Origin of the sequence: Kitasatospora sp. NPDC059812 (assembly GCF_042732075.1) — a bacterium.
Lineage (GTDB): Bacteria > Actinomycetota > Actinomycetes > Streptomycetales > Streptomycetaceae > Kitasatospora.
Genome location: NZ_JBHWIO010000041.1, coordinates 3,795 through 60,165 on the forward strand (window position 1 = coordinate 3,795; position 56,371 = coordinate 60,165).

Genomic DNA, 56,371 nt, shown 5'->3' on the forward strand with positions numbered 1-56,371 from the left:
GCCGGGGGCGGGGGGCCCGCGCCCCCCCCGCGCCCCCGCCCCCCCGGGGGCCCCCCCCGCGGGGGGGCCCCCCCGCCCCCCCCCCCCCCCGGGGGGGGGGGGGCGGCCGGGCCCCCCCCCCACTACCCCGCCTGGCGCGAACTCTTCCGTGGCTACTGCGCGTTCTACCGGGTGCCGATGCCGGAGGAGAAGGCCGAACTGGTCTGGTCCTGGCTCCACGACCCGGACCACGAACTGGAGGGCCTGCTGGTCCGCGACGGCGACGGCACGCCGGTCGGGCTCGCCCACTACCGCCCCTTCGCCCGCCCCCTGCACGGCGCCGTCGGCGGCTTCCTCGACGACCTGTTCGTCGCGCCCGAGGTGCGCGGCGGCGGAGCGGTGGACCAGCTGCTGGCCCGGCTGCGGGCGATCGCCGCCGAGCGCGGCTGGAACACCGTCCGCTGGATCACCGCCGACGACAACCACCGCGCCCGCAGCAAGTACGACCAGGTCGCCACCCGGACCATGTTCGTCACCTACGACATGGCCCCGGACGCCCCGTGACCCGCGTCCGGGCGGCCTGAGGGCGGGCCTCGGGAGCGGGCCCCGGGTGCGGTCGCGGCCGGGCCCGTGATCCTGGTGCCGGACATTCGTTCGGACTTTCTGTTATCGGCGCGCCGCCGGGCGGTCTCCCAGGTGTCGGCACCCGACCCGCCGACCCGGACAGAAAGCGTGGGCACGTGAACAGCGACGACAGGACGACCATCCTCCCGGCGATCGGTGCCGAGAGCGGTGCACGGAGCGGAGCTTCCGGCCGACCCGGCGGCCGCGCCGCGCGTCGGGCCGCCCAGCGGCACACGGAACGCCCCGGAGGCCGGGGCCGCCGGGCCCGACGGCGCGGCCCGGTCGGTCCGGTCGCCGCCGTCGCCGCCGCCGTGGCTGGCACCGGACTGCTCGCCGCCCTGGTCGGCGCCGGCTACGCGGCCTACGGCGGCAAGCAGGCCGACCGGGACACCACCGGCCAGGCGATGGCGGCGGACGCCGCCCTGATAGCCGCCGAGGCCGGCACCCACGATGGCATCCAGGTCCCCGGCGCCGGGGGAGCGGGCCCCGACGTCGCCGCGCCGTCGGTCACCCCGGCCACCTCGGCCGCCACCGACCCGGCGTCGGCTCCGGCCAGTGCTGCCGCGACCACTCCCGCCGCCCCGGCGTCCCCGACGGCCCCGGCGACCGCGAGGGCGACGCCGACCCCGACGGCCACCGGGAAGCCGGGCCCGAGCACGCCCGTGACCGCTCCCGCTCCCGCCAAGCCCACCGGCACCCCGGCCGCCGCGCAGCGCACCGGGGCCCCTACGAGCGCCTCGGTGCCCACCCCGGTCGGCGGCGGCGCCGCGCCCTCCTCCGCCCAGCAGGTCGTCGACCTGGTCAACGTCGAACGTGCCAAGGCCGGCTGCGGCCCGGTCAGCGCCGAGCCCCGGCTGGCCAGCGCCGCCCAGTCGCACAGCGACGACATGGCGGACCGCAACTACTTCGACCACGCCAGCCCCGACGGAGACCACGCCGACCACCGCATCGAGGCGACCGGCTACCGCTGGAGCACCTGGGGCGAGAACATCGCCCGCGGCCAGAAGGACCCGGCCGCGGTGATGGAGTCCTGGATGAACAGCCCCGGTCACCGTGCGAACATCCTGAACTGCGCGTTCAAGCAGCTCGGGGTCGGTGTGCGGACCGGTTCGGGCGGCCCCTGGTGGACCCAGGTCTTCGCGGCCCCGGCCTGACCGGCCCTCCGGCAGGGCCCGTTTTCCGATTCCGCGCAAATTGTTGTTATCTGATCACTCACCACAGGTCTCCGAGGAGGCAGCGGCGAACGGAACACGGCAAGACGGAGTGCGGACCATGAACGCTGACGTGCAGAACAGGACCGGGACCACCCTGGTACGCGCGGCCCAGGCGGGCGACCGGCAGGCCCAGGAGGCGCTGGTCGCCGCCTGGCTGCCGCTCGTCTACAACGTCGCCGGGCGCGCCCTGGACGGTCACGCCGACGTCGACGACGTCGCCCAGGAGACCATGATCCGCGCCCTGGACGGCCTGGACGGGCTGCGCGAGCCGGAGTCCTTCCGCTCCTGGCTGGTCGCCATCACCATGAACCAGATCCGTCGCCGCCACGCCGCCGGCCAGCAGCAGCCCACCGTCGGCGGCCTCGACGAGACCTGGGAACTCGCCGACCCCAGGGCCGACTTCACCGACCTCACCGTCCTGCGCCTCGGCCTCTCCGGCCAGCGCCGGGAAGTCGCCGAGGCCACCCGCTGGCTCGACCCCGACGACCGCGAGCTCCTCGCCCTCTGGTGGCTGGAGGCCAGCGGCGAACTCACCCGCGCCGAACTGGCCGAAGCCCTCGACCTGACCCCGCAGCACACCGCCGTCCGTGTGCAGCGGATGAAGAAGCAGCTCGAAGCCGGCCGGATCGTCGTCCGCGCCCTCGGCGCCTACCCCCGCTGCCCCGAACTCGCCGACGTCACCACCGGTTTCGACGGCACCCCCAACTCCGTGTGGCGCAAGCGCATCGCCCGCCACATCCGCGGCTGCGCCACCTGCGACCGCCTCGGCCGCGACCTCTTCCCCGCCGAAGGGCTGCTGGCCGGCCTCGCCCTGGTGCCGATCCCGCTCGGCTCGCCCGCGCTGCTGCACTTCCAGCACACCGCGGCCACCGTCGCCACCGCCGCCCCGACCGCCGCGAGCACCCATGGTGGTTGGGCCGGGACGGCCGCGCGCAAGGCCGTCCTGGCGAGCGGTGCGGTGGCGGTGGTGACCGTCACCACCCTCGCCCTGGTCTGGTCGCACCCCGCCGAAACCCCGCTGGAGGCGGCCCCCGAACCCACCACCCCGGCCGCCGCTCCCGCCGCCCCGGTGCCCACCGCGACCCCGGCCTCCGCCCCGGTCACGCTGGCGGCCACGCCCACGCCGACCCCCAGCGAGACGGCGACGGCCACGCCGTCACCCACCGCCACCCGGTCGGTGGCCCCGCCGCCGCCCAGCCCGGAGCGCCAACTCGTCGACCTCGTCAACGCCGAACGCGGCAAGGTGGGCTGCGCCCCCCTGCGGATCGACCCCCGACTGCACACGGCCGCCCAGAAGCACGCCGACGACATGGTCGCCCGCGGCTTCTTCGACCACGTCAACCCGGACGGCGTCCGCACCGACGCCCGGCTGACCGCCGTCGGCTACCGCTGGTCCCAGTGGGGCGAGAACCTCGACCGGGGCCCGACGTCCCCCGCCACGGTGGTCGCCCACTGGATGGACGGCGGCATCCACCAGACCAACATGCTGGACTGCGGCTTCAAGGACGTCGGCATCGGTCTGGCCACCGGCCCCGCCGGCGTCTACTGGACCCAGGACCTCGGCGCCCAGCTGCCCTGACGCCGCACCGCCCCGCTGTCCTGACGCCGCGCTGCTGCGAGCTATGCGGGGGAGCTATGCGGGGGTGACCCCGACCAGTCCGTCGGCCGAGCCCGTCACGTACCCGATCGCCTCCCCGACCACGCCGCCCGCGTCCCCGACCTGCCCCGGCAACGCGTCCGGCGCACTGGTCAGCGACCCGGACATTCCGTCCTGCCCCCCGACGGCACTGGCGTGCGCACTCGGTGCGGTGAGCGAGGCCACGAAACCCACGGCGAGCGAGGCGACGGCGAGCATGCTGCGCTTCTTCATGGCGGGTCCAACGACGATCCGCCGGGCGGGTTACGAGGGCGGCGGCGGATTCCCTCGTCCGTGGCCGTGCGGCCGGGGCCGTGGCACAGCCGCAGCCCGGTGACGGCCGGTCGGCCGAACGGCGGCGCCGCGGGCGCCGGACGGGCTGCCGGGCGCCGGGCCTTTTCCGGTGGCGGGAGGCGTGGGAGGGCGGTGGGATGGGGAGGGGTCGGGAATGATTCCGGCAAATCGGTTGAATCACCACACTTTCGGTCTCATCGACGTCGGTCTCATCGACCAGGACCCCCCACCGCGACACGAAGGGCACCCGATGCACGCAGCCGAGCTCACGCCAGCCGTCCTCGCCGAGCTGCGCCGCCCCCGGCGCTACCCGGCCGTCTCCGTTCTGCTGCCCACCCACCGCAGCGAGCCCGACAACACCCAGGATCCGGTCCGCCTGCGCAACCTCGTCGCCGAGGCGAAGAACCGGCTGCACGCCGACGAGGCGGTCAGCCGGGCCGACCGGCTGGACGTCGTCGAGCAGCTGGACCGCGCGCTCACCGAGGTCGACCTCGTGCACGCCGAGGACGGCCTGGTGATCTACGCCGCCCCCGGCGAGCACCAGGTGTGGTCCCTGCCGCGCCCGGTGCCCGCCCGGGTCGTGCTGTCCGAGACCTTCCTGACCCGCAACCTGGTCTCCGCCTACACCGCCGGTGCGCCCTACTGGGTGCTGACCGTCGCCGCCGACCGGGTCGCCCTGTTCAGCGGCAGCGGAGCGCACCTGGCCGAGCACACGAGTGCCGCCTTCCCGCTCGACCAGGTCCCGCAGGACTGGGACGTCGAGCGCAAGGAGCGGATCGGGGACGTACCGAGCACCTTCCGCGACGAGGAGACCCGCCGCTTCCTGCGTTCGGCTGACACCGCGCTGGCCGCCGTGCTGGAGGCCGACAACCGCCCGCTGTACGTGCTCGGCGAGGCCGCCGCGATCTCCCTGCTCGACGAGGTCGGCACCGCCGCCAAGCGCGCCACCGCCCAGGTCTCGCGCGGCGGCCTCGGCCATGCCGCCGCCGCCGCGGTGGCCGAGGCCGTCCGGTCCACGGTCGCCGAGCAGGGCAGCAAGGCCGTCACCGAGCTGCACGAGCGCCTCGACCAGGCCCAGGGTGTGAAGGGCCTGGCCGCCGGCATCGACGAGGTCTGGCAGACCGTCGCCGAGGGCCGCGCCGCGGTGGTCGCGGTGGAGGAGGACTACTGGCAGCCCGTCCGGGTGACCGACAACCACCTCGTCCCGGCGGCAGCCGGTGAGCCCGACGTCCGCGAGGACATGGTCGACGAGATCGTGGAGCGCGCCCTCGACACCGGCGCCAAGGTGCAGTTCGTCCCCACCGGCGAACTCGACGCCCGCGGCCACATCGCGGCCGTCCTGCGGTACTGAGCCGCCCGGTACTGACCCGCCCGGTGCGGGCCCGGCAACGGCCGCCGGGCCCGCACCGTCGTGTCACGGCCGCGTCAGGACCGGTGGAACGCCCGCCCGGCAGCACCCGAGGAGACCGACCAGACCCCGGGTATCAGCCCGCCGGTGATCGGCAGGACGTCCGCACCCCGCAGGGCCACCACGCCACCTTCGCCGTTCCGCCGCGCCGTCCACCGGTCGCAGCCCCCGGCACCTGCCCGTCGCCGCTCGCCACCCATGAGAGGACCCCCGTTCTCTGATCGTGCTCGGGACGCTAGCAGGAGCCACTGACACTGAACGCGGGGCGGCCAGCGCGGCCCGGACGGTCCTCAGCGGGTCGTGGTCGGCGAGGGACTGCTCCCCTCGGCGGCCCGGATCGAGTCCAGCACCTGCTGCACCTGCTGGATCGTCACGTGCGACGGCACCCGCATGCAGGCCGTCAGCTGGATCAGCACCAGCGTGCCGGTCCGGGCGACGGCCCGGTGGCCGATGAGTTCCCGGGTGCCGCCGAGCGTGAGGCATTCCTTGTCGAGCGCGATGTCGGAGGTGACGGCCGATGAGGTGGTGAACTTCCCGACCAGGTCCGGTTGGTCCACCAACCGGAGGGTGAGGAGGGCGCCGCCGACGGGCAACAGCGTGTCGCCCGGGCAGGCGATGCCCGCCGTCCGGCAGGGGGACACGGGGCCGATCGGCCCGTTGGCCAGGTAGCCGATGCCGTTCCGGGGGTCGCCGCTGAAGGTGCTCTGGCTGTACCAGCCGCTCGGCAGGTCGAGCGCCACGTTCGGGTACGACGGGAAGTGGACCTGGGACCTGGCCGTCGGCACCATGGTCGGTGTCGCGCTGGCGCCGGCGCCGGCCGTCGGAACGGGAGGCTCCCCGCCCGGCACCGTCTCGGCCGGTCCGGCCGCCACGCTCGGCCCCGCCGCCACCCCGCGCTCCGGCGTGGGCGCGATCGCGGGCGCGGCGGCCAGCGCCGCGGCGACCAGCCCGGCGGTCAGTCCGGCCCCGAGCCCGGCGGCCCGCCGTCGGCGTTGGGTGCCGATGGCGCGGGCGCGTACCCGTTCCATCCGGTCCTCGGGCGTGGCGAGCTCCGGTACGGCCTGGTGGAGCAGGATCCGCAGCTCGTCCTCGCCCTCACCGCCGTCCGGCCTCGGGTCGTCCGGGTCCAGCAGGTCAGTACCGATCACGAGGTCCCCCCGCCAGCAGCAGTTCCCGGGCCGGCAGCCGACCGCGCAGCGCGGCGAGCGCGCGGTGCGTCTGGCTCTTGACCGTGCCGGTGCTGCAGCCCAGGACCTCGGCGGTCTCCTCGACGCTGAGGTCCTCGAAGAAGCGCAGCACCACCACGGCCCGTTGGCGCGGCGGCAGGGCACGGACGGCCTGGGCGACCACCTCTCCGAGCACCACCCCTTCGTACGGGTCCGCGCTGGCCGGCGGCGGCTCCGGCAGTTCGCCGTGCGGCAGTTCGCCGGTCCAGCGGCGGCGCCACCAGGAGACGTTGCAGTTGACCAGCACCTTCCGCAGGTAGGCCTCGGGCCGGTCGATGGAGATCCGGTCCCATTTGGGCCAGACCTTGGCGAGCGCGGTCTGCAGCAGATCCTCGGCCTGGTGCGGGTCGCCGGTCAACAGCCAGGCCACCCGCAGCATCTTCGGGCCGCAGGCGGAGACGAACTCCTCGAAGTCCGGTGTGCCATCCCTCATCCCGCCGTCCCCGCCATGGTGTCCGTGCCGTCCCTGTCAGCCGTGGCGGCCTGCTGGGCCGCGATCGTGGTGTCCTACTCACAGCTGATGAACGTGCTGGACGGTGTTCCGGGTTGTCTTCCGGGCGCGGGGATTTTCGGCCGGCCGGCGCGGGGAGGTTGGACGGCCCGCGAGCCGGCCGGGACTCGGCCGGGCGGCGGGCGGGCCGTGGGCACCACGATGGCCCCGTCGGGCCCGTCCGGCCAGAGGCGCTCACGGGGCGTCCGGGTGCACGATGCGGCGCGCCAGGGGCGTACGGGTGGGACGCAGGGGGCGGCGGACCGCGGATCGGGCGGGCCACGGATCAGGCCGGACCGCGGATCGGGCCGGCCGGGCGACGGTGGGTCAGAGCGTCCCGGAGCCGTGCGGCGCCTCGGTGGGGACACCGCGGGCGGCGGCCGCCGGGTCCGCGGTCACCGGGGCGACCGTCCAGTCGGGGTGGCCGGGCATCGGCGGGGTGCGCAGCCCGTACAACCAGTCGGTGAGGAAGCCGGAGAGGCCCTTGCCGGAGACCTCGGAGGCGGCGCGCAGGTAGTCCTGGGTGCTGGCGGTGCCGTACCGGTGCTCGCGCAGGAAGGTGCGCTCGATCCGGTCGAAGGCCTCGGCGCCGACCCGCTCGCGCAGCGCGAACAGCACCAGCGCGCCGCCGGTGTAGCGCTGGCTGTCGAAGAGCTTGGCGGCGCTGGGAGCGGCGACCGGTCCGGAGTCGTGCCGCCACTGGTCGCCGAGGCGGTAGAGGGCCCGCATCCGGTCGACCAGGGTGGTGTGGCCCCAGGCGTCCGGCCAGCCGCGCTCGTAGCGGTAGACCAGGGCGTAGTAGTCGGCGTGCCCCTCGTTGAGCCACAGGTCCGCCCAGCTGGCGGGGGAGACGCTGTCGCCGAACCAGGAGTGCACCAGCTCGTGCATCTGGTGCGAGCCGATCGCGGACTCGGGCTGGCGCAGGAAGCCCGGCTTGTAGAGGGTGAGGGTCTGGGTCTCCAGGCCGGTGAAGCCGAACGCGGCCGGGTCGTCGGTGTCGGCCGGCAGGAGGCCGTAGGTCTCGAAGGGGAACGGCCCGAGGTGCTGCTCGGCCCAGGTCAGCTGGTCGGCGGTGAGCGCCAGGGCGGGTTCGAGTTCGGCGGCCCGGGCGGTCGGGACGACGTCGCGCAGCGGCAGGCCGTGCGGGCCGGTGCGCTCGCGGACGGTGTAGTTCCCGACGGAGACCTGCACCAGCTCGGTGGCCATCGGCTCGCGGGAGGCGTACCGCCGGGTGGTCCGGCCGTCGCCGAGCCGTTCGGTCTGCGCCAACTCCCCGTTGGCGACGCCCAGCAGGCCGTCGGGCGCGGTGACGGCGATGCTGAACCGGGCCTTGTCGCTGGGGTGGTCGTTGCACGGGAAGACGGTGTGCGCGCTGTCCGGCTGGCCGGCCACCGCGAAGCCGTCCGGGGTCGGGACCCAGCCGGTGTGCGGGAGCCTGGCGCGCGGGTCGGCGGTGTACTCGACGGTCAGCCGCGCGGTGGTGCCGCGGTGCAGGGGCCGGGCCGGGGTGATGGTCAGCTTCTCGTCGTGGGCGGCGAACCCCGCCGGGCGCCCGTCGACCCGGACGGCGTGCACGGTCAGGCCCAGCGCGTCCAGCTCCAGGCGCGCCAGGGTGCGGGACGGCCGGGCGGTGATCACCGCGGTCGCGTCGACGGTGCGGGTAGCGGCCCGGTAGTCGAAGGACAGGTCGTAGGCGAGGGCGTCGTACCCGCTGTTGCCGAGCGAGGGGAAGACCGGGTCGCCGAGGCCGTCCGCGGCGGTGGCGGCCCTGGCGCCGGCGGACAGCAGTGCCGCACTGAGCACGAGGGGGAGGACGAGGCCGAGACGGGGCCTGGACAGGGCGATCACCGCACTTCGGGAGTCGTGGCCCCGAGGGGCCTGGCGGCGGTACGTGCGCGACGCACCGGGCACGGACCCTAGCGGACCGGGGCGCCCGCCCGGCGCCGCCGCCCGGACGGCTGTCGACACGAGGCCATCCCCCGGACGGCCTACAGCGATGGCGGGGCCGCCACGCGCTGACTAACGTTCGAAGTGCTTCGCCCCCTGACGGACGAGGCCACGGCCGTCGGAGAACCTGGCCAGGTCCGGCGGCCGTCCTTCATGCCCGGGTGCACCCCGTAGGCTGGCGGCCGAGACGACGCCCGCGTACCGGATGCCAGGAGCCGCCGTGACCAGCCCCGATTCGCACGTTCTGGTGATCGGTGAGTGCGTCGCCGACGTCGTCCGCACGGATGGCGCCCCGGACACCGTCCACCCCGGCGGCAGCCCCGCGAACGTCGCGTACGGCCTGGCCCGGTTGGGGCGGCCCGCCACCCTGCTCACCCAGCTCGGGGACGACGCCAACGGCCGGCTGATCCGGGCGCACCTGGAGTCGGCGGGGGTGGTGGTCCGGGCCGCGGGGGTGGAGCGGACCCCCTCGGCCGTGGTGCGCCTCGACGGACAGGGGCGGGCGCGCTACACCTTCGACATCGGCTGGACGTTGCCGCCGACCGAACTCGCCGAAGCGCCGGGCGCGATCCACCTCGGCTCGATCGGGGCGGTCACCGACCCGGGCGCGGCGGCGGTGCTGGCGCTGGTCGAGCGGTGGCGCGGCCGGTCGCAGATCAGTTACGACCCGAACGTGCGCCCCGCGCTGATGGGCGAGCGGGCGCAGGCCGTGCGGCGGGTCGAGCGCTGCGTGGCGCTGAGCGACGTGGTCAAGGCGAGCGACGAGGACCTGGCCTGGCTCTACCCCGGCGAGGACGCGGAGGCGGTCGCGCGCCGCTGGCTCGCCCTCGGCCCGGCCGTGGTCGCGGTGACCCTGGGTGCCGACGGCGCGTTCGCGCTCACCGCCGGGGGCGGGCACGCGCGGGCCGCAGCCGTTCCGGTGCCGGTCGCCGACACCGTCGGCGCCGGGGACTCCTTCACGGCGGCTTTCCTGCACGCCCGCGCCGCCGGCGCCGACCTCGCCGGCTGCCTCACCCAGGCGGTGACGGCCGCCGCGCTGACCGTCTCCCGCCCCGGCGCCAACCCGCCCTCGACGGCGGAGCTGACGGCCGCCCTGACACAGGCGGGTTAGCCGGCCAGCTCCTTGGCGTACCAGACCTGGGCGTACGGGCCGCTGCTGTAGGCGGGGATCTCGCGGTAGCCGTGGCGGGTGTAGAGCGCGCGGGCCTCGACCAGGTCGAGGCGGGTGTCGAGGACGATCCGCCGGGCGTCGAGCGAGCGGGCGGCCTCGTCGACGGCGGCGAGCAGCCGGGCGCCGCCGCCGGTGCCGCGCAGGCCGGGGCGGACGAACACCCGGGTCAGCTCGACGGTGTCGGCGTCGCGCCGGCGCAGCCCGGCGCAGGACTGGGCCGCGCCGTCGTAGTGGCCGAGCAGGAAGAGCCCGTCCGGTGCGGCGAGGTCGTCGCTGGGGGAGCCGGCCAGCCCCGACTCCAGTTCCTCGGGGGTGCCTTCGCGGCCGAGGTGCAGGCGGTAGTAGCGGTTGGCCACGTCGTAGTAGTACTCGCGCAGTAGGGCCAGGGCCTCGGGTGCGGTGACGTCCGCCGTGGCGACGGACCAGAGGCGGGCGGTGCGGGGCGCGGTGTCGGTCATGGGCGCATGATCGGTGGTCGCCGGCCCGGGCCGCAATCGGGTTTTCGCGCGGGTGCCCGGTCGACTCGGGTGCCCGGCCGGTTCGGGTGCCCGGCTGGTTCGGCAAAGGAAGGGCAAGGGGCCCGGCGCGTCGTTGCCCCGCACGGGTGATGAGGGGATTGGCGGGGGTGCGCTGCGGGGGAGCAGTGCTGCTATGAACAGATCATCAAATCATCGCATTAATGCGGGTTTGAGGGGAATTCAGGGACGCGGCGCCGGTGTGCGGGCGGGTGTGCGGACCGGTCTGCTGGCCACCGTCTGCCTCTCCGCCGTCGCCGCCGGCTGTGCCGGGCCGGTCGACCCCGCGCGGCCGGCTGTCGTCCCGCCCGCGCCGGGTGCCGTGCCCGTCGTCGAACACGGGGTCGGCCGCCCGCCCGAGGCGCTGCCGGTGCTGCCGGGCCTGGCCCGCAAGGAGGAGGAGGCCGGCACCGAGGCGGTCGCCCGCCAGGAGTCGGAAACCGGGGCGGCCCTGGAGACCGCGCACCGATGGGGCCTGGAGGCCCCGCCGCTGAAGGCGCCGCCACGCCCGGCGACCAGGCCGGTACTGGCCCAGTCGCAGGGCGTGAAGCTCAAGGAGGGGCGGCCGCCGGTGGTCTACCGGGTGCCGACCGACGAGAAGGTGGTCTTCCTCACCGTCGACGACGGCTCCGAGAAGGACCCGGAGTTCTCCCGGATGGCCGACGAACTCGGCATCCCGCTCAGCACCTACATCTCCGACTACCTGGCCCGCGAGAACTACGGCTACTTCCGCGACCTGCACGCCCAGGGGGTGGAGATCAACAACCACACCATCAACCACCGCAACCTGAAGGTCCTCGACTACGGGGCCCAGCGCGACGAGATCTGCCGTCAGCAGGACCAGCTGGAGAAGCAGATCGGCGTCCGCCCCCGGCTGTTCCGGCCCCCGTACGGCGAGTACAACGACGACACGCTGCGCGCGGCGGCGTCCTGCGGGATCCAGGCGGTGCCGCTGTGGAACGAGGAGGCCTTCCCGGACCACATGGAGTGGCGCTACAACGACCGGAAGCTCCACCCGGGCGACATCATCCTCACCCACTTCCGGGGCGTCGACCTCTGGAAGGCTTCGATGCCGGACCTGCTCCGCAAGGTCGTCAACGACGTCACCGCGCAGGGCTTCGCCCTCGGCCGGCTGGACGACTACCTGTAGGAGTTCGCCCGTCGAGGACCCCGAGGACCCCGAGGACCCCGAGGGCCCCGAGGACCCCGAGGGTCAGCCGAGCGAGAGTGCGTCGAGGTACACCCAGGCGCCCTCGTGCCGGACGAACCGGCTGTGCTCGGTGAGCACGCCCTGCTCGCGGCCCTCGGTCCAGTGCGCCCGGAAGGCGACCGTGCCCTCCGCGTGGAAGGCGCCGCCCTCGGTGGTGGACACCACCTCCAGGCCGGTCCAGCGCAGCGCCGGGTCGAAGTCCACCTCGGCGGGCCGGGTGTCCGGGTGCCAGGTGCGCAGCAGGTACGCCTCGTCCTGGGCGGCGAAGGCGCTGTACCGCGAGCGCATCAGGGACTCGGCGGTGGTGGCCGCCGTCTGGCCGCGGTGCAGCCGCCCGCAGCAGTCGCCGTAGGCGGCGGGCAGGCCGCAGGGGCAGGGGGAGGAGGGCAGCAGCCGGGGCGCGGAGGCGGCGGCGCGGGGCGCGGGGCGACGTGGGGACATGCGGTCCATTCTCTCCCCCCGGCCCCGGCCGCCCCGACCGGGGCCGGTGGGGCGTCCGGGTGCGGGTGCTCAGCAGCGGGCGGAGTCCGGTTCGCCGAACCAGGCGTGCAGCGCGCGCAGCAGCCCCTCCGGATCCTCCTCCCCGGGAGCGGCGGCCCAGGCGACGTAGCCGTCCGGGCGCACCAGCAGCGCGCCGGCGGGCGGTTGCGGGCAGTCGGCCGTGAGCACGTCCACCCGGCCCTTCCAGTCGGCCGCGAGGTCGGCGAGCCGTGGTGAGCCCCCCGCGAGGTCGAGCAGCAGGGCCCGGCCGCCGCGGGCCAGTTCGGCGAGCCGGGTGGGGCCGGCGGCGGTGGTCAGCGGGAGGTCCGGCGCGAAGCCGCCGGCGAGCGGGTGCGGGCAGTCGGTGTCGTACCGGACGTCGCTGCCCGCCATGAGCGCGGCGATCCGCCCGAGGTTGTCCTGGTACGCGAGCAGTTCGCCGAACAGGGCGCGCAGGGCGGTGACGGCCGGGCCCGGGGACATCAGGGCCATCTGGGCCTGCGAGTGCATGAAGACCCGTTCGCCGACGGGGTACCGCTCGCGGTGGTAGCTGTCCAGCAGGCCGGGCGGGGCCCAGCCCTGGAGGTCGGCGGCCAGCTTCCAGCCGAGGTTCGCGGCGTCCTGGAGGCCGAGGTTGAGGCCCGGACCGCCGGTGGCGGCGTGCACGTGCGCGGCGTCGCCGACCAGCAGCACCCGGCCCTCGCGGTAGCGCTCGGCGAGCCGGGTGTTGTGCCCGACCTGGCGGCGCGGGGTGTGCGCGCCGGGCGTGCCGGCCGGGGCGAGCGGCAGGTCGGCGCCGGTCACCCGGCGGACGCTGGCGCGCAGTTCGTCCAGCGTGGCCGGCACGGTCTCGTCGACGGGCGGGCCGTCCCACTCCATGGTGGCCATCATGGCGAGTTCCGGGCCCATCGGGGCGAGCACGAACACCCCGTGCGCGGTGCGGGTGTGGGTGAACGGGCGGAACGGCGTCGGGCAGCCGGGCAGCAGGACCTCGCCGGTGTCGAGCACCTGCAGCCCCTCGGGCGGGCGCACGTGGGCGATGCGCGCGACGGGGTCGGGCGAGGTGACCCCGGGGAAGCCGATCCCGGCCAGCTTGCGGACGGTGCTGCGGCCGCCGTCGGCGCCGACCAGGTACCGGGCGCGCAGCCGCTGCGGCCCGTCCGGTCCGTGGACCTCGACGGTCACCCCCGCCTCGTCCTGGGTCAGACCGGTGACCTCACGGCCGTGGTGCACGGTCACGCCGAGTTCGCGGGCCCGCTCCGCCAGGGCCTGCTCGATCCGGTGCTGCGGCACCGGCAGGGCGTACAGCGGGTTGCCGTCGAGCTCCCGGAGGTCCAGCGGGAACGCGCCGAACACGAAGCGGGGCACCGGGGCCGGGGCGCCCGGGCCGCCGAGCCGCTCGTACAGGCCGCGGTGGTCCAGCAGCCGGATCACCTGGCCGACCAGCCCGTTCGCCTTCTGCTCCGACGAACGTTCGGCCAGCCGGTCCAGCACCACCGGCCGGACTCCGGCCAGCGCCAGTTCGCAGGCCAGCATCAGCCCGTTCGGGCCGGCGCCGGCGATGATGACATCGTGGGTCATGGTAAATCCCCCTGTGCGAAGGTGAGTTCACGAGGACGACGGTTCGGGGAGGCCGGCCGCCAGCTGCCGCAGCGCCTCCGCCAGGAGCGGTTGCAGCGGTACCGGCGGGTCGGCGCGCAGCCATACGTCGCTGGCCGCCCTGAGCGCGGCCAGGACGCCGGCGGCGACCAGTCTGGGGTGGAGGCCGCCGGGGTCGGCCCCGGTCCGGGCGGCCACCGCCGCGGCGAGCCCGGCCTCGGCGTCCGCGCCGGCGCGGGCCAGCTCGGCCTGGAGGGCCGGTTCGCGCAGCAGTAGCCGCACCGCGGCGGTCCACCGCGGGTCCGGCTGCTCCGCCGCGCCGTCGAAGGGTGCGAGGGTGGCCCGGGTGAGCGCCTCCCAGAGAGGTTCGGCCAAGGGCCGCTCGCGCAGCGCCTCGCCGACGAGCCGGATGCGGTCGCAGTGCCGGGAGACGATGGCCTCGGCCTTGCTGGAGAAGTAGTTGTTGTAGGTGCGCGGTGACACCCCGGCCGCGGCCGCGATGTCCTCCACCCGGACGTTCTCCAGGCCCCGTTCCACCGCCAGGCGCAGTGCGGCCCAGCTCAGTGCCTCCCGGGTCGCGGCCTTCTTCCGTTCCCGCAGACCGATCTGACTCTTCGTCATGCCCACCACTCTCCCCGGAAACCTGCGGGCCGCGCAAGAGTGCGTGGCACGCAACTTTTTCGGAGCCGACACTCCGGGGCGGAGCCGGCCCGGCGGGGTTGCGAGGAGTCGCGCGGCGGCTCGGCGAGTCGCCCTGCCCGCCCGTGTGGTCACTGATAGTAGTGGCCTGGTTGCGGAGCGGTCTCCCGCGCCGGTTCGGCGGGACGGTTCGACAGGGCGTCCCGACAGCACGCCTCGACAGGACATGAGGAGCGGTCATGGGTGGCAGACAGCGTCCGCCGGGAGCGCGGACCCCTCGGCAGGGCCGGCCCGCCGGGGGCGGCCGGGTGAACGCCCGGGCGGAGATCGCCCGGCTGGAGGGCTATCTCGCCTGGGAGGCCGAGGTGGCGGCGGCCGAACGGGACGCCCGGGCCTTCGCCGGGCAGTTCCCGTGGCTGCCCGCCGCGGAGCGGGAGAGCCTGGAGCAGGCCTACGCCGCCGACCGCCTGCGCTACGCCGAGGAGGTCGTCGACCGCGCCGTCGAGCGCTGCCGCCGACTGGCCGCCCGCTACCGCAGCGAGTGCCGCCGGATCTGCGCCCGCTGGGCCGCGCTCTGCCTCTCCGTCACCCTGGCGGCGGCGCTGTTCGCCGTCGTCCCGGCGGCCCTGCGGGCCTGAGGCCTGAGCCGGGTCGATCCGCCGGCACGCCCGAGGGCCCGCCGCGCCGTCAACGGCGCAGCGGGCCCTCGGGCGTGCGCGGGGATCAGTGGTGGCCGTGGCCGCTGCTGATCTCCTGGTGCTCCTCGGCGGTGGGCTTGGCGATCTGACTGCCCTCGCCGTAGAAGCCGCGGGACAGCTTGGCCCTCGCCCGGGCGAACAGCCCGGCCTTGCGGACCACCCCGTTCTCGTCCACCTCCGGCGGCAGGTCCTCCGGCTGCGGCTGCTCGTGCGCGGTGAGGGTGAACATCCGGCCCGGCGGGAGCGGGGCGTGCACCTCGACGAACTCGCCGTGCTGGAGCCGGTTGATGACGCCGGTCTCCCGGCCGTGCAGGACCTTCTCCTTGTCGCGCCGCTGCAGGCCCAGGCACCACCGCTTGGTGACCACGAAGACGACCACCGGCACGACGAAGAAGCCGGTGCGCACCGCGTAGGTGATCGCGTTGATCGACAGCTGGAAGTGGGTGGCGAGCAGGTCGTTGCCGCCGCCGGCCAGCAGGATCAGGTAGAGGCCGATCCAGGCCGCGCCGACGGCCGTGCGCACCGGTGCGTTGCGCGGCCGGTCGGCGATGTGGTGCTCGCCGCGGTCCCCGGTGACCCAGGCCTCCAGGAACGGGTAGCACCAGATGATCAGCAGCACGGTCGGGAAGACCATCAGCGGGACGAACACCCCGAGGTTCAGGGTGTGGCCGCCCCAGACGCTGATCTCCCAGCCGGGCATCACGCGCACCAGGCCCTCGGAGAAGCCCATGTACCAGTCCGGCTGGGCGTCGGTGGACACCTGGTCGGGCCGGTAGGGGCCGTAGGCCCAGATCGGGTTGACGGTGGCGATCGCCGACATGAACGCGACCACGCCGAAGACCAGGAAGAAGAAGCCGCCGGCCTTGGCCATGTAGACCGGCATCAGCGGCATGCCGACCACGTTGTCGTTGGTCCGGCCGGGCCCGGCGAACTGGGTGTGCTTGTGGTAGAAGACCAGGATCAGGTGCGCCGCGAGCAGGCCCACCATGACCCCCGGGATCAGCAGCACGTGCACGGTGAACAGCCGCGGCACGATGTCCTGGCCGGGGAACTCGCCGCCGAACATGAAGAACTGCAGGTACGAGCCGACGATCGGCACGGCCAGGACGGCGCCCTCCATGAACCGGATGCCGGTGCCGGAGAGCAGGTCGTCCGGCAGCGAGTAGCCCATGAAGCCGTCGAACATGCCGAGGAACAGCAGCAGCGCGCCGAAGACCCAGTTGATCTCGCGGGGCTTGCGGAACGCGCCGGTGAAGAAGACGCGCATCATGTGCGTCAGCATCGAGGCGACGAACACGATCGCCGCCCAGTGGTGGACCTGGCGCATCAGCAGGCCGCCGCGCACCTCGAAGCTGATGTCGATGGTCGAGGCGTAGGCCTCCGACATCTGGATGCCCTTGAGCGGGACGTACGAGCCGTCGTAGATGACCTCGCCCATGCTCGGCTTGAAGAAGAGGGTCAGCCAGACGCCGGTGATGATGATGATGACGAAGGTGTAGAGCGCGATCTCGCCCAGCATGAAGGACCAGTGGTCCGGGAAGATCTTGCGCAGATTGGCCTTGGCCAGGGAGTAGATGCCGACCCGGCCGTCGGTCCAGTCGGCCAGGGCCTCGGCCTTGTTCGCGGGGTTGGCGCGCGTGCTGGTCACCGGTCCCGGCTGCGACTGCTGGTCGGTTCTCACGACGGGCTCCCCGGCGTCCTCGGCGTGCCGGGCTGGAGGCCCGCCGGCAAAGACGCCGGCCGGCGAAGTGTTGTGATCATGGGACCTCTCGATACGGGCCCGCCGGCTGAACCGGCACGCGGAGCGGGTGACCCACTGGCCCGTTGCTCAGGGTGATGGAGCGCTTACTCTGTCATGCTGTCGGCAGGGGGCCGACTGTGCACGTCCATCGGTCCGTACGGCCGCTCGTGTCGGTCCGTACGGGGGGTCCTGGCGTCTGATCGGCCGCCGGACGGGTGGCGGTGCTGCGCCCGGGTGCCGCTGAACCGTTTCGGCGCGCGCCGCGTCCGGAGGTCGCGCGATCCCGGGCCTACGCTGCGCCAATGGTGGATCACCCTGAACTCTTCGAGGACGTCACCGCGGCCCTCGCCCGCGCCGGGATCGACGCCGGGTCGGGCCCGTCCCTGCTGCGGATCGGCCATCGGCCGCCGGGGGTGGCGGTCGGCTGGTCGCCGGGGGAGGGGCCGGACGGGCCGCCCTCCCGGGGAGCGCGCGAGGCGGTCAGCGGTGCGGCCGCCGTCGTGCTGCGCGAGTGCGGCTACCTGGTCGCCGAGACGGGCGGCGGCGAACTGCTGGTGACGCCCGCCGCCGTGCCGGTGGCGGTGCCGGCGGAGCCGGAGGCGGTGCCGGAGCAGTGGTGGGGCTGAGCCGGGCCGGCTCGGCAGCCCTCATACCGAACCCTTACCTGAACGGGGGGTCCTGTTGACCACGGCGGCTCTAAGGTTTGCCTAAGCTAAGTCGAAGCGCCCCGGACCCTCGTGTCCGGGGCGTTCGGCTGTGCCGCGCCGCCGCCACCCGCGGCGGGCCGCCGAGTTCAGGTACGACCCGGGGTGACCGGGGGAGGAGCCCGCTGCATGTGGGATGAGGCGTTTCCCAGCTTTCTGATCGGGCTGCGCGAAGGTCTGGAAGCCGGACTGATCGTGTCGATCCTGGTCGCCACGCTCGTCCGGTTCGGGCACAAGGCCCGGTTGCCGCAGGTGTGGACCGGCGTCGCGGCGGCGATCGCGCTCAGCCTCAGCTTCGGCGCGGTGCTCACCTTCACCGCCGCCAACCTCTCCGGCCACGCCCAGGAGGCGTTCGGCGGGGTGCTGAGCCTGATCGCGGTCGGCTTCGTCACCGCGATGGTGTTCTGGATGCGCCGCTCGGCGCGCACCCTCTCCGCCGAGCTGAAGGAGAAGGTCCAGGCCTCGCTGGCGATGGGCGCCGGCGCGCTGGTGCTCACCAGCTTCCTGGCCGTCGGCCGCGAAGGCCTGGAGACCTCACTCTTCCTGTGGACCAACGTGCGCACCGCCGGGGAGTCCACCGGGCCGCTGCTCGGCGCGGCCGTCGGCCTGGTGCTCTCGGCCGGCCTCTGCTGGGGCCTGTACCGGCGGGCGCTGAAGATGAACCTCACCCGGTTCTTCACCATCACCGGCGCCGGCCTGATCGTGGTCGCGGCGGGCGTGCTCGGCTACGGCCTGCGCGACCTGCAGGAGTCCGGGCTGGTCGGCGGCGGCAGCTCGTACGCGTTCGACCTGAGCGGCCACCTGGACGCCTCCTCCTGGTACGCCACGCTGGTGCAGGGCACCCTCAACCTGACCGTCACCATGACGGTCCTCCAGGTCGTCGGCTACCTCGCCTACCTGTGCATCGTGATGACGCTGTTCGTCGAGGGCGTCCGCGGCGGCAAGACCGCTCCGGCCCCCGGGAAGGCGGCGCAGGGCGAGGAGACGGCGCAGGACGAGAAGGTTGGGGCGGCCGCGCCCGAGGCCGCCGGGCCGGTGCGGTCCGGACGGCCGCGCTGGGCCGTGCCGACCGCGCTGGTCGCGGTGCCGGTGGTGATCGCCGGGGCCGTGATCGCGGTCAGCGACGGCAAACAGAGCAGCTCCGCCACCGTGTCCGTCTCCGAGCAGGAGTGCGGCAAGGGCTTCAGCACCCCGCTGCCCGGCCAGCAGGTGTTCCAGATGCACAACACCGGCGACAAGGTCTCCGAGGTCTACCTGGTCAACCCGGCCAGCGGCGCCGTCTACGGCGAGATCGAGGGCCTGGCCCCCGGCACCACCCGCGCGCTGACCGCGACCATCGGCTCCGGCGACTACGCCTGGCGCTGCGTGCCCACCGGCGGCACCTCCGTCACCTCGGCCGCCGTGCACGTCACCGGCGGCGGCCAGGTCAAGGCCGTCAAGCCGGTCGCCGAGGACGACCTCAAGGGCCCGCTCGACGCCTACAAGGACTACGTCAACAAGGGCCTCGCGACCCTGCTGACGCAGACCCAGAAGCTCCAGGCCGACGTCCACGGCGGCGACCTCGCCACCGCCAAGGCCGACTGGCTCACCGCCCACCTCCAGTACGCCTCGCTCGGCGCCGCCTACGGCACCTTCGCCGACCTCGACGGCAAGATCGACGGCCGGCCCGACGGGCTCGCCGACAAGGCCCAGGACAAGGACTTCACCGGCTTCCTGCGCCTGGAGTACGGCCTCTGGCACGGCCAGTCCGCCGCCGACCTGACGCCCGTCGCCGACCAACTGGCCGCCGATGTCGCCAAGCTCGGGCAGGACTTCCCCGGCCAGGACTTCGACCCCGGAGACCTCCCGCTGCGCGCCCACGAGATCCTGGAGAACACCCTCCAGTTCGAGCTCACCGGCGACACCGACCAGGGCAGCGGCACCAACCTGGCCACCACCCAGGCCAACCTGGCCGGCACCCGGGAACTGCTGACCGTCCTGCAGCCGCTGCTCGACGAGCGCGACCCGCAGCTGCTCACCCGCGTCGACGCCGGGATGAAGCGGGTCGGCGACCTGGTCGCCGCCTCCCACAAGCCCGAGGGCTGGACCGCGCTGGAGCAGCTCCCCGCCGACGCCCGCCGCCAGCTCAACGGCGCCACCGGCCAGCTGCTCGAAGACCTCGCCCCCATCCCCGCCCTGCTCGAGATCCGGAAGGCCGCCTGATGACCGACCACACCGCCGCCACCGGAGGCTCCTGCCCGTTCCCGCACGCCGCCGCGCCCGCCCCGGCCGTCGCCGAGGGCGGCTGCCCGGCCGGCCCGGCCCGCCGCAGCTTCGTCCGGACCGCCCTCGGCGCCGGCGCCGGGGCGGCCGTCCTGGCGGGCGGGGCGTTCACCCTGGCCGCCGGCCCGGCCTCCGCCGGGGACAGCCGCCAGGCGAAGAGCGGGGCCGTCCCGTTCCACGGCGACCACCAGGCCGGCGTCACCACCCCGGCCCCCGGCTACGCGGCCTTCCTGTCCTGCCAGGTGATAGCCCAGGACCGCAAGGGCCTGGAGGACCTCCTCAAGACCCTGACCGAGCGGATCCGCTTCCTCACCGCCGGCGGCACCCCGCCCGACCTCGGCGTCGGCGCGCCGCCCGCCGACAGCGGCATCCTCGGCCCCACCGTGCCCACCGACAACCTGACCGTCACGGTCGGCGTCGGCGCCTCGCTGTTCGACGACCGGTACGGGCTGGCCAAGGCCAAGCCGACCAAGCTGGCCCCGATGAAGACCTTCCCCAACGACAATCTGCAGGCCGCCGAACTCCACGGCGACCTCTCGCTGCAGATCTGCGCCGACCGCCAGGACACCGTGCTGCACGCGCTGCGCGACATCACCCGGCACACCCGCGGCGCGATGCAGATCCTCTGGCGGATCGACGGCTTCCAGAACGAGTCCCGCCCGGACGGCGCCCAGCGCAACCTGCTCGGCTTCAAGGACGGCATAGTCAACCCCGACACCACCTCCGCCCGCGAGATGGACCGGCTGATCTGGGTCACCGACGGACTGGGCGAGCCCGCCTGGGCGACCGGCGGCAGTTACCAGGTGATCCGGATCATCCGGATGCTGATCGAGTTCTGGGACCGCGTCACCCTCGCCGAGCAGGAGAAGATGTTCGGCCGCCGCCGCGACACCGGCGCGCCGCTGGACGGCCGCCAGGAGACCGACGCGCCGGACTACGGCAAGGACCCGGAGGGCAAGGCGATCCCGCTCAAGGCGCACATCCGGCTCGCCAACCCGCGCACCGCCGACACCGACACCTCGCGCATCCTGCGCCGCGGCTTCAACTACGACCGGGGCGTCGACAAGGCCGGCAACCTGGACATGGGCCTGGTGTTCTGCTGCTACCAGCAGGACGTGGTGCGGCAGTTCGAGGCCACCCAGACCCGGCTCATCGACGAGCCGCTGGTCGACTACATCTCGCCGACCGGCGGCGGGTACTTCTTCGTCCTGCCGGGCGTGAAGGACAACGCCGACTGGCTCGGACGCGGGCTGCTCGCGGCGCTCTGACGACGGTTTGACGGCGGTCTCACGGCGGCCGACGTGACGCCGGGCCCCGGGCGCTGCCGCGCGCCCGGGGCCCGGCGGCGTTGCGCGGACGGGAGGTCGAGGACACGCCCTACGGGCCGAGGGTAAAGCCGATCACGGCGCCGCCGCCGTCCCGGTTGGCGGCGAAGGCCTCGCCGCCGTGCGAGCCGGCCACCTCGTGCACGATGGCCAGGCCCAGCCCCGAACCGGGCAGGCTGCGCGCGGCGGTGGCCCGGTAGAAGCGGTCGAAGACCCGGGAGAGGTCGTCCTCGTCGATCCCCGGCCCGCCGTCGCGCACCTCGACCCGGCGGCCGCGCACCACCACCTCGATCGGGGCCGTCCCGGCCGGGTCGAACTTGGCGGCGTTGTCCAGCAGGTTGCCCACCGCCCGGGACAGCGCGTCCGGGCGGGCCGTGACCACCGTGTCGTCGGCGTCCACGGTGATCTCCCGGCCGCTGCGCCGCCGGGCCTGTGCGGCGGCCTCGCGCACCAGCTCGGCCAGCACCAGTTCGGTCGGTTCCTCGTCGGCCTTCCGGTCCGCGGCGAGCGCCACCAGCTCCTCCACCAGCAGCGTCAACTCCCGTGCCTCCTCGGCCAGATCGGCCATCAGTGCTTCCTGTTCGGCGGGCGGCAGGCGGTCCAGGCTGGGCAGGACCGAGAGGTTGGTGCGCAGGCTGGTCAACGGGGTGCGCAGCTCGTGCCCGGCGTCCTGGACGAGTCGGCGCTGGTTCTCCTTCGCCGTGGCGAGCCGGCCCAGCATCCGGTCGAAGGCCCGGCCGAGCCGGCCGACCTCGTCCGTCCCGGCGGCTGGCACCGGAACGTCCAACCGTCCGCTGGCGGCGACGAGTTCGGCCGCGTCGGTGAGCCGGACCAGCCGGCCGGTGATCCGCCGGGCGAGCAGCCAGCCGGCCCCGCCCGCGAGCACCGCGACCACCGCCACCGACACCCCGGTACGGATCCGCAGCGTCGCCAACAGGTGCTCGGTGGGGCCCAGTTGCTGGGCGATCTGGACCGCGCCGCGGCCGCCGCCGAGCGAGACCACGGCCACCCGGTAGGTGTCGCCGTGCACGGGCCGAAGTCCGGACGAGGTCCGGCCGGGGGCGTCGGAGCGGGCGAGGGAGCGGTCCTCCGGGGTCGGCCGGAGGTCGATCCGGGCGGTGCCGGGCAGCACCTCCCCGTCGGGGCCGAGGGACTGCGAGGTGACCCGGATCGGGCGCAGCAGATCCTCGCTCAGGCCGCTCGTGCCGTTGAAGTCGCCGGGGAACAGCATCTCCCGGCCGACCTGCTGGTGCACCGCCTGGACGGCCGCGGTGAAGTCGGCGGCCTCGTCGTCCCGGATCAGCCGGGCGGCGGAGCGGTAGCCGAGCGCGCCGATCAGCACCGCGACCAGGGCGGCCATCGCGGCGAAGGCGAGCGAGACGGTGGTGCGCAGCCCCGGGCGCGGCCACAGCAGCCGCGGCCGGCCACGGCCGGTCACGACTCGCGCAGCGTGTAGCCGACGCCGCGGACGGTGTGGATCAGCGGTGTCAGGCCGGGCCGGTCCAGCTTGCGGCGCAGGTAGCCGATGAACACCGCGAGGTTCTTCGAGCCGGGGCCGAAGTCGTAGCCCCAGATCTGCTCGTACACCGTGGCCTGGTCGAGCACCGAGCCCGCGTGCCGGGTCAGCAGCTCCAGCAGGTCGAACTCGGTCCGGGAGAGCTCCAGCTCCTGCCCGGCCCGCCAGGCCCGCCGGGCGTGCGGCTCGACCCGCAGGTCGGCCACCGCGAGGACGCCGCCGCCGACGGGTTCGGGCGGGCTGCGGCGCAGCAGGGCGCGCAGGCGGGCGAACAGCTCGTCCACGTCGAAGGGCTTGACCAGGTAGTCGTCGGCCCCGGCGTCGAGCCCGGCGATCCGGTCCGGGACCTCGACCCGGGCGGTGAGCATCAGGACCGGGGTGCGGTCGCCGTCGGCGCGCAGGCGGCGGCAGACCTCCAGGCCGTCCGGGCCGGGCATCATCACGTCCAGCACCAGCAGGTCCGGGCGCTGCTCCGTGAGGGCGGCCAGGGTCTGCGCGCCGTCCGCGGCGGTGCTCACCCGGTAGCCCTCCAGCTGGAGGGCGCGGGTGAGGGAGTCGCGGATGGCCCGGTCGTCCTCGGCGATCAGCACGGTGTGGGTCATGGCCCCGATTCTCCCCGGCGCGCCCGCGGCGGCGTCCGGCGGGTCCGGGCGACGGCCTCCGCCGGGTCCCCGGGTCCGCGGGTCCGGGCCCGGCCGGTGGCCGTACCGGCTGCGGCTTTCGCAGCGCCGGGGACGGGCGTACGGTGGCCACACGGTGGCGTGTCCGCCGGGGGTGCCACCGGGTCCTTGTCGGCACACCCCGCCGGAGGCCGCGATGGCAGACCGGATGGCCTTCCTCACCACCCCGCGCGCCGAGCGCGAGCGGCGGGACGCACAGCAGCGGCTGGGGGACTCCCGGGAGGTGTACCGGCCGCGGGCGCCGCTGCCGGTGGTGGGCGGGCAGGCGGGCCGGTGCATGGACTGCGGGCTGCCGTTCTGCCACCACGCCTGCCCGCTGGGAAACCTGGTGCCGGAGTGGAACCGGCTGGTGGCGGACGCGGACTGGCGGGCCGCCGCCGCCCGGCTGCTGGCGACCAACAACTTCCCCGAGTTCACCGGACGGCTCTGCCCGGCGCCCTGCGAGAGCGCGTGCGTGCTGGCCATCGACGGCGCGGCGGTGACGATCAAGAACGTCGAGCTGGCGATCACCGACCGGGCCTGGGAAGAGGGCTGGGACCTGCCGCAGCCGCCCGAGCGGAGCGCCGGGCGGCGGGTGGCCGTGGTCGGGTCGGGCCCGGCCGGCCTGGCCGCCGCGCAACAGCTGACCCGGGCCGGGTACGCCACCACGGTGTACGAGCGGGCCGACCGCCTAGGCGGGCTGCTTCGCTACGGGATCCCGCCGTTCCGGCTGGAGAAGCACCGGCTGGACCGGCGGCTCGACCAGATGCGGGCCGAGGGCACGGACTTCTGCACCGGGGTGTCCGTCGGCCGGGACCTCGCGGCCGGGGAACTGCGGGCCGGGTGCGACGCGCTGGTGGTGGCGGTCGGCGCGACCGCCTGCCGGGAGCTGGCGGTGCCGGGGTGCGCCCTGCCCGGCGTGCACCAGGCGATCGACTACCTGACCTGGGCGAACCGGGTCGACGAGGGCGACCGTGCGACCCCGCCGGTGTCCGCCGAGGGCCGGCACGTGGTGATCGTCGGCGGCGGGGACACCGCGGCCGACTGCCTGGGGACGGCGCTGCGCCAGGGCGCGGCCTCCGTCACCCAGCTCGACATCAACCCGTGCCCGCCGGTGTGCCGGGCGCCGGGGCAGCCCTGGCCCGTCCACCCGAAGGTGTACCGGGAGACCACCTCGCACGAGGAGTCGGGGGCCACGGCGGCCGGGCCCCGGGTGTTCGCGGCGACCACGCTCGGCTTCGAGGCCGGACCGGACGGCCGGCTGGCCGCCGTCCGCTTCGCCGAGGCCGAACCGGCCGACCGCAGCCCCCGGGCCGGCACCGAGCGGAGCGTCCCGGCCGAGCTGGTGCTGCTCGCGCTGGGCTTCAGCGGCCCGGAGCCGGACCAGGGGCTGATCACCCAACTCGGCCTCGCCACCGGCCCGGACGGCGCCCTGGCCCGGGACGACGACTTCGCCACCGGCGCGCCGGGCGTCTTCGTCGCCGGGGACGCCGGGCGCGGGCAGTCACTGATCGTGTGGGCGATCGCCGAGGGGCGGGCGGCGGCCGCGGCGGTGGACCGCCATCTGCGCGGCGGCACCGAACTCCCGGCGCCGATCCGGGCGTCGGCGCGGGCGCTCACGCTTTGAGGGGCGCGCGGGCGCTCACGCGCTGAGGGGCGTGCGGGCGGGCCCGGTAGCCCTGCCGCACTTCCTCGCAACCCGCCGTGCGCCGCGAGCCGTTCGGGCGCGGCGCGTCCCCCGGGCGGCGCCGGGTAGGGCTCGGGGCAGCAGACGGACGGAGGGGACCGCCATGCCCGACCACTTCCCGGACACACCCGCACCGCCGACCCCGCCCACACCACCGTGGCCGGACGGCCAGCCGCCGGTGCTCGGCCACGCGGCCCGCAGCATCCCGAAGGCCACCCTCGTCCCGCTCCGGGTGGACGGCCCGCAGCGCGGCCCGGCCTTCGCCGGGCACGCCTATCTGCGCGGGCTCGACCTGCGCCCGGGCGAAGTGGCCGCCGTCCGCGAGCAGGTGACGGCGGACCTGCCCTGGGAACTGCTCGCCGCCTGCGCCGCCGCCCCGGCCGATCGCACGCTGCGGGCCGCCGCCCTCGCCGCCGTCGACGGCGCCGCGCTGCGCGCCCTCGGCGCCGCGCTGGAGCGGGTGCGCCGGGCAGCGGGCACCGAGGAGGGCCTGGCGCTGGCCGCCCGGGCCGCCGCCGCGAACGCCGCCTACGACCACAACGCGGCCGTCACCCCGATCGGCATGATGAACCTGGAACGCCTGGAGATGGCCCCGGCCGGCATCGAGCGGGGCGAACTCGTCGCCACCATCCCGCTCGCGCCGCTGGAGGAGACGGCCGTCTCCCAGAAGGAGTGGTCCGTCACCTCCAAGGAGTTCAGCTCGATCGTCACCGACACGCTGGAGAACGTCAGCGAGACCGGCGTCACCGACAACACCGAACTCTCCCAGTCCACCACCAACCAGTTGCAGCACAGCAACCAGTTCAACGTCACCGGCACCGTCTCCGGCGGCATCCCGCTCATCTCCGGCTCCGTCACCTCCGGCATGACCAGCCAGAACTCCGACTCCCAGTCCGCCACCGACAGCCGCAAGCACGCGACCACGCTCACCCAGAAGGCCTCCTCCCGCACCAAGCAGGAGCACAAGGTCACCATCACGACGACCACCGTCACCGGCTCCTCGGAGACCACCACCCGCACGCTGAAGAACGCCAGCCCCACCGACCCGATCCGGATCGACTACTTCAGCATGATGCGCAAGTGGCGGGTCCGGCTCTACCGCTCCGGGCTGCGCCTCACCTACGACCTGGCGATCCCCGAACCGGCCGGCGCGCTGCGCGAGGCCTACGCGGAACTCGCCGCGCTGGAATCGAAGGTGGGGCCGTTCCAGTTCGACGTGCCGCACTCGGACATCACCGAGGAGGTCCGCCCCGGCGAGAGCCAGCCGCACTACCTGGTGCTCGCCGAGCGGTACGGCGCCGTGGTGCAGCTCGCCCCCGGCCCGCACCCGGACGTCCACGTCAACGCCACCGCGCCGAACAACGACGGCGCCGGCATCTACGACGCGCCGCCGCTCACCGTCCCGGACGGCTACTGGATCAAGAACCTCTGGTTCCAGTTCGCCTCCGAGAGCCGCACCGGCGACTACAACTACAACCTCAAGGTGCTCGGCAGCACCATCCCCGAGTGGAACGAGCCGTTCGGCTCCCACGGCCCGGTCGACCTCGCCGACCCGGCCGACGGCGCGCTGCTGCGGCACGCGGGCGGGCCGTCCGTGGTGAGCTTCCACCTGGTCAACAACCGGCAGACCTGGCTCAGCCTCACGGCCGTCGTCGAACCCACCGACGAGGCCCGGCGGCAGTGGCAGAACGGCGTCTGGTCGGCCCTGTTCAACGCCGCCCAGACCAAGTACTACGCCGAACAGCAGGACCTCGCCGCCCGCGCCGCCGCCCTGCGGGACCGGCTGAACGGCGTGGACACCCTCACGCTCCGGCGCGAGGAGAGCGACGAGGTCATGAAGGGCGTGCTGCGCTTCCTGCTCGGCGTGGACTACCACGTGATGCCGCAGGAGGTGGTCGACGCGTTCAAGGCCTCCGTCGGCAACGACCCCGACCGGCTGCGCCACGGCGCCGGCTTCCCCGGCGACGACACCGGCGGGATCGGGGTGAGCGCCGCGGCCTGGGCGGCCGTGCTCGGGCACGAGGCGGAGGTGGCCTTCATCAACCAGGCCATCGAGTGGGAGAACGTCGTCACCTTCCTCTACTCGTACTTCTGGGACGCGCCCGCCGCCTGGGGCTTCGTCAGCAGGATCACCCACCCCGACGCCAACCGGCAGGCCTTCCTGCGCGCGGGCAGCGCCCGGGTGGTGCTCACCGTGCGCAAGGGCTGGGAGGAGGCCTGGGTGCGCTTCGCCGAAGGCGGCTTCCACGGCGCCCCGCTGCCCGCCGACCACCCGTACCTCACCATCGCCCGGGAGATCGCCGCCTACGACGACCGGAACTACCCCGGCATCCCGCCGGCCAACCCCGGCAGCAGCACGCTGCTGCTGGAGGACGAGGTGGTGACCACCTGCGCCGCCGCGGTCGAACCGGCCGCCGGGGGAGCGCCCGTCCTGGTGCCGGTGGCGTCCAGCGCGGGCTTCGAGGCGGACGCCGTCGTGCTCGTCGACGAGTACGACGACCGCCGGATCCAGGAGACCGCCCGGGTGGTGCGGGTCCCGGACGACGGGCGGCACCTGCTGCTGGCCGGCCTCACCCACCGCCACGACGGCACCATGACACCGTTCCCGGTCCGCCGCCCGGGTCGGCGCGGCACCCTGATCGCCGAGTGGAACGAGTACACGCCGACCTCCGGCACCGACATCGCCGTCAGTAGCCCGCTCAAGGACATGTCGTGAGCTTCCTGCGCGACGAGGACGCCTGCCAACTGCTGGGCCCGCCACGCGCGGAGCCGCCCACGGTCTTCGAGTACCTGGCCGCCGAACTGTGGGTCCGCCACCACTTCGGGACGGACTTCGAGGCCCGCCCCGGCGCGACCTGGGTGACCTTCCAGCTCGACCGGATCGGCGAGTGGTGGGGCACGCCCGGCCGGGGCAGGCTCGACCAGCAGGACGCGCTGCCCTACGCCAGGCTCACCCAGCAGCCGCCGGACCCGGTGCTGCGGATGGTGCTCCAGGTGCTCTCCGAGGACCTGCGCAACGTCTTCCCGGCGGCGAAGGTCGAGGCGATCACCCGGATGCTCAAGGACCGGAGCACCCCGGCGGTCAAACTGGTCAAGGCGATCCGCGAGCTCACCCCCGGCGGGGCGCTCAAACCGGACATGCTCGGCATCCAGAACCACGTGCCGGAGCTGAGGCTGGAAGCCCTGGAGGTCGGCACCGAGGGCGGCGCCCTCGACACCCACCGCGAACTCCAGGGCAAGATCTCGGTGTTGCGGGACCCGTGCGGCCGGATGATCGGGAACCGGCTGGCCGTCATGCAGCAGACCGCCGTCAAGCAGCTGCCCGACACGGTGGTCGGCGCGGGCACCGACTGGCGGCTCGGCGCGGGGCTGATGGTGTTGCCGATGCCGCTCAACGTCACCGAGGCGAACGGGGAGACCTCCGTCGACTGGATCTGCTACTGGCCCACCAACCGGGCGGAGTTCAAGGACCACCCGCGGCCCGCGAACGGGCGCCCCGGCTACGACGGGCTGGTGCTCTACCACATCCACCGGGTGCCGCTGCGGTCGGTGCAACTGCCCGACAAGATCCGCGAGGCGATGCTCAGACTGATCGCCGCCCGCCAGCGCGCCCGCACGCTGGGGCCGACGCTGCTCCCCGAACTGGCCACCGCGGTGCAGCGCGACCAACGGCTGTTCACCCGTGAGGGCGAGCTGTTCCTGGCCGGGCTGGGCGCGGGTGCGCTGCTCGCGCTGGGCATCTGGGCGGCGGCCGGGGCGGGGCTGGTCGCCGGGCTGGCGACGGTGGCCAAGGGCGGGCTGGTGGCCGCGGCGGGCGCGCCCGAGGTGTTCGTCGGCGCGGTGGCGGGCGCGGCCCGGCTGGCGGACGAACTGTGGCCGGCGGTCTCGCAGTTGGGGTACCTGCTGCCGGCGCGTTGAGCACGGCCTGGCCCGGCCCGGCCCGGACGGACCAGGACGGGCCGGGTTCGGCCGGCTCCGGGTCAGAGCAGCGGCAGTCGGCGGAGGAAGACGTCAGGGGCCTGGTTGGTGTCGCCCGGGACGAGGGTGCCGTCCTCGGAGGTGAACAGCACCGTGGTGCCGAGGGCGTCGACGAACGGCCGCTCCGAGGCGCCGGCGGTCTGCGAGCCGTCCGTCGCCACGCTGACCCGCTCGGTGCGGCCGGTCCACAGGTCGCGCCGGAAGACGTCCCCGGCGTTGTTGGTGTCCCCGGGCACCAGGTTCGCCGCGTCGGAATCGAAGTAGACCCAGCGGGCGTCGGCGGTGATCTGCCCGTGGTAGGAGTCGCCGGAGGTCTTCGTCCCCGGGAGCCCGGCGCTGACCAGGGTCTCGGTGCCCTCCTCCAAGTCGCGGACGTACACCTCGAAGTGGTGCCCCCAGGGGCCGTTGCCGTCCTGGAGCAGCGCCGAGTAGACGGCGTACCGGCCGTCCTGGCTGAGCGCCGGGGAGGCCGCCCCGCGGTAGCCGCCCGCTCCGTCGGTGCTCGCCAGGACGCTCTGCTCGGCGCGGAGGTCGCGGACGTAGAGGGGGTAGAAGCGGGGCTTGAGGATCGTCGGCTGGTCGTCGTGCCGGAAGGAGTCGCGGACGAACTCCTCGTCGGAGACGGCGTCGAGTTCGGCGGCGGCCTTCGCGGCGAGGGCGCCGGGCTTGTCCTGGCCGATGATGTTGGTGGCCTTGGAGATGAAGCCGACCGAGCCGCCGTCCCCGCTGATCACCGGCTCGGCGGAGGAGGCGTTCGCCTCGGTGCCGTCCGCGCCGACGCTGACCAGGCGGGTCCCGCCCGTCCGGCGGTCGGTGACGTAGATGTTGCCGCCCGTCCAGGTGACCGTGCCGGGGGCCAGGTCGGAGCGGTTGGACTGGTAGGCGACGTACCGGCCGTCCCAGCTGATTGACGGGTGGCCGGACTGCCGGCCGGTCTGCGGCTTGGCCGGGTCGTGGCCGGTGGACACCAGCTCGGTGGTCCCCGTCCAGCGGTCGTGGACGTAGACGTCCTCGAAGCCGAGGTTCCCGCCGGGGGCGAGGTTGGTGGCGTAGGAACTGAACGCCACGTAGCGGCCGTCGCCGCTGATCGTGGCGTCGAAGGAGTCGTCGGCCGCCTGGGCGCCGTCCGCGCCGGTGTTGGCCCGCTCGGTCCGGCCGGTCCACAGGTCCCGGACGAAGACGTCCGACTTGCCGTTGGTGTCGCCGGGCACCAGGTTGGCGGCCTTGGAGGTGAAGACGGCGAAGCGGCCGTCGGCGCTCAGACCGGCGGCGTACGAGGCGCCGTCGGGCTGCGCCTGGCTGAGCCCGACGGACACCCGTTCGGTGCGGCCGCGCGGCGCGTCCGCCTGGGCGGGCGTCGCCACCGTGACGGCGGCCAGCGTGGCCGCCGCCAGCGCGCCGGCCGCGCGCAGCAGGTGTGGTGCGGAACGTGTGCGGGTCATCTGATCCCTCCCCTGGGTACGGCCGGCCGCGCCGAACTCCCCGGCGGCCGGCTCGTGGTGAGCCAACCGCCGGGTGCGGCGGGAGGTCAACGAGGCCTGCCCGGGAGCGGCGGAATCGCGTCACCGCGAGGGGAGGGAGAGGGTGATGGATCGGGTGCACACGGCCTTTGTTAGCATCCGGCGGCAGAGGCGTCGGGCGGAGGGTGCGGAGGGGTTGCGGGTGGAGGGTGCGGAGGGGGCGCGGGTGGAGGGCGGCAAGCGGGTGGAGGAGTCGGCCGAGGTCCGCTACACGCCGACGACCGCGGACTTCCGGGCGGCCTTCGCGGCCCGGGCCCGGGGCACGGCGGCGGGTCGACGGGCCCGGCGGTCGAGGTACCTGATCGCCTCCTGCACCGCGGCCGGCGCGGTGCTGACCTCGGTCGCCGACCGGACGGTGGGCCCGCCGGCCCTGGTGATGCTCGCGGTCGCGCTGCTGCTGGTGGTCGGACTGCCCTGGCTGCAACTGCGTCAGGTGCGGCGGATGGCGGCGGACAAGGGCGAGTTCCGGATCGTCCTCGGCGAGGCCGGGGTGACCGTCACCAACGCGGTGTCCAGCACCGAACTCGCCTGGCGGGAGCTTCCGTACTACCTGGAGACGCCCGAACTCTTCGTCCTGCTGGGCGGGGACGAGCAGACGCACGTGCTGACCCTGTTGCCCAAGCGCGGCACCGGAGACCCGGGCCGGCTCGGCGCGTTGATCGCCCGGCACGCCACGGTGCCCGCCCGGGGTTGAGGGGCGGCGCCCCGGTTCGCCGCTGTCGGGGTGGGCGGTCATGGCGTGGGTTGTCGGTCGGGTCGGGCGGGCTGGTCGAGGTGGTTTAGCTGGTCGGGGTGGCTTAGCTGGTCGCGCTGGTCGCGCTGGTCGTAGCGCCAGAGCGCGGGCAGTGCGGCCGACAGGGCGGCAGTGCCGGCCAGGCAGAGCAGGCCGCCGGTGCGCAGCGCGACGCGGATGCCCTGCCGGGCGGCGAGACCGCCGGCCCGCAGGTCCCCGAGGGCGGGGCCGGCGGAGCCGATCAGCATCTCCAGACCGGCGGCACGGCCCCGAAGTTCGTCCGGAATGGACTGGTTCCAGATCGCGCTGCGGAAGGTGTCGCCGATCTGGTTGGCGCCGCCCGCGACGAGCAGGCAGAGCAGGACGGCCCACAGGCCGGGGGCGAACGAGGCCGCAGCCGTCGCCGCGCCGACGAGGGCGGCGCAGAGCAGCACCAGTCGGCCGTGCCGGTGCACCCGCTCGGTCCAGCCGCCGGTGGCGGCCGCGAGCAGGCCGCCCGCCGCAGCGGCCGAGTAGAGCAGGCCGAGCGCCCACACCGCGTCCAACTCCTGGGCGAGGAACGGGAACAGCGCGGTCGGCAGGGCGCAGACGGTGGCCGCGAGATCCGCCAGGTAGGTGCCCAGCAGGTCGGGGCGGCGGGCCGTGTACCGGGCGCCGTCGACGAACTCCCGCAGCCGCGGTGCCTCGGCGTCCCGCTGTGAGGGGACGGGCCGGACCCGGGTGAGCAGGGCGATCGAGACCAGGAAGGTGCCGAGGTCGACCAGGTAGGCGGCCGGGACGCCGGCCGTGGCGATCAGCACTCCGGCGGTGGCCGGGCCGGCCAGCCCGGCGATGCTCCAGCGCAGCGAGAGCAGGTTGCCCGCCGCCACCAGCTGGTCGGGCGGTACCAGCCGGGGGATCATCGCCTCCGCCGAGGGCTGCTGGAGGCCCTGCAGTGCCGCTGCCAGTCCGGCGGCCGCGTACAGCGGCCAGAGCGCGGGGGTGCCGAGCAGCGCGTTGGCGAGCAGCAGGGCGCTCAGTGCGGCGAGTGCGAGTTCGGTGACCAGGGCGACGGTTCGGCGGTCGGCACGGTCGGCGAGGACGCCCCCGTAGAGGCCGAACACGATGGTCGGCAGGAGTTCGACGGCGCCGACCGCGCCCACGGCCAGCGGTGAACCGGTGAGGTCGGCGATCTGGAGCGGGATCGCCGTCATGGTGAGGACGGAGCCGAGCAGGGTGACGGTGCCGGCCGTCCAGGTGAGGCGGAAGTCGCGGGAGGACCGCCAGGGCGCGGTGTTCGGCAGCAGTCGGGACCGGGGGCGGTCCGTTCCGGAGGTCATGGGGTGGTGGTTCCTTCGGGCCGTCGACCACGACGGCTCTCCTTATCGCTGATAAATTCCAGCTCGGGAACTTAGCGGCGATAAGGTGGATTGGGCAAGCGAATAACGGAGAGGCGGCCGGCGGTGGCACTGCAACGCGACGAGGTGGTGCGCACCGCGCTGCGCGTACTCGACGAGGAAGGCATCGACGGCCTGACCACCCGGCGGCTGGCCCGCGAACTCGGCGTCCAGTCACCCGCGTTGTACTGGCACTTCAAGAACAAGCGGGAACTGCTCGACCTGATGGCCGAGGCGATGCTCGCCGAGGCCCTCCCGGCCGACCGCAGCCCGGATCCGGAGCACTGGCCGGACTGGCTCGCCGCCGACGCCCGCGCCAAGCGCCACGCCCTGCTCGCCTACCGCGACGGCGCCCGGGTGCACGCCGGAACGCTGCCCACCGAAGACGAACTGCCCGCCGTTGAAGCCCAGTTGGACGCCCTCCGGCAGGCCGGCCTGCGGCCCCGCACCGCGCTGCGACTGCTGCTCACCATCGACCGCTACATCATGGGCTGGGTCACCGAGGAGCAGGCCTGGCGACAGGACGCCGCCGACCGCGCCCGGCCGCCCTTCCCGGACGAAGCCCTGCGCGACCTCCCGCTGCTGCGCGAGGCGGCCGACGTGCTGCGCATGACCGACCACGACGCCGACTTCGAGTACGGGCTGCGCGTCCTGATCGAGGGCTTCCGGGCCGAGATCGCGCGCGAGGCACTCGGGACGGATGGGCTCGCGTGACCGTCATGACCACCCTGGGCCTGCTCAGGCTGCGGCGGGCCGGTGCCCACCGCTGGCGGACCTGGACCTCGCCCCGGTAGTCGAACTCCGCCACGGCGGGCAGCCGGATGGCCGCCCGGTCGTGGATACGCGGTCCTTTTGCGCCGGCACCGTACGGGATCCGCTGCCAGGCGTCGGCCGGGGATCTTCGCCGCGCGGCAGCGGTCCTGGTCCTCGGCCCAGGACCTGGGCAGGTAGAGCTCGCGGTCGACAAGGACCCGCAGACAGAAAGCCCCCGCAGACGGAAAGCCCCCGCTACCCGCCTCCCGTGCGCGCGGTGACCAGGCCGGACTCGTAGGCTGCGATGACCGCCTGGGCGCGGTCCCGGACGTCGAGCTTGCCGAAGATGCTGGTGATGTAGTTCTTCACCGTCGACACGCTGATGTCCAGGGCCCGGGCGATCTCGGTGTTGTCGAGGCCGGTGGCCATCAGCCGCCACACCTCGACCTCCCGGGGCGTCAGCCCGCCCGTGTCGGTGACCGGCGGCGGGGCGCCGACCGGGGCCCGGACGTAGGTGGAGATCAGCCGGGTGAGCAGGCGCGGGGCGACCACCGCCTCGCCGGCGTGGACGGTGCGGATCGCCGCGCCCAGTTCCTCCGGCGAGACGTCCTTGGGCAGGAACCCGTGGGCGCCGGCGCGCAGCGCGGCCACCACGTACTCGTCCATGTCGAAGGTGCTGAGGGCGAGGACTCGGCAGGAGGGGAGGATGCGGGCCAGCTCCCGGGTCGCGCCGACCCCGTCGAGCACGGGCATCCGGATGTCCATCACCACGACGTCGGGGCGCAGCAGGCGGGCGGCGGTGACGGCCTGCTCCCCGTTCTCGGCCTCGCCCACCACCTCGAAGGACGGGTCGGGGGAGAGGATCAGGGACAGGCCGCGCCGCACCAGCGGCTGGTCGTCCGCGATGAGGACCCGGATACCCGGTGCCACCGCGCCCACCGGGCCGTCGTCGTTCGACCTCACCGGGCCGTCGCCGTGCGCGCCCACCGGGCCGCCGTCGTGCGCGCTCACCGGGCCGTCGTCGTTCCGTGCTGGACGGCCGCGTCGGCCGTCTCCTCCGGGGCCAGTGGCAGGTCGGCCAGGACGGCGAAGCCGCCCTCCGGACGTGGTCCGGTCCGCAGGGTGCCGCCGTGCAGGGCGACGCGCTCGCGCATGCCGATCAGGCCGTACCCGCTCCGGCCGCCGGCCGGCACCGCCTCCTGCGGTGCGGCGCCGCCCGTGCCCGCCGTGCCCCCGTCGTCGCGCACCTCGACGGTGACCCGGTCCGGACCGTACGTCAGGGTGACGGTCGCGCGGGCGGGCCCGGCGTGCTTGCGGGCGTTGGTGAGGCCCTCCTGGACGATCCGGAACACGGTCAGGCCGACGGTGGGCGGCAGCGGGCGGCGGGGCCCGTGGACGCCGAAGTCGGTCGGCAGGCCGGCCACCCGGGACTCGTCCACCAGCCGGCCGAGGTCCTCGGCCCCGGGCTGGGGCGAGGGCGGGGCGGTGTCCGGTTCGTCGCCGGCCCGCAGGACGTCCAGGAGCTGGCGCATCTCCCGCAGGGCCAGTCGCCCGGAGGACTCCAGGGTGACCAGGGCGTCCCGGACCACCTCCGGGTGGGCGAGGTTGGCCCGGGCGCCGCCGGCCATCAGCTGCATGGTGGTGATGTGGTGCGCCACGATGTCGTGCAACTCCCGTGCGATGCGGCGGCGTTCGTCGGCCACCGCGCGTTCGGCCAGCAGTTTGCGGTTGGCCGCGACCTCCCGCTGCCAGCGCGCCACGGCGAGGCCGGCGCCGGCCACGAGCAGGGTGGAGCAGGAGGTGCCGGCGAGCGCCTGCCAGGAGGGGACGCGCAGGTGGCTCTGGCTCAGCGTGGTCAGCACCGTCGTCGCCGCCGCGGCGGCCGCCGTCACCGGGGCGGGGCGGACCCGGGCGACCGAGTACAGGCCGACCATCAGGACGGCGCCGAAGTGGGTGCTCGCCGGTGTGGACAGGTCGATCGCGGCCTCGACGGCCAGGACCACGGCGAGCGCCGGCACCGGGTGGCGGCGCCGGACGAGCAGCGGCAGGGCCGACAGCGCGACGAGGAGCAGGCCCGGCGGGGTCACCCGGCGTACCCCGTCCATCTCGCTGAAGAGCAGGTAGTTGAGCAGGTCGAGCGTGCAGACGCAGGCGGCCACCAGTGCGTCGGCGTGGGTCCACGGCGCGCCGTCGGTCTCCGGCGGCGCGTCCGCCACCCCGCCGGGCCCCGGGCTCCCGCTCGCCCGGTGTGCCGGGTGCGCCGGGTCCGCCCCGAGTGCCGTGTCCATCGCGGGGCGCTGATGACCGCCCATGTCCGTTCCCCCTCCGTGCCCGGCCCGCGCCGCGCCTCACCGATGAGCCCTGACGCGCCACGAGCCACGAGCCACGAGCCACGAGCCCCGATGAGCCCTGACGAGCCCCGATGAGCCCGATCAGGCCCCGATCAGAGCCTGTTTCAGGCCCTGAACAGGCTCTGAACAGGCCCGATGACCCCATTCTGGCATCGGCCCACCCCGCCCCGGCATGGTCCCCACGGCCGATCACGGGGGCCGGACCAGGACCACGGTCCCGGGTCCGGGCCCGGCCGAGGAGCAGGGGCCCCGGTGCGGATCGTCCGTCGCAGGGACGTCCGCGGCCCACCCCGGGTGATGGTCTGGAACCCGGCCGGGAACCCCCGGAGCCGAGACCGACCTTGCGGACGCTCGCGTCCACCGCCGGAGGAAATCGTGATCCGCGCACTGACCGGATACTCCACCAGGAACCCGTGGAAGGTGATCACCCTCTGGGTGGTGCTGGGACTCTCCCTGGCCCTGCTGAGCCCGATGCTGCTCGCCCGCGTCACCCAGTCCCAGACCGGGGACTTCCTGCCCAAGAGCTACGACTCGGCCGCCGCGCTGCGGATCGCCGAGGAGAACTTCGGGATGAAGCCCGACGCCACCACGGTCACGGTGCTGGTCGCCAGGACCGACGGCCAGGCGCTCACCGCCGCCGACCAGCAGCGGGTCGAGGCCGAGGCGGCGAAGCTCGCCCAGCGCCGGGTCGTCATGCCCAGGAAGGACGACGAGCCGGCCTTCCTCGTCCCCGACCGGTCCCAGACCCCCCGGGTCGCCCCGGCCATGGTGGCGCCCGACCGCGGCTTCGAACTGCTCTCCGTCGAACTGACCGGCAACGCCGCGGCCGAGGGCGTCCAGGGCGTCTACCGGGCGTTCCGGGACGCCACCCGGGCCCAGTTCGCCGACGCCGGGATGCGCACCGGGTTCACCGGGGGACTGGCCGACGCCGTGGACACCGCCGACTCCCACCGCACCGCCGCGACGGTCGGCAGCGCGCTCGTCATGGGGCTGATCGTCCTGCTCAACGTGCTGGTGTTCCGCAGCGTGGCGGCGGCCCTGCTGCCGCTGCTCGCCGTCGCCATGATCGGCAGCGCGGCCGGCGGAGCCGTGGCCGTCGCCGCGACGCTGACCGGCCTCAAGCTCGACGCCGGCACCCCCGGGCTGGTCTCCGTGGTCCTGCTCGGCATCGGCGTCGACTACCTGCTCTTCCTGCTCTTCCGCTTCCGCGAGCACCTGCGGGCCCGGCCCGAGCAGCCCGCCCGCGAAGCCGCCGCCCAGGTGACCGCCCGGGTGGGCACCGCGATCACCTCGGCCGCGCTGACCATCGTCGCCGCCTTCGCCACCCTCGGCGTGGCCAGCTTCGGCCAGTTCCGCTCGCTCGGCCCGGCCATCGCCGTCGCCGTCCTGGTCATGCTGCTGGGCAGCCTCACCATGATGCCCGCCCTGCTCGCCGCCTGCGGCCGCGGCATGTTCTGGCCCTCCCGCAGCCTGCGCCGCCAGCCGGACGAGGGCTTCGCCGCCCGCTTCGGCACGCTCGTCGCCCGGCGGCCGCTGCCGATGCTGCTCGCCGCCCTCGCCCTGCTCGGCGCGCTGGCCGCCGGGATGACCGGGATCCGGATGGACTACGGCCTCGGCGGCGCCGGCGACCGGACCCCGGCCGCCGCCACCGCCGCCGAGATCTCCCGCACCCTGCCCGCCGGCGTCTCCGACCCGACGAGCGTCTACGTCGTCACCACGGACGGCACCACCCTCACCCCCGGCCGGCTCGACGGCCTCTCCCACGCCCTCACCCAGGTCGAGGGCGTCGGCAAGACGGGCGGCACCGTCCTCAACGGGGACCGGCGCGCCGCCCGGATCGACCTCTACCTGACCGCAGACCCGCAGAGCCGGCGCGCCCGCGACCTGGCCTCCGGCCCGGTCCGCGCCGCGGTCGCCGCCCACACACCCGCCGGGACCAGCGCCCACGTCGGCGGCACGGCGGCGATCTTCGCCGACATCTCCACCGCCGTCGACCACGACCTGGCGATCGTCTTCCCGGTCGCGGCCGCCCTGATCGCCCTGATCCTGCTGCTGCTCCTGCGCAGCCTGCTCGCCCCGCTGGTCCTGATGCTCTCGGTCGGGCTCGGCTTCGCCGCCACCCTCGGCGCCGCGACCCTGCTGTTCCAGCACGGGCTGGGCGAACCGGGCGTCAGCTTCACCCTCCCGCTGGTGCTGTTCCTGTTCGTCGTGGCGCTGGGCACCGACTACAACATCCTCATCACCGACCGGATCCGCGAGGAGATGCAGCGCCCGGGCCCGCCCCGCGCCGCCGTCGCCCGCGCCGTACGGCACACCACGCCCGCCATCGCCACGGCCGGCCTGGTCCTGGCCGGTTCCTTCGCGACCCTCGCCGCCACCCCGGGCAGCGAACAGGTCGCCTTCGCGCTGACGCTCGGCATCCTGCTCTCCGCCGTCGTCCTGTCCCTGGTCCTGGTGCCCGCCGTCGCCGCCCTGCTCGGCCGCGCCCTCTGGTGGCCGCTCCGCCCGGCCCGCCACCACCACCGGGCCGAGCCGGCCCCGGAGCCGTACCGCGTCCCGGTGCCCTGACCGGCGAGCCGTCAGTACTCCAGCAGGCAAAACGTCGAAGTCCTGCTGGAGTACTAGGGGCTCTCTTTCGGATCACGCCGGGCGCGCGACGCCGGAGCACACACCTCGCCGCGTTGTCGTCGGTCGTCGATACTCCGCATGGACTCCCTCCTCCGCCTTGCGATGCACGCACTCCGACGCCGCGCGCTGATCCGACGTGATCCGAAAGGGAGCCCCTAGCCGCGCGGTGGTGTCGGGACGTCAGCCGGCGGTGGTGGGTGGAGCGGATCCGGGAAGCGCGGGCGGGTGCGTCGGTGTACGGGCCGGGGCGACGGCGGGCGTGTGGGCGGGCCCGGGCAGGGGGCGTACGGGGCGACCCAGACCACCTCGAACACGGATCTGACGAATCATCACATCCCTTGCACATTTCTCCTATTGTCCTCACGACCCCCTCACCGGCGGCTAGCCTTCCCAGGGGCGCCGCGAGGGCGGCGCGGGGAGGGGAAGCGATCAATGAGAGCTCTTGCGAGGACGGCCCGCTGGGCGACGGCGGTGGCCACCACGGCGGCACTGCTCGCACTGGCGGGCGGGCCCGCCGTGGCCACCACCCCGGTCCCCGGCGTCGAGGCCACCGTCGCGGTGGGCCGCGGCGACGTGGTGCCGGTGGTCAGCCCGGACGGCACCACGGTGTACGTCACGGTGGCCGACGCGAACAACAGGATCGCGGTGAGGGCGGTCGACACCCAGACCGGCCAGGTCACCGGCCAGGACAGCACCGGCAACCACAACTGGTCCTCGATCACGGCGCTCAGCCCGGACGGCTCGCGGCTCTACGTCCTGAACCTCGACGTCGTGACCGTGTGGGACACCGCTTCGCTGACCGTGCTCGCCTCGCTCCCCGTGCCGGACCAGCCGCGCCCGGAGCGCTGGACCGAGGGGAAGCTCAACGAGCTGGCGCTCAGCCCGGACGGGGCGACGCTCTACGTCACCCAGGACGGGTCGTCGGGGATCCGGTCGAGGGGCGACGGGCGGGTCCTGAGGTTCGACACCGCGCGGCTGGCGTTCACCGACGCGGTGCCGGTCCCGGCGATGAACGTGAACGGGCTGGCGGTCGGAGCGGACGGCCGCGACGTCTACGTCGGCGCCAACGTGGGCGTGGTGCACCTGGACACCAGCGGCGCCGTGCCGTCCGTCGTCGGCAGGATCCCCGCCACCGCCACGGTGTACGGGCACGAGTTGGCGCTCACCCCCGACGGCGGCCGCCTGCTCGCCGTGAACGCCTCGGGCAGCGGCGCGGCCGACGTCGTCGACACCGCCACCGACACCGTCGCCGCACACCTCGCACTGACCAACGGGTACGCCAACCTGCACTTCCCGCGTGCCGGCGCGGACAGCACCCGCTTCTACGTCACCACCGGCACGTCCACCATCAGGGGCTCGGTGCTCGCCCTCGACGCCGCCACGGGCGCCGCCGTCCCGCAGGAGTCGCTGATCGGCCTGACCGACGGGGTCATCAGCGGTCTCGCCCTGGGGCCCGACGGCCACACCTTCTACGTGGGCGGCTACACCGGGAGCACCGCCGTCCTGCGGATCGTCCGGCCCTAGTACTCCAGCAGGACTTCGACGTTTTGCCTGTTCAGAGGGCTCGCGGTGGGGTGTAGCGGGCTGATGCCCGATCAGGGGCGGTCTTCATCGGACCGCCCCTCGATCGTGTGCAGCCGGCGTTGGTAGTGACAGCGCCGGGGCAGCCTCTCGTCGTGATCAACGAGCCTGCAGCCGAGACCTGGGACAACGAACTCGAAGACCTCTTCCTCCGTATCGGCCACCGCTTCAGCCGCGTGGAGCCGCGCCGCCGGATGCGCGCGTCCGCGGCCTGCTCGGACCAGTCGGCCGCAAGAACGGCTGGCAACTGGCCGAATACGCAGGTCACGCCACACCCGACGGCCCGCAGCACCTGCTCGCCGGTTCCCGCTGGGACGCGGACGAGATCCGCGACGAACTCCAGCACTACGTCGCCGAACGCCTCGGAGCCGACGACGGAGTCCTGATCATCGACGACACCGGCTTCGTCAAGAAGGGCACCACCTCTGCCGGTGTGCAGCGCCAATGCTCCGGCACCGCCGGCCGCACCGGGAACTGCCGGATCGGGGTCTTCGCCGCCTGCGCCTCCACCCGTGGCCGCGCCCTGGTCGACCGCGAGCTCTACCTGCCCAAATCCTGGACCGAGGACCGGGACCGCTGCCGCGCAGCGAGGATCCCCGACGAGCGGGAGTTCCGCACCAAGGGCGGCCTCGCCAAGGCCCTGGTGCTGCGGGCGCCGGCCTCCGACCTGCCGATCGCCTGGGTCACCGCGGACTCGGCCTACGGCCAGGAGGGGCGCTTTTGTCGCCTGCTGGAACAGTCCGGCGTCGGCTACGTCCTGGCGGTGCCCAAGTCCCAGTTCAGCGTGGGCTGTCCACGCGTCGACTGGCTGTTTGCCCAGGCCCCGGCCCAGGCCCAGGCCCCGGCCCAGGCCTGGGAGCGGATCTCGTGCGGCGACGGTGCCAAAGGACCGCGCATCTATGACTGGGCGGCCATCCGGCCACCCGCCGTGGCCGAGTTCGACTACCAGGATGAGACCCCGGTCCGCCAGCGGTGGGCGCTGGGCCGCCGCAGCCTGAGCAGGCCCGACGGGATCGCCTACTACCTCGCCTACGCACAACTCGACACGACCGTGGAGCAGTTGGTGCGGATCGCCGGGATGCGCCGGGCGATCGAGGAGTGCTTCCAGGCCGCGAAGAACGAGTGCGTCCTGGACCAGTACGAGGTCCGCCGCTACCCCGGCTGGATGCGACACGTCACCCTGGCCATGCTCGCCCACGCCTTCCTGGCCGCGATGGCCGCGGCGGCCGCCGCGGCTGCTGCAAAGGGGGCTGCAAAGGGGGCTGCAGAAACGGTTCCCGCGCCCTGGTCGACCTCACCGGGGCAGAGATCCGGCGGCTCCTGGCAACTGGCTGTCCCCGCGGCCCGCGTCCACCACACTGCCCGCCCCTCGCTCACGCCTTGAAGTGGTCCACCTGGCGGCGACAACGCCAGGCCGTCGCCCGGCGCTGTCACTACCAACGCCGGCTGCACACGATCGAGGGGCGGCCCAATGAAGACCGCCCCTGATCGGGCATCAGCCCGCTACACCCCACCGCGAGCCCTCTGAACAGGCAAAACGTCGAAGTCCTGCTGGAGTACTAGGTCCTGTCCGGTCGATCTTGGCGGATCAGCCCGCGGCTCCCCCAGCCTTCGGCCGGGAGGTGCCCCCATGACGCGCCCGGCTGGGCGTGCGCCCGAGTCGTCCTCGTACTGGACGTACTTGGGCGATTCGGGCGTGCGTCCAGGCGGGATGCCTTGGGGTACCTCCCGGCCGCCAGGCTGGGGGCGCGTCGCGCGCCCGGCGTGATCCGAAAGAGAGCCCCTAGCGGCGGTGGGCGCGTAGTGCCTCGCGCAGCCGCCCGCCGGAGGCGGCGAGCTGCCGGGCGGCGGTCGGCGCGTCCACGTCCGCGAGCAGGACCAGGATCGCGTCCTTGGCCCGGCCCCCGGTGGCGGCGAGCGCGCGGCGGACCGCCGCCTCGTCGGCGCCGGTGGCCTCCGTGACGATCCGGTGGGCCCGTGCGCGGAGCTTGGCGTTGGTGGCCCGGACGTCGACCATCAGATTGCCGTACGTCCGGCCGAGCCGGACCATGACGGCGGTCGACAGCATGTTGAGCACCAGCTTCTGCGCCGTGCCCGCCTTCAGCCTGGTTGACCCTGCCAGCACCTCCGGGCCGACCTCCACCTCGATCCCCAGCTCGGCCGCCGCCACCAGCGCCGAACCCCGGTTGCAGGCCAGTCCGACCGTCAGCGCCCCGGCCGCCCGTGCGGTCCGGACAGCCGCCACCGCGTACGGCGTGCGGCCGGAGGCGGAGACGCCCACCACGGTGTCGGCCGGGGTGAGCCGGAGCGCGGCCAGGTCGGCCGCCGCCAGCTCCGGGCGGTCCTCGGCGCCCTCGACGGCCTCGGCCACGGCGGTCCCGCCCCCCGCGATCAGGCCCACCACCAGGCCCGGATCGGTGCCGAAGGTCGGCGGGCACTCGGCGGCGTCCAGCACCCCGAGCCGCCCGGCGGACCCCGCCCCGGCGTAGACCAGCCGCCCACCGGCCGCCATCCGTGCCGCCGTGGCGTCCACCGCGGCGGCGATCCGGACCAACTCCCCGGCCACCGCGGCGGGGACGGTGCGGTCCTCGGCGTTCATCAGGCGGAGCAGGTCGGTGGTCGGCAGCTGGTCGATCCCGGCCCAATCGGGGCGGATCGTCTCGGTCGGCGGTACGGAGTCCTGGTGCATGCGGCCAGCGTCCCCGGACGCGGCGGTCGCCAATCGGTGCGGGGCCGCGCGTGGTCTCCGGGGCCTCGGTCGGGGTGTCACCGTGGCGGGCGCCGGGCCGTCAGGGGTGTCCGTCCTGCCCCCACGTACGGAGTGAGTGCTCAGCCCGTTCAGCCCGTCAACGGACGTCGCCGTCGCCGTCGCCGTCGCCGAGGTGACGGGCGATGCGGGCGATGGCGGAGGCGTTGTCCTCGAACAGATGGGCCTGCATGCCCACCGCCCGGGCGGCCTCGACGTTGGGCGCGTGGTCGTCGATGAAGAGGCAGTCGACCGGGCTGACGCCCAACTCGGCGCAGGTGATCTCGTAGGCGCGCGGGTCGGGCTTGCCGGTCCCGATCTCGTGCGAGTAGACGATGTGTTCCACCAGCTCGTCGAACCGGTAGAGCGGGACCTCGCGTTCGCGGGCGCCGACGAAACTGTTGCTGAGGATGCCGAGCCGGGCCCGCCCGCGCAGCCCGCGCACGTGGGCGATGAGCTCCTCGTTCGGTGTGCCCAGGTACTCCTCCCAGAGGTCGGCCATGAAGGCCTCGACCTGGGCCGGACCGAGGTGCAACCGGGCGGCCACCTGCTCACGCACCTCCGGCTCGGTGATGCCGCCGATCGCGCCGGCCTGCCAGACGTCCCGCAGCCGCTCGTCGATCGCGTGCGGCGGCAGCTCCAACAGGCGCTCCCAGCGCTCCGGCCAGCCCGTCCTCGGCGTGTATTCCAGGACGCCGCCGATGTCGAGGATGAGACAGGGTGCGTTCACGGGTGGTCCCCTCTCCGCTGCGGCCGCCGTGGCGCGGCTCGCCCCTGCCACTCTCGGGGGTGCGGGCGGGGCCGGGTCAAGGGGGCGGCGAGTCCTCGGCAGCTCCGGAGACCGCGTTCGGCGGCCGCGTTCGGTTGCCGCGTTCGGTGGTCGGCGTGCTGTCGGTCCGTCAGGCCATCCAGAAGAAGACGGCCGTCATCCGACGCTCCGGCAGCTCGGCGCCGTAGTAGGAGGTCGCGCTGTGCATGAGGTTGGCGTGGTAGAGGAGCAGCTGGTTGTAGCGGTTGGGGACGCGGACGTCCTCGGTGAAGTGGTCGGCGGGCACGTGGCGGGTGCCGAGCGCCTCGACCAGATTGTTGTGCGGCGCGTTGACGAGGTTCCCGCCGAGGCGTCCGCCGGGGAACTGCTGGCGGTAGAAGCTGGTGCCGGCGTCCTTCGGCGCGCCTGGGCTGAGGTAGAGCACGGCGGCGTAGCGGCAGAGCGCGCGGGAGTCGGTGTGCGGGCGGGACTCCGACTCCCCGGCGCCGACGACCTGGACGCAGTTGTGGTTGAGCGTGCCGCCGCCCGGGGTGCTCTGCACCCAGAGCCGGGAAGCGCCGGTGGCCTTGCGGACCAGGGCCTCCACTCGGGCCAGCTCGTCGGGCTCCAGGCCGGGCATGGTGCGCAGGCCGGGCCAGGTCTCGGGGCGGTGCGGGTAGCCTTCGGTCCAGTCGCCGCGGGCCAGACAGCGCTCGCGGACGGCGTCCGGGTCGGGGAGGACGTTGTCCAGGACCCAGTAGTCCCGGCCTCGGGTGGGCTTGCGGTAGGGCAGGACCGGCAGGGTGGTGGGCCTGATGGGCTGTGAGGGCATGGGCCGACGATAGGGGCGGCGGTCGTCAACCTTCTGCCGTGAGCAGGTCAACCTTTCGTCAAGGGCTCTCCACGGGTGGGCGTCTCGCGCCGCAGGTCAGGAGCCCGGTCGGACGGCGAAGGTGCCCAGGGCGCCCTCCAGTCGGTCGAAGGCTCGGACGGCCGAGGGGCGCACCGCCGCCGTGATGGCGGCGGCCTCGTCGCCGGCCAGCAGCCTGCGGAACACTTCGGTGAACACCGTGCGGTCGACGGCGGCGAGCAGCCCGGCGGCCACCCGGCTCTCGAAGTCGACCGGCGGGCCGGCCGGTGTGCCGCCCGGCGCGTCGGGCGATGCGCCGGGCGGAGTGCCGGGCGGAGTGCCGGTTGTCGTGGGGCGGGTGGCCCCGGCCAGGGCCTCGGCCAGGGCGGTCTCGCTCTGTTCGTGCAGCTCGCGGATCCGGGCGACCAGGGCGGGGCTGTCGGCGACGGTGCGGGCGAACGCCGGGCCGGAGAAGCCGAGCCGTGGGTCGTGCCGGTCGAGGCCGGCCAGGCAGTCGCGGCGCAGCGCGGCGAGGGCGGACTCGCCGGGCGCACGCTCGGCGACCGCCCGGGCGAGCCGACCGACGATCTCCTCGTGCAGGTCGAGGAGGAGGTCCTCCTTGCGCGGAAAGTGGTTGGTGACGGTCATCTTGGCGACTCCGGCGGCCGTCGCGACCTCGGCGACGGTGGTGCGGTCGAAGCCCTGCTCGATGAAGAGCCTGGTCGCGGCGTGCGAGATCGCCTCGCGGGTGCGTCGCTTGTTGAGCTCGCGCAGGGTCGGGGCGGCCCCGGTTCCCGTCAGGGTTTCCGTCGCGGTTTCCGTTGTGGGTTCCGTCATGGAGGCAGCGTAGCGCAGTTCGCTGGGTCGGACCCAGAAATTAGGCTTGACCTAATCGCTGGGTCCGTCCTAAGTTTCTTCCGGGCGGTCGGAGCGGCCGCCGGACGGACGACCCGGGGAGGGCGCATGACCACATCGGCCACGTACGGAGGCGCCGTGTTCACCCAGCACGCCGGGCGGCTCCGCCTGCTCAGCGTCCACGCCCACCCCGACGACGAGTCCAGCAAGGGCGCTGCCACCCTCGCGCGGTACGCCGCCGAGGGGGTGGACGTCCTGGTCGCCACCTGTACCGGCGGTGAGCGCGGGTCGGTGCTCAACCCGGCCATGGACCGCCCCGAGGTCCGGGCGGACCTCGCCCGGATCCGGAGCGAGGAGATGGCGGCCGCCCGGGGCATCCTCGGGGTGCGCCAGCAGTTCCTCGGCTTCGTGGACTCCGGCATGCCGGGCCCGGGCGAACCGCTGCCGGCGGGCTGCTTCGCCGCCCAGCCCGTGGCGGCGGCCGCGGCGCCGCTGGTCGCCCTGATCCGGGAGTTCCGTCCGCACGTGGTGGTCACCTACGACGAGACCGGGGGGTATCCGCACCCCGACCACGTGATGACCCACCAGGTCACGGTCGAGGCCTTCGAGGCCGCCGCCGACCCGGGCCGCCACCCCGAGACGGGGGAACCCTGGCAGGCGGCGAAGCTCTACTACCACCTGGCGCTCTCCAGAGCCTGGTTCCAGACCCTGCACGACGCGATGACGGAGCGGGGCGTCCCCTCGGGCATGGGCGCACTGCTCGCGGACTGGCCGGACACCCCGCCCGCCCTCGCCACCACCACCCGGATCGCGTGCGCCGAGCAGTTCGCCGTACGGGACGCGGCACTGCTGGCGCACGCCACCCAGATCGAGCCCGGGGTCGCGTTCATGGCCCACCCACGGGACATCGAGCGCGAGGTCTGGCCGACGGAGGACTACCACCTCGCCCGGAGCCTGGTGCCGGTCGAGGGCGAGGGGTCCGAGACCGACCTGTTCGCCGGGCTGCGCTCAGGAGAGGCGGGGCTGCGCCCGGGAGAGGGGGACGGATGAGCCGGAGGTCGGGTTTCGCCCGCTCAGCACTGGCCGTCGGCGAGCACGAAGTAGCCCGGGCCGGTCTGCTTCAGGGTGTGCGTCACGAAGGTGTTCCAGAGGCCCATGCTCTGGCCCGAGCCGAGCGCGTAGGTCAGGCCGCCGCTCTGGGTGGCCCGCCCGGCCCGGACCTGGTTGTAGTTGCTGTCGGTGAAGCACTGCGCGGCGCCGCCGCCGGTGGTCGCCGTCACCGCCGCCGATCGGGTGCCCACCGCGCCCGACGGGTCGACCGCCGCCACGGTGTAGCCGTACGACGTGCCGGGGGCGAGCCCGGTGTCGGTGAAGGACGGGCCGGTGGCACTGCCCGCCATCGTGCCGTCCCGGTAGACCTGGTAGGAGGCGGCCCCGCTGACGGCCTGCCAGGCGAGGGCGATCGAGCTCTGGCCCGCCGGGGTCGCGGTCAGCCCGGTCGGGGCGGGCAGGCCGGGGTTGGTGGGCCCCGTGCTGCCGTCCAGGCCCCAGAACTGCGCGGTGTAGTAGCTGGAGCAGATCGTGTTGAGGAAGTAGCTGCCGGTGGCCCCGCACTGGTCCGCTGCGGAGCCGGGGTTGACGGCCAGCCCGTGGCCCATCCCGGCGATGGTGAACAGTGCCACGGCGGGCCGCCCGCCCGCGTCGGCGTAGACCTCCTCGGTGGTGCCGCCCGGCAGGCTCCGGGTGCTGGTCGGGCTCTGGCCGACACCCTGGACGTTGGTCCACTGGTCGCGCAGCTCCGTCGCGTTCACCGGCCTGACCACGGTGTCCGCGCTGCCCTGCCAGATCGCCACCCGGGGCCAGGGCCCGGCGTAGCCCGGGTACGCGGCCCGGACCTTGTCGCCCCACTGGGCCGGGGTGAGCCCCTGGTCGGAGTTCTGGCAGCCGGAGGCGGCGCTCTGGGTGGTCGCGCACTGGGCCGGGAGGCCGGAGTCGATCGCCCCGCCGGCGAACACGTCCGGGTAGTCGGCCAGCAGGTCGGAGGCCATCCCGCCGCCGGCCGACAGCCCGGTGACGAACACCCGCCGACCGTCCGAGCCGTACAGGGCCTTGGCCTTGGTGACCATCTCGATCACCGACTCAGCCTCGCCGGTGCCCCGGGCGTCCTTGGTCGCGTCGAACCAGCTGAAGCAGGAGAGGCTGTTGTTGGCACTGCTGGTCTGCGGGAAGACGACCGCGAAGCCGTACCGGTCGGCGAAGGTCGTCCAACCGGAGTTGCGGTAGTAGTCGTTGGCGGTCTGCAGGCAGCCGTGCAGCGCGACCACCAGCGGCGCGCCACTCGGCAGTCCGGCGGGGGTGTAGGAGTACATCGCGAGGTTTCCCGGATTGGCGCCGAATCCGGTGACCTGCTGGAAGGTCCCGCTCACGGTGTCGGCCGCAGCCGGGGCGGGTGCGGTGGTGCCGATCGCGAGTGCGGCGGCCGTCAGCAACGCGGCGGCGGCAGGACGGAGAGGCATGGGGGCTCCTGGGTGGGGGAGGAGTGGGGGCGGATGCCGTGCAGCGTGGCGCGCCCCGTGCCCCGGTGCCATGTGACGGCCACCCGAGGTCCACCGCCCCGCCATGGCGTGGACCGCCATGGTCCGATGCCCGGGGGCCGCGCGCCGGCCGTACCGCGGAAGGCACTTGAGGGGCGTGCGCGAACAAGGCAGGTTGATCCCATGACGACGAATGAGGCAGACCCCGGCGGCGCGACGTCCCCGGAGGGCCAGGAGCTCCTTGAAGGCCGGCAGGCCCTGGAGGGCCAGGTGCCCCGGACCAGGACCCACACCTGGACGGCCGGCCCGCCGATCTCCGCCTTCCCGCGCCTGAGCGGAGAGGAGATCCTGCACGAGATCCTCGCGGGCCGGATTCAGGAGCCGGCGATCTGCAGCACGCTCGGATTCCATCTGACCGAGGTGAAGCCGGGCACGGCGGTGTTCGAGGGTGAACTCGGCGATCACCTCTACAACCCGATGAACACCGTGCACGGCGGCTACCTCGCCACCCTGCTCGACTCGGCGCTCGGTTGCGCCGTGCTGAGCCGGCTGCCCGCCGGGATCGGCTACACCACTACGCAGTTGAACGTCCACATGCTGCGCCCGCTGTTCGCCGACTCGGGGCTGCTGCGCTGCGAGGGCCTGGTGCTGCATCTGGGCCGGACGATGGCGACGGCCGAGGCGAGGGTGGTCGGGGTGGAGAACGGCAAGCTCTACGCGCATGCCACCACCACCTGCGCCATCCTGGCTCCCCGCCCGGCGGCCTGAGCGGCGGCCTGACAGGTGGTCCGACCGGTGGTCCGACCGGTGGCATGACCGGAGGCCCGGGCAGAGGTTCGGAGGACCGGAGGGAGACCTGACGGAGGTTCGGCTGAAGGTACGGCCGGGCCCCGGTCGCTTCGGCGGCCGGGGCCCGGGGTCGGCTGCGGTTCAGAGGGCCGCGAGCAGCCCACAGAGCGCGAGGAGGCCGCAGATCCCGAAGTTGATCAGCTTGTGCGAGAGGAACACGGCGGCGAACTCGCGGATCGTCGCGCTCGGCCAGTAGTACGCGGCGGTCGGCGAGCCGAACACCTGCCCGTTGACGCCGGTCCTGCGGGCGGTGAGCGCCGCCCGGAAGGCGTGGAAGCTGTTGGTGACCACGACACAGCGGTAGTCGGGCTTGGCCTGCTCCATGATGGCCTTGCTGAAGAGCAGGTTCTCCTCGGTGGTGCGGGAGCGATCCTCGCGCTCGATGTGTTCGGCCGGGAAGCCGCGCCCGGTCAGGTAGTCGGCCATCGCGTGGGACTCCGGCAGCTTCTCGTCCGGGCCCTGGCCGCCGGAGGTGATCAGCACCGGCGGGTTGCCGCGCGCGGCCTGCTTGTCGTACACCTCCCGGCCCCGGTCGAGCCGGCTGGCCAGCAGCGGCGGGACGCGCTCGCCGCCGATCAGGCCGGAGCCGAGGACGACCACGAAGTCCACGTTTCGGCGCGGCCGGTGGCGGCCGTAGAGGAATGCGTAGCCGACGAAGCAGACGAACAGGAAGGAGATGTAGCCGACCACCAGGACGGCGGTGCCCGCCAGTACGCCCAGCCGGGGCGAGCGGGTGGCCAGAGCAGCGAGCAGCAGTGCGATGACGGCGAGGATGCCCAGACCGGCGAGGAGGGACAGCAGGTTGGCGGGCCGTCTGCCCTCCTTGCGGATCATGGTCAGGCCGTTGGCGATCAGGAACCAGACCAGGGCCGCCGTGCCGAGGGCCGGCAGCAGGATGATCGCCACCGCCGCCAGTTCCATCACCAGTGTGGGCGCCTTGCGCAGCTCGGTGAGCAGGGCGAGGGCGAGCAGGGAGACGGCGATGCCGAGCAGGACGGCATTGCTGAACTGGCGGCGGTCGCGTAGTACCCCGATTCCGAACAACAGGAAGAACAGGGCGGCTGGGACATAGGCGATCATGCTTCGTATCGTAGGCGGAGGCCGTTCGCGTGAACCGCCCGTCCGCCCGTGGACGAACCGGCCGGGCGGACTGGGCAGACGGACTGGGCAGACGGACTGGGCAAACGGACCGGACAAGGGGACCGGACGAGCGGGCAGGTCAGGCGAACCGCTCGATCGCCGCGAGGACCGCCTCCATCATCGCCGGACTCCCGGTGTGCCCGGACTCGTCGATGACGGTCAGTCGGGCCTCCGGCCAGGCCCGGGTCAGCCGCCACGCGGTGTCGAGCGGCGAGCCGAGGTCCAGTCGGCCGTGGATCAGTTCGCCCGGGATGCCGACCAGCCGTCCGGCGTCGTGCAGCAGTTGGCCGTCGGCCAGGAACGCGTGGTGCGCGAAGTAGTGCGCGGTGATCCGGGTGAACGCCATCAGCGCGTCGGCGGGGCGGTCGCTGTAGGCGTTCGGCTTGCCCAGCGCCTCGTGCGCGATGACGGCGTCCTCCCAGGTGGCCCAGGCGTTCGCGGCGGCCCGCCGGACGGTCTCGTCCTGGCTGTTGAGCAGCCGACTGTAGGCGGCCACCAGGTCACCGTCGCGGTCGGCGGCCGGCAGGAAGTTCCGGAACTCCTCCCACGGGCCGGGCAGGAAGCGGGCGACGCCCCGGTAGAGCCAGTCGGTCTCCTCGGGGCGGGTCGTGGTGACGCCGCAGAGCACGATCTCGGAGACCCGCTCGGGGTGGGCCTGGGCATAGGCGAGGATCAGCGTCGAGCCCCAGGAGCCGCCGTACAGCAGCCATTTCTCGATGCCGAGGTGGTCGCGCAGCCGCTCCATGTCCGCGATCAGCCGCTCGGTGGTGTTGTGCTCCAGCCCGGTCGTCGGGTCGGCGGCGTGCGGCAGGCTCTGTCCGCAGCCGCGCTGGTCGAACTGGACCACGTGGTACCGCTCGGGGTCGAAGTACCGCCGGGCGCCCGGCCGGTGGCCGGACCCGGGCCCGCCGTGCACGATCGCGGCGGGTTTGCCCGCCGGGTTGCCGGAGGCGTTCCAGTGCATCCGCTGCCCGTCTCCGACGTCCAGCAGGCCTTGTGCGTAGGGCTCGTAGTGGGGGTGCAGCTCGGGCATCGCGGAACTCCTCCGTGGACGTGCGGCCGGACAGACTCTAGCGGGCGCTCGCAGGCCGGGCCGTGGATTTTCGGCGGGCCCGGGGCGGGGGCCCGGCCGGCCGGGCCCGCCGTGGTGGGGTCAGCGCTGTTCGGCGGGCAGCAGGGTCGCGAGCCCGTCGAGGACGCGTTGCACGCAGAACTCGAAGCGGGTGTCCATGTCGGGTTCGGTGAGTTCGTCGGCCAGGGCGACGAGGTTGGGGAAGGTGTCGGAGGGCAGGGCACGGAAGCGGTCGCCGGCGGCGTCGGCGATGTCCCGGCGGCTGGTGCCGAGGACTTCGGCGGCCGAGATCGGGGACTGTTCCTGGAGGACGAACCCCTGGACGAAGGCGCCCAGCAGGTAGGTGGCCATGGCGGCGTCGGCGTCGGAGAAGCCGGCCGCGCGGAGCCGGTCGAGCTGGTCCTCCATCAGGCCGAGCAGGTGGGGCCCGGGGGAGAGGCGGCCCGAGACGACCTTGGCGGCGTCGCGCTTGTCGAGCAGCAGCCGGCGGTAGCGCCAGCAGTAGGCGTGGAACTGCTCGCGCCACCCGCCCTCGCGCGGCGGGGGTTCGGCCGAGGCCATCACCGCGTCGGTGAGCAGGTCGAGCAGTTCCTGCTTGTTGCGGACGTGCCAGTACAGCGAGGCCGCCTTGACGCCGACCTCGGCGGCGACCTTGCGCATCGACAGCCCGTCGAGGCCGTCCCGTTCCAGTACCCGCAGCGCGGCCTGGGTCAGCGCGTCCCTGGTCAGCGGCGGTGTCGTGTCGTCGTTCTCCGGCATGGCTGTGCGGACGCCTCCAGCGGTCTCATCCGGTCTTCTCCGGTCGCGAGTCTCGCGGCGACTGTCCGTGGCGAGCGCCCGTGCGCGAGATCCCGCTTGCAATCTAACACCGTTAGGGGCACTCTGTGCGTGCCGCACCACTCCCTAACGCTGTTAGGGGCTAGGAATCGGGAGGGTTCCCATGCAGGAGTCGAGCGCCCGGCGCAAACGGCTCGCGCTACTGACGCTCTGCGTCACCATGTTCATGTCGATGCTGGACAACGTCATCGTCAACAACGCCCTGCCCCGCATCGGCCAGGACCTGGATACCGGGATCAGCGGCCTGCAATGGGTCGTCGAGGGATACAGCCTCGTCTACGCCGGGTTCGTGCTGACCGGCGGCGCGCTCGGCGACCGGTACGGCCGCACCCGGATGTTCCGGCTCGGCCTCGCGCTGTTCACGGTCGGCTCCGCGCTCGCCGCGCTCGCCGGAACGATCGGCCTGCTGGTCGGCGCCCGGATGCTGCAAGGCGTCGGGGCCGCGCTGCTCACCCCGGGCAGCCTCGCCCTGCTGCGCCACGTCTTCACCGACGAGCGCGAGCGCGCCAAGGCCATCGGCCTCTGGTCCGGGGTCTCCGCGCTGGGCCTGTCGATCGGCCCTGTGGTCGGCGGGCCGATGGTCGAGCACCTCGGGTGGGCCAGCGTGTTCTGGATCAACGTGCCGATCGGCGTGGCCGCACTGGTGCTCGCCGCCCGCGTGCTCCCGGACATCCCCCCGCGTGCCCGGCGGATCGACCTCGGCGGCCTCGTCCTCTCCGCCGCGGGCCTCGGCCTGCTGGTCTACGCGCTGATCGAGGGGCCGACCCGCGGTTGGACGGACACCCGGGTGCTCCTCTGCGGAGCCGCGGCGCTCGTGCTGCTGGCCGCCTTCCTGGTGCTCGAACTGCGGCTCGCCGAACCGATGCTGGAGCTGCGGCTGTTCCGCGACGGCGCCCTCGGCGGTGCGCTGCTCAGCGGCTTCATGGTCAGCTTCGGGATCTTCGGCGCGCTCTTCTTCCTGCCGCTGCTGATGCAGGGCCCGCTCGGCTGGTCCCCGTCCGACGCCGGCTACGCCGGGCTGCCGATGACCGCGATGATCGTCGTCGCAGCCCCGCTCTCCGGCGGGCTGACCTCGCGGTACGGGCCCCGACTGCCGCTGGTGCTCGGTCTCGCGCTGTGCGCGGCGGGCCTCGGCGGGCTGTCCCTCTACGGCGAGCACGCCCACTACGTCGAGTACCTGTGGACCCTGTTCGCGATGGGCCTCGGGATGGGGATGACCTTCACCCCGGTGTCGATCGCGGTGCTCCAACGGGTCGCCCCGGCGCAGACCGGGATGGCCTCGGCGAGCATCAACACCCTGCGCGAGCTGGGCGGCGTCCTCGGGATCGCGGTGCTCGGCGCCGTGCTGACCAACCGGATGACCGGCAGCCTGACCGCCGCCCTGCACCGGCTCGGCGTGCCGCCGGACGCCGTCGGCCCGATCGCGGACGCGCCCGCCGGGGCGGGGCGCGGCGGTGGCGGCGCGGCCGCCGTGCTGCCCGGCCCGGTCCAGGACGCGGTGGACGGCGCCTTCATCGAGGGCCTCCACCTCGCGGCGCGCTGCGGTGCGGCCGCGCTCGCCGTCACCGCCGTCCTGGTCGCTGTCCTGCTGGGCCGGGCCCGCCCGCTTGCCCCGGGCGGTACCAGCCTCCCGGAATCGGCCCCCGACTCCGCGTCGGACCCGGGCTCCGACCCCGGCCCGAGCCCCGGCCCCGACCTCGGCCCCGACCTCGACCCGAGCCCCGGTCCGGAGCCGCTGGCCGAGGCCCGGCCGGTCTGACCGACCTGACCGACCTGACCGGTCCGCGTGCCGACGCCACGTCAGCGGATGCCCTCGACCGCCGCCTGCGCCGTGCGGGCCAGCTCCCGGCGCGCCCCCGCCCGGGTGGCCTGCGGCGCGGGCGGCGGAATCGGCGGCAGGAACGTCACGTCGGCGACCAGCCCGCGCACTGCGACCACCCGGGCTAGCGAGGTGAGCAGTCCGTCGTCGCCGATGAAGGCGGGCACGCTGGTCGGCCGTCCGTCCGCCAGCCGGTAGCGGATCGTCACCGGCTGGACGAAGGCGCCCGCCTCCACCGCCGCCTGGAACAGTGCGGGCCGGAAGCGGCCGCTCTCCCGCCCGCACCAGGTGGACCCCTCCGGGAAGACGATCACCGGCTGGCCGGCGCGCAGCACCTCGGCCACCGCCGCCACGGTGTCGGGCAGCGCGCGCAGCCGGTCGCGGTCCAGGAACACTGTGCCGCCCCAGGCGATCAGCGGCCCGAGCACCGGCCACCGGCGGACCTCGGTCTTGGCCAGTGAGCGGCCCGGGCGGCCCGCCGCGATCAGCGGGATGTCCAGCCAGGACACGTGGTTGGCCACCACGAGCGTCCCGCCGCCGAGCGTGCCGCCCGGCGTCCCGAGGTGGACGGTGACCCCGAGGGTGTGCAACAGGACGCGCGCCCAGAGCCGGATCAGCCGCTCCCGGGTCCCGTACGGGAGGAGGCGCAGGGGCAGGCTGAGCAGCACGCCCGCCAGCACCGCCGCCAGGCAGGCCGCCAGCCGCAGCGCCCGCCGGGGGCGCGAGACGGCGGGCGCCGGGTCGGCCAGGCAGGTCTCGGGCCGGCAGGGGGCCGTCGGAAGCCAGACGCTCATGATGAGGCGCCGAGGGGCCGGGAGGGCAGTCCAGACAGGAAGTGCCGCAGGTAGCGCGGGTCGGTGCGCTCCAGGGACAGCAGCACGTACAGGTCGACGCAGTCGAAGTCCGGGTCGTACGCGGGCTCGCCGCAGACCCAGGCGCCGAGCCGCAGGTAGCCGCGGAGCAGGGCGGGCAGCGCGCCGCGCTCGGCGCGCGGCACGCCGGTGGCGTCCCAGCGGCGGCGCGGGGTGACCCGGTACTGCTCGGGGGCCAGGTACTTGGCGCTGACGGTGTCCCAGACCCGGGCCGCGGTGGCGCCGCCGTCGTCCAGGGGGATCGAGCAGCAGCCGCCGACCCAGGTGTTGCCGGTGTCGGAGAGGTACCGGGCGATGCCGCCCCACATCAGGTTGATGACGGCGCCGTTGCCCCGGTGGTCGGGGTGGATGCAGGAGCGGCCGAGTTCCACCAGGCCCGGGCGGACCGGCGCCAGGGCGGAGAGCTCGAACTCGCCGTCGGAGTAGAGCCGTCCGGCCCGCCGGGCGGCCTCGGGGCGCAGCAGCCGGTAGGTGCCGACGACGGCGCCGTGCTCGCCCTCGCGGACCAGGAGGTGGTCGCAGTACTCGTCGAAGGGGTCGACGTCCAGGCCGGCGACCGGGCTGTGCAGGACGGCGCCGAGCTCGGCGGCGAACACCTGGTGGCGCAGCCGCTGGGCGGCGCGCACGTCGTCGGCGTCGCGGGCGAGGGAGACGGTGTAGGCGGCCGGGGCCTGCGGCCGGCGAGGGGCGGGGACGGCGGGGGCGTCCTGGGTGGGGGCTACTGCGGTCGGAGTGTACGTGGGGACGGTGGTCATGGCGGACCCTCCAGGGCAGCACGATCGGCGGCGCCCTGGATCGCCAGGGCACCGGCCCGGCCCGCAGGCGTTGGGCCTGCACGCGAACCGGTCCCCGTATATCTCTCCGAGCCGGTTGGCATCCATGTTGCGGCGCGGCGGAGCGCAGATGTGCAACTGCTGAATGGGACCACCCGTCGCCTCCCGGTCATCTGCCGGGCACCGGGCGCTCGCCCGCCGGGGGTGGACAGCCCGGGCGCCTGTGCGCCCGGGCCGACCACTCTCTCCGGGGATTCCCCTGGAACTCCCGCGGACGGGTGCGATGTTGTGCGCGACCGGCGTGCCCCGAGCAGGGCGCGCCCCCGGCAGGTCCTAGAAGGCCTGCCAGCCCTTCGGGTCGACGTCGCCCGGGATGACGGGCGCGGGGCCGTAGGGTTCACGGGTGAGGACGAAGGAGCCGAGGTCCAGGTGGCTGACCGTGCCGTCGGCCGCCCGGACCACCCGCAGGGTCTCGCCCGTGTAGTAGTCGTCCAGTCCCGTCCAGGTGCCGTCCGGCTCGGCGCGGAAGCGGGAGCTGCGGGCTCCGCCGGTGAGCGAGGTCAGTTCGAGGCCGCGGTCGGCCCGCAGCCGCAGGGCCTGCGCCGAAGTGCCCCAGTACCAGGGGCCGGTGAGGGCCAGCAGCTCCTCGTCGACCTCGGGCAGCGGGCGCCAGGGCTCGGGCAGCCGGGGCTCGTGTTCGGCGGTGAGCGTGATCAACTGGGTGGCCACCAGGGTGGTGCCGGCGCCGGTGGTGGCGTTGGACAGGGCGATCGCGGCCAGGCCGTCCTCGTCGCTGACCCACAGTGCGGCGGTGAAGCCGGGCATCGAGCCGGTGTGGCCGTACAGCACCCGGCCTTCGTGGCGGCGCAGTTGCAGGCCGAGGCCGTATCCGGTGGTCCAGGTCGTGTTGTCGGGGCCGGTGGCGGGCCGGCGCATCTCGGCGAGCGAGTCGGCGGCGAGCACCTTGTCGTCCCCGGCGGCGAGGAAGGCCGCCCAGCGGGCCAGGTCGGCGACGGTGGACCAGAGTTGGCCGGCCGGGCCCATCAGGCCGGTGTCGGTGAGCGGCTCCGGCAGCATGACGTCGGCCCACGGGTGGACGGCGAAGCCTCCGGCGTGCGGGTGCTCGGGCAGCAGGGTGGTGCGGTCCATGCCGAGCGGCGCCAGCACCTCGCGTCGCAGCACCTCGCCCCAGGGCTCGCCGCGCAGCCGCTCGACCAGCGCGCCGAGCAGCGCGTAGCCGGGGTTGGAGTAGTGGTGGAGGCGCCCGGCCGGGTGCTTGATCGCGGCGCCGGGCTCCAGCAGGTCGTCCAGTCCGGGTCGCAGGGAGCCGTC

46 protein-coding genes and 1 pseudogene (1 of these 47 running past the window's edge) are annotated in these 56,371 nt (G+C 74.2%); 21 read left to right on the forward strand and 26 right to left on the reverse strand.

What is annotated here, in order from left to right:
* From ACFV6D_RS21085 to ACFV6D_RS21095, 3 genes are all read left to right on the forward strand, one after another.
* On the forward strand, nucleotides 1–543 hold a 543-nt coding region (locus ACFV6D_RS21085; RefSeq protein ID WP_380560719.1), incomplete at its 5' end, for a GNAT family N-acetyltransferase.
* Between the two features lie 176 nt (nucleotides 544–719).
* Entirely contained in the window at nucleotides 720–1,757 is a 1,038-nt protein-coding gene (locus tag ACFV6D_RS21090; protein WP_380429186.1) for a CAP domain-containing protein, read from the forward strand.
* A 118-nt stretch (nucleotides 1,758–1,875) separates the two neighbouring features.
* A complete protein-coding gene (locus ACFV6D_RS21095; protein WP_380380216.1) occupies nucleotides 1,876–3,396 on the forward strand; it encodes a sigma-70 family RNA polymerase sigma factor in 1,521 nt (506 codons plus the stop codon).
* Nucleotides 3,397–3,450: 54 nt separating this feature from the next.
* Here ACFV6D_RS21095 and ACFV6D_RS21100 read toward each other — a convergent pair whose 3' ends face one another.
* Entirely contained in the window at nucleotides 3,451–3,687 is a 237-nt protein-coding gene (locus tag ACFV6D_RS21100; protein WP_380560720.1) for a hypothetical protein, read from the reverse strand.
* A 310-nt stretch (nucleotides 3,688–3,997) separates the two neighbouring features.
* Between ACFV6D_RS21100 and ACFV6D_RS21105 the strand changes: the two genes are divergently transcribed.
* Entirely contained in the window at nucleotides 3,998–5,098 is a 1,101-nt protein-coding gene (locus tag ACFV6D_RS21105; protein WP_380560721.1) for a chemotaxis protein, read from the forward strand.
* 347 nt (nucleotides 5,099–5,445) lie between these two features.
* Here the strand turns inward: ACFV6D_RS21105 and ACFV6D_RS21110 are convergent, their stop codons facing one another.
* The 3 genes from ACFV6D_RS21110 to ACFV6D_RS21120 all read right to left on the reverse strand — a co-directional run bounded on the left by ACFV6D_RS21110 (nucleotide 5,446) and on the right by ACFV6D_RS21120 (nucleotide 8,674).
* Nucleotides 5,446–6,303 carry a hypothetical protein gene (locus ACFV6D_RS21110; RefSeq protein WP_063346064.1) on the reverse strand — a complete coding sequence of 286 codons (858 nt, stop codon included), beginning with the start codon at nucleotides 6,301–6,303 and terminating at the stop codon, nucleotides 5,446–5,448.
* The gene (locus tag ACFV6D_RS21115; RefSeq protein WP_063346063.1) at nucleotides 6,290–6,814 is read right to left on the reverse strand and encodes a SigE family RNA polymerase sigma factor; all 525 of its coding nucleotides are present in this window, start codon (nucleotides 6,812–6,814) and stop codon (nucleotides 6,290–6,292) included. The genes ACFV6D_RS21110 and ACFV6D_RS21115 overlap by 14 nt, the downstream gene beginning before the upstream one ends.
* A gap of 384 nt (nucleotides 6,815–7,198) precedes the next feature.
* Nucleotides 7,199–8,674, reverse strand: coding sequence for a M1 family metallopeptidase (locus tag ACFV6D_RS21120; protein ID WP_380560722.1), 1,476 nt, complete (start codon nucleotides 8,672–8,674; stop codon nucleotides 7,199–7,201).
* Nucleotides 8,675–9,038: 364 nt separating this feature from the next.
* Between ACFV6D_RS21120 and ACFV6D_RS21125 the strand changes: the two genes are divergently transcribed.
* Entirely contained in the window at nucleotides 9,039–9,929 is an 891-nt protein-coding gene (locus ACFV6D_RS21125) for a carbohydrate kinase (RefSeq protein ID WP_244293253.1), read from the forward strand.
* Here ACFV6D_RS21125 and ACFV6D_RS21130 read toward each other — a convergent pair.
* Nucleotides 9,926–10,447, reverse strand: a complete 522-nt coding sequence (locus ACFV6D_RS21130) for a GNAT family N-acetyltransferase (protein ID WP_079135345.1) — start codon at nucleotides 10,445–10,447, stop codon at nucleotides 9,926–9,928. The genes ACFV6D_RS21125 and ACFV6D_RS21130 overlap by 4 nt on opposite strands.
* Nucleotides 10,448–10,676: 229 nt before the next feature.
* Between ACFV6D_RS21130 and ACFV6D_RS21135 the strand changes: the two genes are divergently transcribed.
* Nucleotides 10,677–11,654: a polysaccharide deacetylase family protein gene (locus ACFV6D_RS21135; protein WP_380493868.1), complete on the forward strand. Its 978-nt coding sequence runs from the start codon at nucleotides 10,677–10,679 to the stop codon at nucleotides 11,652–11,654.
* Nucleotides 11,655–11,717: 63 nt separating this feature from the next.
* Here ACFV6D_RS21135 and ACFV6D_RS21140 read toward each other — a convergent pair whose 3' ends face one another.
* From ACFV6D_RS21140 to ACFV6D_RS21150, 3 genes are read right to left on the reverse strand one after another with little or no spacing between them, the layout of a single operon-like run.
* Complete coding sequence (locus ACFV6D_RS21140; protein ID WP_380345511.1) at nucleotides 11,718–12,164, reverse strand: YchJ family protein; 447 nt, start codon at nucleotides 12,162–12,164, stop codon at nucleotides 11,718–11,720.
* A gap of 60 nt (nucleotides 12,165–12,224) precedes the next feature.
* Nucleotides 12,225–13,775, reverse strand: a complete 1,551-nt coding sequence (locus ACFV6D_RS21145; RefSeq protein ID WP_380560723.1) for an FAD-dependent monooxygenase — start codon at nucleotides 13,773–13,775, stop codon at nucleotides 12,225–12,227.
* Between the two features lie 27 nt (nucleotides 13,776–13,802).
* Nucleotides 13,803–14,414, reverse strand: a complete 612-nt coding sequence (locus ACFV6D_RS21150; RefSeq protein ID WP_063346059.1) for a TetR family transcriptional regulator — start codon at nucleotides 14,412–14,414, stop codon at nucleotides 13,803–13,805.
* Between the two features lie 257 nt (nucleotides 14,415–14,671).
* On the opposite strand from ACFV6D_RS21150, the gene ACFV6D_RS21155 reads away from it, so the two are divergent.
* Nucleotides 14,672–15,070 (forward strand): cytochrome C oxidase subunit I, encoded by a 399-nt coding sequence (locus ACFV6D_RS21155; RefSeq protein ID WP_159398309.1) that lies wholly within the window; start codon nucleotides 14,672–14,674, stop codon nucleotides 15,068–15,070.
* Nucleotides 15,071–15,155: 85 nt separating this feature from the next.
* On the opposite strand, the gene ACFV6D_RS21160 is transcribed toward ACFV6D_RS21155, so the two are convergent.
* The gene (locus ACFV6D_RS21160; RefSeq protein WP_380345539.1) at nucleotides 15,156–16,778 is read right to left on the reverse strand and encodes a cytochrome bc complex cytochrome b subunit; all 1,623 of its coding nucleotides are present in this window, start codon (nucleotides 16,776–16,778) and stop codon (nucleotides 15,156–15,158) included.
* Between the two features lie 395 nt (nucleotides 16,779–17,173).
* On the opposite strand from ACFV6D_RS21160, the gene ACFV6D_RS21165 reads away from it, so the two are divergent.
* From ACFV6D_RS21165 to efeB, 3 genes are all read left to right on the forward strand, one after another.
* On the forward strand, nucleotides 17,174–17,497 hold the full coding sequence (locus ACFV6D_RS21165) for a hypothetical protein (protein WP_380560724.1): 324 nt from the start codon (nucleotides 17,174–17,176) through the stop codon (nucleotides 17,495–17,497).
* A 207-nt stretch (nucleotides 17,498–17,704) separates the two neighbouring features.
* Complete coding sequence (efeU, locus tag ACFV6D_RS21170; RefSeq protein WP_380560725.1) at nucleotides 17,705–19,777, forward strand: iron uptake transporter permease EfeU; 2,073 nt, start codon at nucleotides 17,705–17,707, stop codon at nucleotides 19,775–19,777.
* Complete coding sequence (efeB, locus tag ACFV6D_RS21175) at nucleotides 19,777–21,105, forward strand: iron uptake transporter deferrochelatase/peroxidase subunit (protein ID WP_079135342.1); 1,329 nt, start codon at nucleotides 19,777–19,779, stop codon at nucleotides 21,103–21,105. Before efeU ends, efeB begins: the two co-directional genes overlap by 1 nt.
* 109 nt (nucleotides 21,106–21,214) lie before the next feature.
* On the opposite strand, the gene ACFV6D_RS21180 is transcribed toward efeB, so the two are convergent.
* Complete coding sequence (locus tag ACFV6D_RS21180; protein ID WP_380560726.1) at nucleotides 21,215–22,600, reverse strand: sensor histidine kinase; 1,386 nt, start codon at nucleotides 22,598–22,600, stop codon at nucleotides 21,215–21,217.
* On the reverse strand, nucleotides 22,597–23,280 hold the full coding sequence (locus tag ACFV6D_RS21185) for a response regulator transcription factor (RefSeq protein ID WP_380560727.1): 684 nt from the start codon (nucleotides 23,278–23,280) through the stop codon (nucleotides 22,597–22,599). The genes ACFV6D_RS21180 and ACFV6D_RS21185 overlap by 4 nt, the downstream gene beginning before the upstream one ends.
* Before the next feature lie 214 nt (nucleotides 23,281–23,494).
* Here ACFV6D_RS21185 and ACFV6D_RS21190 point away from each other — a divergent pair, with 214 nt between their 5' ends.
* From ACFV6D_RS21190 to ACFV6D_RS21200, 3 genes are all read left to right on the forward strand, one after another.
* Complete coding sequence (locus tag ACFV6D_RS21190) at nucleotides 23,495–24,964, forward strand: glutamate synthase subunit beta (protein WP_380560728.1); 1,470 nt, start codon at nucleotides 23,495–23,497, stop codon at nucleotides 24,962–24,964.
* Between the two features lie 163 nt (nucleotides 24,965–25,127).
* A complete protein-coding gene (locus tag ACFV6D_RS21195; RefSeq protein ID WP_380560729.1) occupies nucleotides 25,128–27,740 on the forward strand; it encodes a hypothetical protein in 2,613 nt (870 codons plus the stop codon).
* Nucleotides 27,737–28,942, forward strand: a complete 1,206-nt coding sequence (locus tag ACFV6D_RS21200; protein ID WP_380560730.1) for a hypothetical protein — start codon at nucleotides 27,737–27,739, stop codon at nucleotides 28,940–28,942. The genes ACFV6D_RS21195 and ACFV6D_RS21200 overlap by 4 nt, the downstream gene beginning before the upstream one ends.
* A gap of 62 nt (nucleotides 28,943–29,004) precedes the next feature.
* Here ACFV6D_RS21200 and ACFV6D_RS21205 read toward each other — a convergent pair whose 3' ends face one another.
* Nucleotides 29,005–30,444: a hypothetical protein gene (locus tag ACFV6D_RS21205; RefSeq protein ID WP_380560731.1), complete on the reverse strand. Its 1,440-nt coding sequence runs from the start codon at nucleotides 30,442–30,444 to the stop codon at nucleotides 29,005–29,007.
* 220 nt (nucleotides 30,445–30,664) lie between these two features.
* On the opposite strand from ACFV6D_RS21205, the gene ACFV6D_RS21210 reads away from it, so the two are divergent.
* Complete coding sequence (locus ACFV6D_RS21210; RefSeq protein WP_380560732.1) at nucleotides 30,665–31,216, forward strand: YcxB family protein; 552 nt, start codon at nucleotides 30,665–30,667, stop codon at nucleotides 31,214–31,216.
* A gap of 38 nt (nucleotides 31,217–31,254) precedes the next feature.
* Here the strand turns inward: ACFV6D_RS21210 and ACFV6D_RS21215 are convergent, their stop codons facing one another.
* Nucleotides 31,255–32,574: an MFS transporter gene (locus tag ACFV6D_RS21215; RefSeq protein ID WP_380560733.1), complete on the reverse strand. Its 1,320-nt coding sequence runs from the start codon at nucleotides 32,572–32,574 to the stop codon at nucleotides 31,255–31,257.
* Between the two features lie 123 nt (nucleotides 32,575–32,697).
* Between ACFV6D_RS21215 and ACFV6D_RS21220 the strand changes: the two genes are divergently transcribed.
* Nucleotides 32,698–33,345, forward strand: a complete 648-nt coding sequence (locus tag ACFV6D_RS21220) for a TetR/AcrR family transcriptional regulator C-terminal domain-containing protein (RefSeq protein ID WP_208869034.1) — start codon at nucleotides 32,698–32,700, stop codon at nucleotides 33,343–33,345.
* A gap of 294 nt (nucleotides 33,346–33,639) precedes the next feature.
* Here the strand turns inward: ACFV6D_RS21220 and ACFV6D_RS21225 are convergent, their stop codons facing one another.
* On the reverse strand, nucleotides 33,640–34,347 hold the full coding sequence (locus tag ACFV6D_RS21225) for a response regulator (RefSeq protein ID WP_380560746.1): 708 nt from the start codon (nucleotides 34,345–34,347) through the stop codon (nucleotides 33,640–33,642).
* Nucleotides 34,348–34,391: 44 nt separating this feature from the next.
* The gene (locus ACFV6D_RS21230; protein ID WP_380560734.1) at nucleotides 34,392–35,696 is read right to left on the reverse strand and encodes a sensor histidine kinase; all 1,305 of its coding nucleotides are present in this window, start codon (nucleotides 35,694–35,696) and stop codon (nucleotides 34,392–34,394) included.
* A gap of 414 nt (nucleotides 35,697–36,110) precedes the next feature.
* Here ACFV6D_RS21230 and ACFV6D_RS21235 point away from each other — a divergent pair, with 414 nt between their 5' ends.
* From ACFV6D_RS21235 to ACFV6D_RS21245, 3 genes and pseudogenes are all read left to right on the forward strand, one after another.
* Nucleotides 36,111–38,303, forward strand: coding sequence for an MMPL family transporter (locus ACFV6D_RS21235; RefSeq protein ID WP_380371127.1), 2,193 nt, complete (start codon nucleotides 36,111–36,113; stop codon nucleotides 38,301–38,303).
* A 492-nt stretch (nucleotides 38,304–38,795) separates the two neighbouring features.
* Nucleotides 38,796–39,887: a hypothetical protein gene (locus ACFV6D_RS21240; RefSeq protein ID WP_380560735.1), complete on the forward strand. Its 1,092-nt coding sequence runs from the start codon at nucleotides 38,796–38,798 to the stop codon at nucleotides 39,885–39,887.
* 155 nt (nucleotides 39,888–40,042) lie between these two features.
* Nucleotides 40,043–41,328 (forward strand): annotated as a pseudogene (locus ACFV6D_RS21245) (IS701 family transposase).
* Nucleotides 41,329–41,727: 399 nt separating this feature from the next.
* On the opposite strand, the gene murQ reads toward ACFV6D_RS21245, so the two are convergent.
* From murQ to ACFV6D_RS21265, 4 genes are all read right to left on the reverse strand, one after another.
* Nucleotides 41,728–42,633, reverse strand: coding sequence for an N-acetylmuramic acid 6-phosphate etherase (murQ, locus tag ACFV6D_RS21250; protein ID WP_380560736.1), 906 nt, complete (start codon nucleotides 42,631–42,633; stop codon nucleotides 41,728–41,730).
* A gap of 157 nt (nucleotides 42,634–42,790) precedes the next feature.
* On the reverse strand, nucleotides 42,791–43,420 hold the full coding sequence (locus tag ACFV6D_RS21255) for an HAD family hydrolase (RefSeq protein WP_380560737.1): 630 nt from the start codon (nucleotides 43,418–43,420) through the stop codon (nucleotides 42,791–42,793).
* Nucleotides 43,421–43,589: 169 nt separating this feature from the next.
* Nucleotides 43,590–44,270, reverse strand: coding sequence for a DUF6445 family protein (locus ACFV6D_RS21260; RefSeq protein ID WP_063346042.1), 681 nt, complete (start codon nucleotides 44,268–44,270; stop codon nucleotides 43,590–43,592).
* A gap of 96 nt (nucleotides 44,271–44,366) precedes the next feature.
* Complete coding sequence (locus ACFV6D_RS21265; protein WP_380560738.1) at nucleotides 44,367–45,125, reverse strand: TetR/AcrR family transcriptional regulator; 759 nt, start codon at nucleotides 45,123–45,125, stop codon at nucleotides 44,367–44,369.
* Nucleotides 45,126–45,251: 126 nt separating this feature from the next.
* On the opposite strand from ACFV6D_RS21265, the gene mca reads away from it, so the two are divergent.
* Entirely contained in the window at nucleotides 45,252–46,193 is a 942-nt protein-coding gene (mca, locus tag ACFV6D_RS21270) for a mycothiol conjugate amidase Mca (RefSeq protein ID WP_380495084.1), read from the forward strand.
* Between the two features lie 23 nt (nucleotides 46,194–46,216).
* Here the strand turns inward: mca and ACFV6D_RS21275 are convergent, their stop codons facing one another.
* On the reverse strand, nucleotides 46,217–47,659 hold the full coding sequence (locus tag ACFV6D_RS21275) for a PHB depolymerase family esterase (RefSeq protein WP_380560739.1): 1,443 nt from the start codon (nucleotides 47,657–47,659) through the stop codon (nucleotides 46,217–46,219).
* Nucleotides 47,660–47,860: 201 nt separating this feature from the next.
* Between ACFV6D_RS21275 and ACFV6D_RS21280 the strand changes: the two genes are divergently transcribed.
* Complete coding sequence (locus tag ACFV6D_RS21280; protein WP_380371106.1) at nucleotides 47,861–48,445, forward strand: hotdog fold thioesterase; 585 nt, start codon at nucleotides 47,861–47,863, stop codon at nucleotides 48,443–48,445.
* 162 nt (nucleotides 48,446–48,607) lie between these two features.
* Here the strand turns inward: ACFV6D_RS21280 and ACFV6D_RS21285 are convergent, their stop codons facing one another.
* From ACFV6D_RS21285 to ACFV6D_RS21295, 3 genes are all read right to left on the reverse strand, one after another.
* The gene (locus ACFV6D_RS21285; protein WP_380560740.1) at nucleotides 48,608–49,606 is read right to left on the reverse strand and encodes a YdcF family protein; all 999 of its coding nucleotides are present in this window, start codon (nucleotides 49,604–49,606) and stop codon (nucleotides 48,608–48,610) included.
* Nucleotides 49,607–49,745: 139 nt separating this feature from the next.
* A complete protein-coding gene (pip, locus tag ACFV6D_RS21290) occupies nucleotides 49,746–50,699 on the reverse strand; it encodes a prolyl aminopeptidase (RefSeq protein WP_380560741.1) in 954 nt (317 codons plus the stop codon).
* A gap of 120 nt (nucleotides 50,700–50,819) precedes the next feature.
* Complete coding sequence (locus ACFV6D_RS21295) at nucleotides 50,820–51,497, reverse strand: TetR/AcrR family transcriptional regulator C-terminal domain-containing protein (RefSeq protein WP_380371097.1); 678 nt, start codon at nucleotides 51,495–51,497, stop codon at nucleotides 50,820–50,822.
* A 181-nt stretch (nucleotides 51,498–51,678) separates the two neighbouring features.
* Here ACFV6D_RS21295 and ACFV6D_RS21300 point away from each other — a divergent pair, with 181 nt between their 5' ends.
* Nucleotides 51,679–53,334, forward strand: coding sequence for a DHA2 family efflux MFS transporter permease subunit (locus ACFV6D_RS21300; RefSeq protein ID WP_380560742.1), 1,656 nt, complete (start codon nucleotides 51,679–51,681; stop codon nucleotides 53,332–53,334).
* Between the two features lie 41 nt (nucleotides 53,335–53,375).
* Here ACFV6D_RS21300 and ACFV6D_RS21305 read toward each other — a convergent pair whose 3' ends face one another.
* From ACFV6D_RS21305 to ACFV6D_RS21315, 3 genes are all read right to left on the reverse strand, one after another.
* On the reverse strand, nucleotides 53,376–54,188 hold the full coding sequence (locus tag ACFV6D_RS21305) for a lysophospholipid acyltransferase family protein (protein WP_380560743.1): 813 nt from the start codon (nucleotides 54,186–54,188) through the stop codon (nucleotides 53,376–53,378).
* Nucleotides 54,185–55,021 (reverse strand): GNAT family N-acetyltransferase, encoded by an 837-nt coding sequence (locus ACFV6D_RS21310; RefSeq protein ID WP_063346035.1) that lies wholly within the window; start codon nucleotides 55,019–55,021, stop codon nucleotides 54,185–54,187. Before ACFV6D_RS21310 ends, ACFV6D_RS21305 begins: the two co-directional genes overlap by 4 nt.
* Before the next feature lie 351 nt (nucleotides 55,022–55,372).
* Nucleotides 55,373–56,371, reverse strand: partial view of a serine hydrolase domain-containing protein gene (locus ACFV6D_RS21315; protein WP_380428973.1) — the 3' portion only. Its footprint extends 381 nt past the window's final position; the window shows 999 of its 1,380 coding nt (coding positions 382–1,380); its start codon lies beyond the right edge, outside the window; it ends in the stop codon at nucleotides 55,373–55,375.

Excerpts from the sequence above, each read along its gene's own strand:
- ACFV6D_RS21095 (WP_380380216.1), top strand. The coding sequence starts at position 1,876 with ATGAACGCTGACGTGCAGAACAGGACCGGGACCACCCTGGTACGCGCG.
- ACFV6D_RS21100 (WP_380560720.1), bottom strand. The coding sequence starts at position 3,687 with ATGAAGAAGCGCAGCATGCTCGCCGTCGCCTCGCTCGCCGTGGGTTTC.
- ACFV6D_RS21105 (WP_380560721.1), top strand. The coding sequence starts at position 3,998 with ATGCACGCAGCCGAGCTCACGCCAGCCGTCCTCGCCGAGCTGCGCCGC.
- ACFV6D_RS21115 (WP_063346063.1), bottom strand. The coding sequence starts at position 6,814 with ATGAGGGATGGCACACCGGACTTCGAGGAGTTCGTCTCCGCCTGCGGC.
- ACFV6D_RS21130 (WP_079135345.1), bottom strand. The coding sequence starts at position 10,447 with ATGACCGACACCGCGCCCCGCACCGCCCGCCTCTGGTCCGTCGCCACG.
- ACFV6D_RS21140 (WP_380345511.1), bottom strand. The coding sequence starts at position 12,164 with ATGGACCGCATGTCCCCACGTCGCCCCGCGCCCCGCGCCGCCGCCTCC.
- ACFV6D_RS21145 (WP_380560723.1), bottom strand. The coding sequence starts at position 13,775 with ATGACCCACGATGTCATCATCGCCGGCGCCGGCCCGAACGGGCTGATG.
- ACFV6D_RS21150 (WP_063346059.1), bottom strand. The coding sequence starts at position 14,414 with ATGACGAAGAGTCAGATCGGTCTGCGGGAACGGAAGAAGGCCGCGACC.
- ACFV6D_RS21155 (WP_159398309.1), top strand. The coding sequence starts at position 14,672 with ATGGGTGGCAGACAGCGTCCGCCGGGAGCGCGGACCCCTCGGCAGGGC.
- ACFV6D_RS21165 (WP_380560724.1), top strand. The coding sequence starts at position 17,174 with ATGGTGGATCACCCTGAACTCTTCGAGGACGTCACCGCGGCCCTCGCC.
- efeU (WP_380560725.1), top strand. The coding sequence starts at position 17,705 with ATGTGGGATGAGGCGTTTCCCAGCTTTCTGATCGGGCTGCGCGAAGGT.
- efeB (WP_079135342.1), top strand. The coding sequence starts at position 19,777 with ATGACCGACCACACCGCCGCCACCGGAGGCTCCTGCCCGTTCCCGCAC.
- ACFV6D_RS21185 (WP_380560727.1), bottom strand. The coding sequence starts at position 23,280 with ATGACCCACACCGTGCTGATCGCCGAGGACGACCGGGCCATCCGCGAC.
- ACFV6D_RS21190 (WP_380560728.1), top strand. The coding sequence starts at position 23,495 with ATGGCAGACCGGATGGCCTTCCTCACCACCCCGCGCGCCGAGCGCGAG.
- ACFV6D_RS21195 (WP_380560729.1), top strand. The coding sequence starts at position 25,128 with ATGCCCGACCACTTCCCGGACACACCCGCACCGCCGACCCCGCCCACA.
- ACFV6D_RS21205 (WP_380560731.1), bottom strand. The coding sequence starts at position 30,444 with ATGACCCGCACACGTTCCGCACCACACCTGCTGCGCGCGGCCGGCGCG.
- ACFV6D_RS21215 (WP_380560733.1), bottom strand. The coding sequence starts at position 32,574 with ATGACCTCCGGAACGGACCGCCCCCGGTCCCGACTGCTGCCGAACACC.
- ACFV6D_RS21230 (WP_380560734.1), bottom strand. The coding sequence starts at position 35,696 with ATGGGCGGTCATCAGCGCCCCGCGATGGACACGGCACTCGGGGCGGAC.
- ACFV6D_RS21240 (WP_380560735.1), top strand. The coding sequence starts at position 38,796 with ATGAGAGCTCTTGCGAGGACGGCCCGCTGGGCGACGGCGGTGGCCACC.
- murQ (WP_380560736.1), bottom strand. The coding sequence starts at position 42,633 with ATGCACCAGGACTCCGTACCGCCGACCGAGACGATCCGCCCCGATTGG.
- ACFV6D_RS21260 (WP_063346042.1), bottom strand. The coding sequence starts at position 44,270 with ATGCCCTCACAGCCCATCAGGCCCACCACCCTGCCGGTCCTGCCCTAC.
- ACFV6D_RS21265 (WP_380560738.1), bottom strand. The coding sequence starts at position 45,125 with ATGACGGAACCCACAACGGAAACCGCGACGGAAACCCTGACGGGAACC.
- mca (WP_380495084.1), top strand. The coding sequence starts at position 45,252 with ATGACCACATCGGCCACGTACGGAGGCGCCGTGTTCACCCAGCACGCC.
- ACFV6D_RS21275 (WP_380560739.1), bottom strand. The coding sequence starts at position 47,659 with ATGCCTCTCCGTCCTGCCGCCGCCGCGTTGCTGACGGCCGCCGCACTC.
- ACFV6D_RS21280 (WP_380371106.1), top strand. The coding sequence starts at position 47,861 with ATGACGACGAATGAGGCAGACCCCGGCGGCGCGACGTCCCCGGAGGGC.
- ACFV6D_RS21285 (WP_380560740.1), bottom strand. The coding sequence starts at position 49,606 with ATGATCGCCTATGTCCCAGCCGCCCTGTTCTTCCTGTTGTTCGGAATC.
- pip (WP_380560741.1), bottom strand. The coding sequence starts at position 50,699 with ATGCCCGAGCTGCACCCCCACTACGAGCCCTACGCACAAGGCCTGCTG.
- ACFV6D_RS21295 (WP_380371097.1), bottom strand. The coding sequence starts at position 51,497 with ATGCCGGAGAACGACGACACGACACCGCCGCTGACCAGGGACGCGCTG.
- ACFV6D_RS21300 (WP_380560742.1), top strand. The coding sequence starts at position 51,679 with ATGCAGGAGTCGAGCGCCCGGCGCAAACGGCTCGCGCTACTGACGCTC.
- ACFV6D_RS21305 (WP_380560743.1), bottom strand. The coding sequence starts at position 54,188 with ATGAGCGTCTGGCTTCCGACGGCCCCCTGCCGGCCCGAGACCTGCCTG.
- ACFV6D_RS21310 (WP_063346035.1), bottom strand. The coding sequence starts at position 55,021 with ATGACCACCGTCCCCACGTACACTCCGACCGCAGTAGCCCCCACCCAG.